Origin of the sequence: Thalassorhabdomicrobium marinisediminis (genome assembly GCF_003072065.1) — a bacterium.
GTDB classification, from domain to species: Bacteria; Pseudomonadota; Alphaproteobacteria; order Rhodobacterales; family Rhodobacteraceae; genus Octadecabacter; species Octadecabacter marinisediminis.
On record NZ_QCYG01000011.1, the window covers coordinates 1 to 56699 of the forward strand.

The following is a 56699-nucleotide window of genomic DNA, read 5'->3' on the forward strand; positions in this document are numbered from 1 at the left end:
ATAAGCATGTGCTTAAGGCTATCCTTAAGCCTCCTTGGTCAGTCCAAGGTGTCCGGTCGAAATGGGGGCCAGTTCACGCGCGAAAAAAGTTTGTAAGTTGGTTTCCGAGTTTTGGCGAGCGGAACCACATACATCCTGTAACGAAAAACACAGGAGAAAATGATGCGAAAACCAATATATACCAACGCCGAAATCATAGAAGCCGGGGAGAACCTGCTGTTGCGTCGTGGCAGCGAGGTTTCAGCGACCGACATCCACAAGGAGCTTGGCGGCAAAGGGAAGTATTCGAGGGTGAGGAATCTGTGGGAGGCCCACTGCGCCACTCGGGAAGAAGAACAGTCCAACGATGACCCATTGCCGGATGAAGTTCAGGAACAGATCGACCAAGCCATCGTCGGGCTCGAAAAATCAATGCGGGATCTCGTCCAGGCACAGATTTCTCGGATGACCGAGCAGAGTGTTCGACAATTCGCTATTCGTGAGCGTGATTTTGTGTTGCTTGAGAAGGCAAACGCCAAGAAGGTGCAGGCACTAGAGGCCGAGATTGCCTATTTGACTGAACGCCTCGACGAATTTTGTGCCACAGAAGAGGAAGAACACGTTAGCGAGAACGCGGACCGCGCACACGAACGATCTGTATCTGCAAAACCGGCTCCGGCGCCGGTGGCCCCGGTGGCGGCTCGAAAGACTCCAGATCGACCTCTTCCGAGAACTCATCGTCCTGCTCAGAAGACGGCGCGTCAGCCTTCCGCGAGGCCCAAGAAATCGCCTCAGCAAGAGCGGACCCGGTCTTAGTGCTGTCAAACTGGTTTGCTTGTGCGAGAGCCGCTTCTGCCTCCTCGCCCGTTTGAACATCTTGAAGCCGGCGCCGTTGCGCGTCGGCTTCTTTCTTGCGCGCTTCCTCCCGCTCGCGTGCCACGACCTTTGCGGCGTCACGAGACTTTTCACGTTCCAGGGCCCGCAGTTGTAGCCAGGATTTCCATGCCAACCCATTAAGCTTCTGGATGGCCTCTCGGCGCCGTCCAGCAGCACTGTCATCACCCCCCTGCTCTTTGAGCCGCCTTGATCGAGCAGCGCGGCGGGGTCCAAGATGATCCTGGGCGATCAGCCCCTCTGGTGCATCCCCAGCAGCAGCCATGGACTTGTAGGAGCGCAGATCGACCCGTGCAGCCGATCCGACGCGCTCCAGTGATGCATTGGTTCGTTTCTCCCACTCTTGTCGCATCCGAAGGAGCTCGTTCGGGCCTGTCTTTACATCATCGAGCACTCGGGTCTTGGCACCAAACGAACCAGTGTCCGAGCATACCTCGCGCGTTGTCATCAGGATGTGAGCGTGGAAATTGCGATTGCTCTGCTTGGCATCGAAAAGGCATTCCATGTAGGCTTCGAGCGACATCGCGAGCTTTCCCGCCTGATGAAGCTGCTCTCGTTTCAGATCGTGAAACCTTGGCGCATGAAGGTCGGCTTGCACAGCAACGCCATACGTATCTCGGAGCCAAAGGCTAAACCCACGAACGAGCCTCACCTGCTCGTCGAGCGGTAGCTCGGCAGGCAGGCTGGGGCGAAGCTCTCTGATGACCCGCGCGTTGCTGCGGGTTTCAGCCTTCTCGGCACGGTTCCAAAGCGTGGCCGCGTCGCCGTCCCAATTGATCAATTCATGGGATAGGAGCCCGCCTCTCTTGCCCGCTCGAAATCGCTTGCCCAGCCGCTCGTCCCGGTAGGACGCGCGGGCGCAGTAAGCAGCCGATTTGACGGCACTCCGACCATCGGCTCGGGAATGAACGACGACCTCAAGTCGACTTGCTGGATGTATCATGCAGTGGATGTTGGACCCGAACCTCACATCCGCTCCTTCAGCCCCGCCGGCCAGGCGCTCAGGCAAACTTCAGTTTGCGTAACTGCGCGCTCGCCTGCGGCAGACGAGGCAGACGGCCGACGTCGATTTTTTTGGAGCGGACCCCGTGCATGGGTCGCATCTCCTGTTCAGATCACGAAAGGAGAGACCCCGATGAAAGACATTGATACCCGTATTAGCCAAGCGCAAGCTAGGCTGAACGACCTCAAGTCGATTGCTCGCAAACAGGAGCGCCGCGATGACACACGCCGCAAAATAATCTACGGTGCGGCGTTCTTGAATATCGTGAAATACTTACAGGTTGAACGGGGCAAGAGCGATGAACAAAGGATGAAAGACGCTAAACGAGCGACGCACATGCTGAAGACGCTGAACGATCAAGTTACCAGAAAGAGCGATCGAGAGTTTTTAGGACTGATCATTGATGCACCTTCGTTGGAGCAAGGCGATTGAAGTGAAGAGAATTATCATTGATAGCCGAATGTAGTTGACGGAAGGAGTGATGATAGCCAGTGACCTGCCACTGAACTTTCATCCGGCCGCGACCGGAGCTCGGTTGGTGATTACGCCGTTCGGCACAGGTTGCGACATCATACGGGCAAAGTCACTCCTATCGCTCCAGCGCTTCCCGCGGTTGTAGAGCGTGTTGTGCGGCCCTTATTCCGCAAGCGTGTCGCATCAACGCAACCTATTGAGATAAAATAATGCCACTGAGCACTCGCCGATCATCGATTCGCGGCTACCGTGGGACTTGAGGAAATAGGGTTCAAGACGCGCCATCTGCGTGTCACTCAACCAGAAAAAAACAGACATGTTCACCACTTGGTGTTTGAGCCGTGAATCATGCTATCAGCCGAAAATCAATGGGTCCTGACCCTATGTCTGCTGCGTCGCCTTTTCCTGCCCGGCTGATGTCAAAACGGTTTCTGTTCCTTTTTCGGTTGAGAGTTCGAAGGCAGCTCTTGCGCGCGGGGTTAGACCGTATCGCCCCACGTATTCCAGCAAAGCATCTTCTAGCATCGTCAGTCTGTCGTTATCGGTTTTCTCGCGCACGATAGGTCCTCTCAAGCTGTCTCAGATCATGAGAGTGCAAAAGGGTTAAAAAAATGTTAAGATGACTATTTGGAGGGTATCATATGGCCTCCCAGTTTGATCGACAATCGGTGCGGGTTGAGTTGATCAGCAAGCTCTCTACTGTGCCAACCAGCAGGCGCCAAGCGCTTATTGCGGAATACCGCAAGCGTTCTGAGGCAGCGTTTGCTGCTTCAACCCTGCGCAACTACAGAATGACCATACGGCTTTTCACTGAGTGGTGTCACCGCGAAGGCCACTGCGCAACGCTTCCGATCGAACCGCGAACGGTTGCAGCTTGGATTGATGCGATGGGCGGAAAACTTGCGGCGAATACGATTGAAACGCGGCTGTGGGCGATTGCTGAGCTTCACCGTTCAGAATTCTTGCCCTCTCCGACGCGGCATCGATTGGTTGATCTCGCGCTCAAGGCAGTCAAGAGGAAGTATGGAACGATGACCCGTCAAGCTCCACCTCTTTGCAAAAAGGAGGTCATCGCGACAATCGGCCGACTAGGAGCTTCTCGCCAAGACATTCGTGATAAAGCGGTGCTCTGGATCGCTACAGACAGTTGGTGCCGAGCATCGGAAATTGTAGCCTTTCGTGTTAAAGACCTGCAAAGGCAAGAGGATGGCAGTAGCCTCCTATTCGTCGCGCGATCTAAGACCGATCAAAATGGTCAGGGCGGATACGCATTTTTGTCTAAGCGAGGATCTGAAGCTGTTATTAAATGGATCGAGATGGCGAACCTAAGAGCGGACGACCCAATCCTCACGAAGTCCCAGTCTGGTGCAACCATTAAGCCCCTCGATCCGGCTACTTTGTCTCGCATAATCAAACGATGCACCGGTAGAACGGATGTCTCTGCACATAGCACTCGTGTCGGTGGTGTTCATGATGCCTTTCGGCTCGGATGTGACCTATCGTCGATCATGGTAGCTGGTAGATGGTCATCACCCGAGATGCCTGCCCGATACGGACGAAGGATATTAGCGTCTCAATCTGCTGCAGCAAAGGTCTCCAGTCACTTTAACGAGGTCGACTGAACAGACGAAGAAAGACTAGATTAAGCTAATCTCCCTTGGTTGGGCGGAACCTAATGCTATGTAAGATACTCATTGTATCTGCTGATCGGAGTGGGTTGTTTCGCGTCTAGCCGCGGTTTCAATCGCAACTTCTTTTTGTCGCTCGGCATCATACCTGTCAGGTTCTTCTAGCGACGACATCGGACAGGTCAGCTTCCAAATAAAACCTTCGGAGGCATAGTCTATGCCGACCTCTCCCAGCATCGCAGCGCTGGTCATCTTTTCCAGAACAGTGGTTCCAAACCCTTGCCGTTCCGGGGGCGTGACTTGGGGCCCACCCGTTTCTCGCCAGATCATGCGAAAGCTATCATCAACTATGGTCCAAGATATCTCGACCTGGCCTGTATCTGTGCTGAGACTGCCGTATTTTGCTGCATTGGTTGCCAGTTCATGCACTGCCATACCAAGTGCCTGTGCAGCGGCGGGTGGCACCTGAACGGGCTGCCCTGATAATTGAACCCGATCGGCAACCGATTCAAAATGAGATAACTGACCGGCGATAAGATCGGACAGGTCGACGGATTTCCACTCGCTATGGACCAGAATGTCTTGATTGGCCGCTAGCGCCTGCAACCGTTTGCCAAGGGTTTGGACGAACGTGTCCGGAGAATGCTTCGCAGTCTGACGGGCGATAACCTGCACAATGGCCAGAAGATTTTTCGCTCGGTGATTGACTTCACGAGCGAGCAATTGTCGCAAAGCGTCCGATCGTTTGCGCTCGGTCACATCTTGAATGACCTTAATCAGGTAGTCAATCGTGCCGTCCTTCCGGCGCACGCAGCTGACCGTCGTATGACCCCAGACAATCTCATGTGATTTACTAAGGTAGCGCTTCTCTTGCTCGTATTCATCCATTCCATCCATAAGCCGGGCCCAAGCGACATCAATCATTGAGCGATCTTCCGGATGGGTAAAATCTTCTATTTTGCGCCCTTCCATCTCATCCGGACAACGGCCCAAGATCGCTGCCAGACTATCGTTCACCTGAATAAGCGTTCCGTCTCCACCTACGATACCAATGCCGACACCGGCATTCTCGAATGTGGCTTTGAACCTTTGTTCCGCAGCCTCAATAGCCTGAGTGCGCTCGGCAACCCGGTCTTCCAGATGCTGATTGGCTAGCGCCAGCTTTCTAAGCGCGTTCCGTTGTTGGCGAGCAACCCCTGCAACAATCAGACCGGTCGCCGCAGCAACCAAGATCAGTGCTCTCAGCATATTCTGATGGCTGGCTCCAACCACAGATGCGCTCAAGAGATGATCGAAGTTCTGCGCATAGAACGCAATGGCCGTAGTCAGCACCAACACCCCAAAGCTGGCCCCACGGAATTCAAAACGCAGCGCGGACCATACGATCGGCATTGGCAATATGAAAGCATAGGAAGCGCCAGTCGACAAAACCCAGACGCTTAGCAGGCAAATAACAGTTGCAATGGCCACGGCCTCGAAGATTTCCATGCCCTCGGGCCGTGCTTTTTTCCGCCATGCATTCATGAGCGATATCATCAGCGGCGTTGCGATCAGGATCCCCGTTGCATCACCTAGCCACCATTGCGGCCAGGTCGTTGTGAACGGCTGCTTCCCGACGAAGGCATCGATTGCACTTCCAAGAGTGGCGCTAATGCTAGGGGCTATGAGCACACCAACAACGAGAAACCTTAATACATCAGACAATCGATTGAAGCAAAAGCCTTCGCTCTGGCTCATCCGCAAGAGCGTAGCGGCCAATAAGACTGCCGCCGAATTGGCCGCAACATAGCCAAGAGCCCAGCCGATAGAATTATGAAACCAGAGGACATTCCCGGTCAACTCGCCCACAGCAGCAAGCGCAATCCACCACGGCCATGCCTGTCTGTTCTGGGTCAAGAGCGCCGCAAGGACAATTCCGTTAGGCGGCCACACTACGATGGATACGTCCGGAATCACCAGCACCCAGCTGCCAAATACCATTGCCACCATGTAGGCTGCGTAGAAAGCGAACAGCTGCGCGGGGGCGGGTCTGCTTTGAACCAGCCCGACAGTCTCTGGCACTTCGGTCAGGCTCTCTCTTGCGGTCGGAGTGTCCGATCTGGTCTTCATATCATCTGATTTCCCCATGGGCCGCGTAATCACATACTACGCAGCTTGCAGCTAAAACAAAGCGCTAACTCAGCGTCCTTCAGGAGCCCGGCCGCAAACGCGGAAGGTAGGATGCATGAGATAGTTTGTTCCGCTGTGAAGATAGGACGGCACCATGTGGATCTAAGCCTGCCTGACACATAACGCTTGCATGCGTTCCCACAACCATGACACAAATGCTGTCACACGCGGAGTCATGCCGCGGTCGAACGCGTTTTTTCGTTTGTATTCTGGAGGTTGAGGCCTGTTTCTCAGGCCCCTACCGCCGGAGCCAACTTCATCTAAACGGTTGATTTTTATGCGTGTGTCCCCGATCAGAGTCGGAGCCAGCTGGGCGCACAAACTGGACCTCAGACTCGCTCCGTGGACGCTTTCAAATTGCTTCCAAGCGTCCAGTCCTTGGGGTGCACTCTTGGGGACGCCGCCGCGCGCGCTGAGCGTTAGTCAATCCGGAACGACGCGGCATGAAGGGATTGATGATGGAGGCCGCCCTTAAGAGCGTCATGTTTAAAGGATTCTATGTGCGCTTGTCGGGGATCCGGGATCGGACAAAGTGAACTGCTGCGCGCCAGGAGGTTCCGCGTGCCGTGATGTCTGGGCGTCATCCCCGGGCGTGGCCTATTGAAGCGCGGTGTCCTGCGTTACCTCGAATTCAAAGCGCCCCAGGTTCGGTTCAAGGTCGTAGACACCGTCGGTCTGTAGAACGATCTCGTATTGTCCGGGCTCGAGTGGGTATTCCCACGCATAGAAGGCGTGATCGGTGGTCTTGGCGTCGGTACCGAACCGGTAAACGAAAGAGATGTTTTCGTCGAATGAGGACGCTCCTGCCGGAACAAGGGCGGCATAGAAGGTCGCATTATCTTGCAGATCTTTGCGGCTTCGCAGCTGGAAGGCGATGTCTTCGCCCTGTGTGAAACGCTGCGGGCCGAGGTATTCGAACGCCGCCGTGTCGGCGCTGAAGGGGATGGTGATCCGGTCGGTCGTTGCGTCAAGATCAACGGTGACCTCATCGGTGCCCCCGTCGCCGGTGGCCGTGAAGGTCCACCGCCCGGGCGAGAGGTTGATCGGCAGCTCGCTGATGACCTGTTCTGCGCCTTGCAGCACACCCAGATCACGGGTTTCGCCGTTGTGATGATCGCGCGCCGTAAGGCTGACCTGCGCCGGCCGTGCCGTGCTATCCATTTCTGCCAAAACGATGGGCGCAGACACGATGCCTGCAGGTTCGGCCGGGGGCGCGTCGCTCACGCGGGTCAGCGCAGTTGACAGCGCTTCAGCACTATCAGCGTCAAGATACTGGCCTCCGGTGTTCGCAGCAAGGCATTCTAACTGCGCGCGGTCTGCGTCGGAGCGAATGTCGAAGCCGATGACATGCGCGGTAAAATCGATGCCCAGCCGTTCCAGATCGGCGCCCGCGGCACAGACGTCCATCGCGCAAGTTTCAATTCCGTCAGATAACAGGATCACCGTGGCCGCGTTTTCCGTGTACTTCAGTTCTTCCGCGGCCATGCGCACGGCAGCCGAGAGGGGCGTTTTCCCCCGGGGGGAAAGGTCCGCGACCTGTGCGGGCATGGCGGCCGTAGCTTCGAGGGACGGTCGGGACAGCAGCTCAATATCGTCGCAATCCCCTGCCCGCCGATGGCCATAGGCAATCAGCCCGGCAGACTGGCCGGACTGCAGCCATCCCTCCGAGATGTCCGCAAACGCGTCGCGTGCGATCTCGATCTTTGCTGTTCCGTCGATCTGCCCCCACATCGATCCCGAGGCATCAAAGACCACCATCAGGTCCGTTTCATCCGCAATCGCAGCGCTGGACCCAAGAGAAACAAACAAGACACCAGCGGCAACAATCGTGTGAAGGGACATCAAATAAATTCCTTAGAGTTCTGCCCTGCAGGCGAAAAGCAGGAAACGGTGCCGCGGGCTTTCTGACTTGAATTTCCGGGAGCAGCCAATTTCAGTCACCGATTTTTGACATGAGCGAATAAGCTGTTGCCAGGCCTCGCAGCTAATCGGTCCGGCTGCTGCAAGGCCACAGAACGGGCTCCGCGGCGCCGGCGGACAGTGTGACCTGTTGGAATGGATCTAATCGGGCGATACCAGGTCCGGCCCGGCCAGCTGCATGATGGCCTGTGCAAAGCGGGTGCGCACTTGAAACACGTTGGCCCCGACGTACCTCCTTCCTGCGTTCATTCCCGAGGCGAGTACAAACAGCTATGCAGAGTTCAGACACCCCCGCATCAATCTTTCGGACTGATGAAAACTGTTGGCGCGTGGCGCGTGCGGACAGAATGGCTCTGATCGTCGATGCGGCGGATTATTTCCGGGCGCTGCGCAAGGTCATTCTTAGCGTTGAACGTGAGTTGCTGTTCATCGGTTGGGACTTCGACTTCGAGATCGAAATGCTGCCGGGCGAAAGCGACGATGAGGGGCTTGCGCCCGACGGGTTCCCGAACCAGCTTGGTGCGTTTCTTGAAGCCGCTGTGGACCGGGCGCCGGATCTGAATATCTATCTGCTCAAGTGGAACGGCGCGGTTCTTGCGGCGCCCGGCCGTTGGGCGCCGACCGTCGCGCTCAGCATGTTCGGAAGCGATCGCATCCACTTCGCTTTGGACGGACATCACCCGTTCGGAGCCTGCCATCACCAGAAGATTGTCGTTGCTGACGACACTCTCGCGTTCTGCGGGGGGATCGATGCGACCGAGAATCGTTGGGACACGTCGGAGCATCTCCCGGACGATCCGCGTCGTGTGCGCAAGGATGGCTCTCCGTCCGAACCCTGGCACGATGCGACATCTGCGCTGACGGGACCGGTGGCAACCGCACTGGCGGAATTGTCGCGCCGGCGCTGGCATCGTGCGACAGGCGACACCTTGGAGCGGAGCGCGCGCACGACGGCCGATACCTGGCCCGATACCCTGAAGGTGGATGCGACAGACGTCGATGTCGCCATCGCCCGAACCGAGCCACCCTACGACGGGGAGCCGCTGATCAACGAGATCGAGCAGCTCTATCTCGACAGCATCGAGGCGGCGACCGATGCGATCTATATCGAATCCCAGTATTTCGCGTCCGAGACCGTTTGCGCCGCGCTGGAAGATCGCCTGCGGCAGGATGGCGGCCCCGAAATCGTTGTGATCAATCCCGAAGCAGCCCTGTCCCAGCTTGAGGACGATGCAATGCACGTCTTGCGCGGGCGGATGATCGAGAGGCTGCGGGATGCGGACCATCAGGACCGGTTTCGGATCTTTTATCCGGTCACAGTGGAAGACGAGCCGATCTATATCCACGCGAAAATCATGATCAGTGACGCCAGCCTCCTTCGGCTTGGGTCCAGCAATCTCAACAACCGCTCCATGGGGTTTGATACGGAATGCGACGTGGCGATTGAGGGGCCGGAGGCTCTGATCACCGAATTCCGCGCCCGGCTTCTGTCCGAACATCTCGGCGTCGCGCAAGAGGTCTTCGAAGAAACCTTGCGAACGGAAGGCTCGTTGATCAAAGCCATCGAGACGCTTAACCCCCCCACAGGGCGCGGGTTGCGCCGGATCGATCCGCGGCCCGACGGCGTGGTTGGCGGGTTCTTGGCTGATACACGTCTGCTCGATCCGCGCTATCGACCAGGAGAAGATACCTCTGCCGGAGAAGGGCTGCGGCCCCGGCACTTGACCGGGATCGCGGCTGGCGCACTGGTGGGCGGTCTGGCTTTTCTTGCATGGCGAAGATGGCGCGGCGGCGGGTCGCAGACCTGAACCCCTGCCGGGTTTCTGAACGTCTCCGCGCGAGCTGTTCGCATGAAACGTCTAACAGGTTGGGCAGATCGTGATGATCAAAAGCGTTCAGAAAAGCTGGATGTTGCGACCGAACCCAGACGCCGAACCGATCCCACACCCTCAAGAGTTGGCCGGGAATGCACAATACGAGATACAGTGGAACTCCGGTAAAAAAGCTAACTCGAAAACATGGGAGACCCGACCAATGGAACATGCAGCGAAGGTGCGGACCTGTCTGGGCTCGTGAAAGGTGGCCACGAAGCGGCCCGAGAATATGTGAAGCTCGTGCCGGACATCCGGATAGAAGCCGTGCGCGAGAACGGTCAACCGGATGATCCGATGATTGTCGAGTTCACACTGGCCGGCGCGCCGATGATGATCCTGACAGGAGGTCCGCATTACAAGCTGACGCCCGCCGCCTCGATCTCAGTGTTGACCGAGGATCAGGACGAGACGAACCAGCTTTGGGACGCGCTGACCACGAATGGCGGTGAGCCGGGGCGCTGTGGTTGGGTCGTGGATCGTTTCGGCGTGTCTTGGCAAATCGTGCCGAAGCGGTTGCCGGACCTGCTGGCCAGTGACGATCCTGCAGTCGTCGGGCGCGTGAGCGAGGCCATGATGCAGATGGGCAAGATCGAGATCGCGACCCTCGAAGCCGCCGCTGAAAATACGGCTGCGCATGGCTGATATGGCACATTGCATGCACCTGCCGGTGCCCGATTGACCGTCATCACACGCGCGGAAACGCCTCAAAGCGTGCTTTGACCAGTTCCAGAAACTGCCCCGCGACGCGCGACGGTTGGCGGGTCGCCGGAAGGAGCAGGTCGTAGCGAAAAGGCTGGGGAGGCGACAAAGGGCGCACCACGCAGCGGCCAAGGTCGGCAAAATGCCGTGCGGTCACCGGTTCGACACTCGAGACCCCGGCGCCCGCTGCCACCATTTCGCAGATCGAAGCGGACAATTGCGCCTCGGCGACGATCCGGGGGCGGGCATCGCCAAGCAACAAGAAGACATCTGTTTCCGTCCGCGTGCCGATTTCGGCCCCGAGTGCGATGAACGGGCGCTGATCGAAGTCTTTCGGCGCGAGCACGGTCTTCTGCTCAAGCTCATGCCCCCGCGGCAGAACCGCCAGCATCGGCCCCGTGAACAGCGGGCGGCGCAGAACGGCGGGGTGGTCACTGTCCAAAGCCGCAAAGCCCAGGTCGAACTGTTGCGAACTGAGATGACGCATCACCGCCGGGGAACTGCGCGTGCGCAGGGACACGGCGATGCCCGGCTCATTGGCTATGAACTCGGCAATAACGTCGGGGAGGAACTTCAAGGCCAAGGCCGGCATCCCGGCGATGAGCAGGCTTCCGGTCCGGAAATCGCGGATATCCTCAATCACCCGCGAAATCTCTCCCATGCCGACGAAGGATCTTTCCACCTCTTCATACAGCGCCCGGGCTTCCGGCGTGGGCACGACCTGCCGTCCCTGCCGCTGGAACATCGCAAAGCCGGCCGCGTGCTCGAGATCGGCGATCAACTTGCTGACCGAGGGCTGCGTCGTGCCCAACATCTGGGCCGCCGCGCACGGCGTTTTGTACGAGGGGTGTCTGTTTCGACTGCCTTGCTGAGGTTGACGGAACCCCGAACACCTAAGCCTACATGACGCCCTTGCGCGAAGGAATGGTGGTGGGGCGCCAATTGGGTCTGCGCGGCCCGAATGGGGTCGCGGCATGAGTGCGCCCGACCCCCTGTCAGGGCCGCATGTGCGACGCCACCTTGCGCGGCCTGTTGCGCGCCGAAGTCACGGACCGCGCCCCGATCACCCCGCCCCGTGCCCGCAGCCCGATCAAACCGGTCGCTCTGGGCGAGCTGGCCGCACTCTCATCCCTCAAGGAGGACCCCGCATGAGCGCTCCCGCCGCTTTGAAAGTCAACGATCTGCACAAGAGCTTCGGCGCCCATGAGGTCATCAAAAGTGTCTCGCTCGAGGCCCAGAAGGGTGAGGTCATCGCGATCCTCGGGGCCTCCGGTTCCGGCAAAAGCACCTTCCTGCGCTGCATCAACCTGCTCGAGACCCCGAACGCCCGTGAGGTCTGGCTGAGCGGCGAGATGATGCGCATGACGCGGAACCGCCGGGGCGAGATCGTCCCGCAGGTTCTGCGGCAGGTCGAAGGCATGCGTGCCCGTCTGGCGATGGTCTTTCAGGGCTTCAACCTGTGGTCGCATATGACTGTGATGGAAAACGTCATGGAAGGCCCGCTTTACGTTCAGGGCATCGCAAAGGCGCAGGCGCGCGAGAAGGCCGAGGCGCTGCTGGCCAAGATCGGACTGTCGGACCGGGCGGACTATTACCCCGCGCCTCTGTCGGGTGGCGCTGAAGGCCCGCAAGTTCGACGCCATCGTCGCCTCGATGTCGATCACCGAAGAGCGCCGTCGCCAGATCGATTTCTCCGAGAAATATTACCAGACCCCGGCGCGGCTGGTCGCTCCGGCGGATGCCGGGTTCGAAGGCACCCCTGAAGGGCTGGCTGGCAAGCGCATCGGCGTCCAGCGCGGTGCGACGCACCAGTGCTACGCCGAGAAGATGTTCCCCGACGCGGAAATCGTGCTCTATGGCTCGCAGGACGAAGTCTTCCGCGATCTCGTCCTTGGCCGAGTGGACGCGCAAGTGTCCGACAGCCTGATTGCCCAAGAAATCTTCCTCAGCTCCGACGAAGGGGCGGACTACGCCTTCCTCGGCGGGGATCACCTTGACGTTGAATGCTACGGCGAAGGCGTGGGCATTGCCGTGCGCAAGGACGAGGAAGAGCTGCGCGATGCATTCAACGAAGCCATTGCGGCGCTGCGTGAGAACGGCACCTATGCCGAGATAAACGACACATACTTCCTCTTCGGCATCTACGGCGGACGACCGGAAGGCGAGTGATCTTGCGGAATGAAACCTGCGTCGGGGCGGCCCTTTGTCGCCCCGGTGACCCTGTGAAGGACACGTGAAGAACCTGCTTCTGGACTATCAAACCCAATTGATCGACGGCACGATCATGACGATCAAGCTGGCGCTAGCAAAACCATCCGCGAGCGTGCCGTTGCGGCTTGGCCCCCCGCTTGGGGCGGGCAGAACCTGCGCGATATCCTCGTGTCGCTCGGCCATGACATCGACATCCCGTGGCGGGATTTGCCGCAAAAAACACGGGACTGGATCCTGTTCACGGACGAGACGCCCACGGCGCCGGTCTATCCCGGTCTCACCCCGGCGCAGACCCGTCTGGCGCAACAGCGCGATATGGCCCCCGGTTACATGGGCACCTTTACCAGCGCGGAACGCTATGTGCTGCATTCCTTTGCGACGACGCAAAGCCACCGCACGAAAAAGCGCGTCTCGCAATTCATGCAGATTTCCGTGTGTCCGGAGTGTCACGGCAAGAAGCTGAAACGCGAGTCGCTGGCGGTGACATTCGCGGGGCTGGATATCGGCGAGCTGTCGCAACTCCCGCTGAGCGCGCTTGCCGAAAAGCTGCGCGGGATCACGACGACCGGCCCCGAGGCGTCGGACCAACACCCCGAACAGACCATCGTGGCACAGCGCATTGCCGGTGACATTCTGGCCCGTGTCGAGGCGCTGACCAATCTCGGGCTTGGCTATCTGTCGCAGGACCGCAGCACGCCGACCCTGTCGCCGGGCGAGTTGCAGCGGCTGCGGCTGGCCACGCAAATCCGATCGCAACTGTTCGGGGTGATCTATGTTCTGGATGAACCATCGGCAGGGCTGCACCCCTCCGACACGCTGGCGCTTCTGGCGGCTCTGGATGAGCTGAAAGGCGCAGGCAACTCTCTCTTTGTGGTCGAACACGACGGCAGCGTCATCCGCCATGCCGACTGGATCGTGGATATCGGGCCGGATGCCGGGACCTATGGCGGCGAAGTGGTCTACAACGGCCCGCTTGAGGGGCTGCGGGACGTGACGACCTCGCATACCGCGCGCTCGCTGTTCGCGCCGGAGGCCATCCCGTCCCGCGCACCAAGGCAACCGAAAGGTTGGCTGAAGCTCGAAAGTGTCACCCGCAACAATCTGCAGGCTCTGGATGTGGCTTTCCCCTTGGGCGTTCTGGCAAGTGTCACGGGCGTGTCGGGTTCGGGAAAATCCAGTCTTGTTGCCCAGGCGCTTGTCGAACTCGTTGGCGACGCCCTTGGCCAGAAGCAAACCATCGAGACCCCCAATGACGAGGCGGAGCTGCTCGAGCAGGACCTGGAGGCCGAGACAGGCGGACGGATCGTTGCCGGTATGAACGGGGTCCGGCGGCTGGTCACAGTCGATCAGAAACCGATCGGACGCACGCCGCGCTCGAACCTTGCGACCTATACCGGCCTGTTCGACCACGTGCGCCGATTGTTCGCCGCCACACCCACGGCGAAAGCGCGCCGTTATGACGTCGGGCGGTTTTCCTTCAACGTCGCCAAGGGGCGCTGCCCGAACTGCGAGGGGGCAGGATTTGTCAGCGTGGAATTGCTGTTCCTGCCCAGCGTCTATGCCCCTTGCCCGGTCTGTCAGGGGCAGCGGTATAACCCCGAGACGTTCGAGGTGACCTATCGGGACAAAAATATTGCCCAAGTGCTCGATCTGACGGCCGAGCAGGCTCATGATTTCTTTGCCGGTGACGTGGCGGTGCTGCGCGCCCTCGATGCGCTGTTGCAGGTCGGGCTTGGCTACCTCCGCCTTGGTCAACCGGCGACAGAGCTTTCGGGAGGTGAGGCGCAAAGGATCAAGCTTGCCACAGAGCTGCAACGCGCCAGCCGCAGCGATACGCTCTATATCCTCGACGAGCCGACAACCGGATTGCATCCCTCCGATGTGACCTTGCTGATGGCGCAACTGAACGGGCTGGTCGATGCGAGCAATTCCGTGCTTCTCGTCGAACACAACATGCACGTTGCCCGAAACAGCGACTGGATCATCGACATCGGCCCCGGCGCAGGCGGTGAAGGCGGGGAAATCGTAGCACAGGGCGTGCCCACTGACGTGGCAAAGTCAAAGACCAGCCGAACTGCGCCGTTCCTGTTTCCATAGTTCAAAAGGCAAATCGCAGTGCGATGCCGCTCCTTTGATAGCATGAGTTGCGGCGACGGCGCCGAACTATGGGACTGACACGACCGGATAAATTCGGTGATGATGCCCTGCGCATTGCACTGATGGGCTGGCTGAGCAGAAAACAAGTGACCTCATGCGGCCAGAAGGCTCGCTTCGAAAGACCTCAGCGACAGGCGAGCCGATTTTCCAAACACGTTAGGATACGACATCAGTTCTGGAAAAAGACAGTAAATCTCGGCCCTTGTCTCTTCTGAAAGTGTGGCCATGCCGACAGCGCCGGGATGGAAGCTCTCGCTCTCGATCCCCTCGGAAAAGACGATTTCATGCCGGTCGAACAGCATGTGAAAATATTCCACCGATGCTATTTCGACGATTTGGATACCATTGAGGTTAACAAGATGTTTGGCCGGGATCAGCACCGCCGCCTCGCCGAAATGCAATTCCACTTTCCACCCTGACAACATTAAGCGGTGTTGCTGCGAAACCCAGAGCGTGCGCGTATTTCCCAAGGCCCCTGCAGCGATCCGTACGGGGGCATGCGCGCCGCGTCCGGGCACGCGTGTTGACCCTATCCAGCGGATGCTTTGCAAGCCGTGATCCAGCGTTCTTATCCGATCACCCACCCGCAGAGTCTCGATCCGGACCTCACCATTTTCGCCATCGATTCGTGTTCCACGTGCGAAGCAAATCGTCTCGAAGTTCTTCGCATCGGGGAAATCCGTGCCGGAGCGAAGTGTGTCGTCCCCCTTGCCGCCATCAAGTTTGTCGATCGACCCGCCGGTCCCGATGATCACGGTATCGTCGCCATCTTTCGTCTCAAGCTTATCGGCGGTGAAATTATCACCGACCGTTACCGTATCGTTGCCCTTGCCCGTCTTGATGTCATCAACAACAGCGTCATCCCCGATGGTGATCGTATTGTCGCCACCGCTGATCTTGATGTCGTCGGCAATCAACCCGTCACCAATGGTGATGCTGTCGTCGCCCTTGCCCGACTTGATGTCATCGACGACCGCGACATCGCCGATGGTGATCGTATTGTCTCCGTCGCCGATCTTGATGTCACCCGCGGTTAACCCGTCACCGATGGTGATGGTGTCGTCTCCGTCGTCGGTCTCAATCTTGCGTATGGAAGCGTCATCGCCAATGGTCAGGAAATTATCGCCGCCATTCAGCTTGATATCGTGATCGGTCGAAAATCTGTCGCCGATGGTCACTACATCAACGCCGTTTTTCGAGCCTTCGAATTCTCCAAGCGAAACATCGTCACCGACTGTCATCGTGACTGAAAGTGCGTGTTCCGCCTTGATATCGACCTCGGAGAGATCAACCCCGTTCGAAATTGTAACCTCGGCGTCCAGATTCTCTTCAATATCTATGTGAAAATCGTTGCTGTTGCTGGTCTCGAACCGGACTTCGAAATTGGTTGCGTTGCCGGTGGCGGATTCGAATTTTACATCGTCGTCCGCGGATTCAGAGACGATAAATACGTCGCCATTCGTGACATCAATGGACGTGCCCGCGTGGATTTCGTTCGGTCCAAGTGGGTCAGCGTTCTTGCCAACAATAATATATGTCGCCACGAGCCTCGTTCCTCAACTGCCTCTTCTGAAACTCGGGCTGTATAAATGCAGCAACCGGTTGGCGTCGTTGCGCCGTGGAAAAGGTCATTTTCTTTAGAGGACAATACTAACCCAAGGCGCGGCAAGAGACAATCATCTCGGCCCTTTCGTTCGACCGAGCCAAAAAAGTGTCTCCATACGAAGAATCTTATTTTCGGGCGAAACTGATATATTCATCACAAGGTCAAATCACTCTGCTTCGTTACCTGTTGAGCGCAGGTTTTACCATCATGCTACAAGACTGCCATGGTGCTGGCCGGGGTTACGAGTACGGCAGTCGCATTTTGGGGCCCCGGCCCGTGAAGCTGAGTTTGAACTTCACCGAGACAGGCTTCTGCCTAACCGACCCGGAGGCCGTGGGCATTCAATGAGAGCAGACCATGGAAACGACACGCTCTCCAACCGTCAGATGAACTCCCTCCGCGCGGGAGTAGATGCCGAAACTCGCCTTGCGGCCTGAGGTGCGCTCCCGGCTCATCGTCGCGATCGTGTAGAGTGGTTCACGGGCAACCTGTGCTGTTTCCCGGCTGATGTTCGGAAGCACGCAGCGGACCGATGGCTCAGTCAGGACAAGGCGGGCATCCCCAAAATCGATTGTCGAAACCTCTTCCTCTTGCCAGGCGTGCTCAACGGACAGAATCACATTCGGGCGAAAGCGTTCGATCTCAACCGTCGGCTGGCCTTTGTCGGCCAAGCGGTCGTTCAACGCCGCGTGCGACTTGTCTGAAACGACGTGAACCGGGTTAAGTTTGGGCCAACGGTGGGCGGCCTCTCCGACCCGGACCAAACGCACGGCATGGCCCGTCCAGTCCGAGATTGCCTCGGCCATTTCGTCGCCCGCGTCCACCGCCGGAAAATCGAACCCGTATTGCATGACGCAGCGGTCCCGCCCTGCATGGTCCGCGTCGATGTTCACCGTCTCGCCCGCACGGTTGCGGACACTCAACTTTTCTCCGTCCAGTTTTGCGGACAAGAGCGTCAATTGCGGAATGTCGCCTTGCCACCGCACCTGATCATCATCCGCTACCACGATCCATTCGCGGTCGCCTCTCAGGGATCCGGAGGGAGTGATAACGGCCGATCTCACCGGCATGCCGCCAACGGATTTCACCGGATAGATATGCAGGGCTTCGATCTTCATGGGGTATCTCCGTCGTTTCGGCCAGTCGTTTGAAAGAAACGCCTGTCTGGCAATGTCGAAGTGATGGTGTGGCGGTCCACCCGAGTGGCATCGGCCAGATCCAACGCGAGCGCCACCGCCCCGACCACCGGTATCGCATTCGCTTCCTCACGGCGGGCGGCGGGAAAGCGGCCTTGGAATATCTGCCAGACGCGATCTTTCATCAGCTCGGATCCGGACTGGAATACGCCCCCGGACAACAGCAAGGTGACGGGCGCACCGCTGGCGATCCCGACCTTGCGCGCGGCCACCCGGGCATAATCGGCAAGCTTGTCCGCATGGGTCAGAACGATATCCCGGGCCACAGGGTCAGCCTCCTCGGCGGCGCGAACCAGACGCGGCGCGAAATAGCCGATCTCTGCGGGCCGTGAAGCCATCCGACCTGTAAACCGGTGCAACAGCGCTTCGACATCCGCGACGCCGAAATGCGCTAAAGCTTCTGCCGTCAGCGCTGTCGCGGGTCCGATGCCCAACTCAGCCAAATAGACAGCTTCAAGCGCGGCCTCGGCCAGCTCGACCGCACCCTGCGTGCGTTGCCAGAAGCTGGAATGCCATGTGACGCCCCCGGCACTGCGGGCACTGACGGCGGCCCCCGTGCCGCAAACAACCGCAACCGCCGCACCGGCCTCGCTCAGGGACTCCAGCCCGCCAATTCCGTCATTCACGACAGAAAAACGCTGCGCTGGAAGACACCCAAGCCCCAATTCCGCGCGTTTGCTGTGCCAATGTTCGAAATCTTCCGGCCAGTCAGCACCTACAAGACTCAAGGTTGCGGCCAAGATGTGTTCCGGTGCAATGGCCGCGTCGGCGACGGCCTGTGCGATGGCATCGGCCACATGGCTTTCCGCGCGCGTCGTCTGATAGATATCCGCGTTGCCAGAGCGCCCTGCCCCCACGACCGTGCCGTCATCACACCGAGCCACAAGCGCGACCGTTTTTGAGGCTCCCCCATCGACGCCCAAGACGTAGCCGCCATGCCTCATGGCCCGTCCCAGGCAGCACGATCCGCCAGAACAAGGGCGTCGGGATGGTCCTGGAACAACGAGGCAGGAACGTCGGGCGTTACGGGACCCTCAATCGTTTTGCGTAGAATTGCATGCTTATGCGCGCCGGTGACCACGAAGATCACCTTGCGGGCTGCCAAGAGTGGCGCCATCCCCAGCGTCAATCCCTGCTTGGGCACGTCAAGACCGTCCCAATAGCCGGCATTGCTGTTCAGGCTGTCAGCCGTGAGGGTCACGGCGCGGGTCGGTGCGTCAGCGCCCGATGGCGGTTCGTTAAAGGCGACATGGCCGTTTGGCCCCAACCCCAGGACCGCAAGGCCAAGACCACCCGAGGCAGCGATGGCACCGTCATATCGACGGCATTCCGCCGTCACATCCTGCGTCATCGCGTCGAACTTCCCGGCGCGGTCATTGCCAATGTCCAAGGGACGAAGGAACGCCTCTTCCATCCAGCGCCAGAGCGAACGGGGATCGTCCTCGGGGATGCCAAGGTAGGTGTCGAGCTGGAACACCTTCACCGTATCGGTGTCTACCTGCCCCCGCCGGCGAAGCTTGGCCAGTTGTTCATAAAGGGCAATGGGCGATCTGCCTGTGGCAACCGTGATTGCCATCTGCGGATCCTGCGTCAGGGCCTGTGCTGTCAGCTTGGCCCCTTCCACAGCGAGCAGACCAGCGTCATCAAAAATCCTGACCTGCATCAACCGCCCCCCCCGTCGACGAGCCGCGCGGGCAGATGCGCGGATTGCGCTTGCGCCATTTCCGCATAGAGCGCTTCGGCAACCGGGAGAGACGGCACCAGCGGATTTGCCGCCAAGGCTTGAACAGCCATCTCCCTTGAGCCGTGCCACGCGGCTTCCGCGGTCAACAGCTGGTAGCTCGCAAGGGCTGCGACGAGCCCCTGCACGTTGGCGGGCACGGGCCCGGAGGCGATGGGTCGTGCCCCGCGACGGCCCACGAGGCCAGGCACTTCGACGACCAGATCGTCGGCAAGGCCCTGGATCGCACCGCAGTTCGGCACATTGACGGGCCAGACCTCAGCCTTGTCGTTGGCGATGGCGTCCATCACGTCCACTGCGATCTCCAGAAGGTCCATACCCCCTCGACAGCGTGCCGGATCGAGGGCCGGGTTGGACGCATCCGCCTGCTCGGCATAGTGCGCCCACTGATCGGGAACGTCCGCCGTGATATCCTCGGCGCGAGACGTTGGTGACGATTGCAACTCTGCAAGGATTTCGTCGCGGAAATAGTAGTATTTAAAATACTGGGCCGGAACCGACCCGAACGTGGCCGTCATATGCAACAACCGCCGTTCCTGGGCTGTCATCCCTGGATCCTGCGCCCGCTCCTGGAAGGCAGCGCGAACCTTTTCGATAAGATCGTCCCCCGCATGTTCATGATGGATGGACCACGACCCGTGGTTCAGGCCGATCATCGTCACATCAAGCTGTTCGGGGTCGAGCTGCGCCGCTTCGGCCACTTCGCGGGGAAAGATGATCGGCCCTTCGCAGAGGGAGATGACCTGCCGCTGCGCGTAGCTGGCAACCGCCTGTGCCACGATGTTGACCGGATTGGTGTAATTGAGAAGGATCGCGTTCGGGCAGACGGCGTTCATGTCATCCAGCATCGGCTTCAAGGCCTCGATCGCGCGAAGGGCCATAAAGAACCCGCCGGGTCCCTGGGTCTCTTGCCCGATCACGCCATGACGCAAGGGGATCAATTCGTCCTGCCGCCGGGCTTCAAACCCGCCCGGACGAAAGCTGGTCAACACAATGTCGGCGTCCCGCAAACCTGCGCGCCGGTCGGTCGTCGCGCTGAATGTGATGTCGGCCCCTGCACTCTCGGCCATGCGCCGGGACAGACGCAGGATCACGTCAAGATGATCCTCGTCAAGGTCGATCAGAACGACTTCGGACCCGGCGAAGGCTTCCGCCCGCTCGATGATGCCGCGGGTCACGGCCGGCGCGCGGGTGCTTCCGCCGCCGATATAAGCGATCTTGATGGCTGCCATGGTTCAATGCTTCCTTTCACCGCTATACACGGTTGTGAATTGCGCGCCGTTCTGCGGGCCGGTGGCCGAGCTGAGTTCGAATTTTTCGCCGTGGAAACTGGACAGGCACAGCTCGATCACCTCGCCGCTGTCAAGGTTCGTGCATTGCTCGGTCCGTAGCACAGAGGCGGGCGGCACAAGCTTAAGGAGCTCCGCCTCGGCTGGGTTCGCAAGCGCTGCGCGAATGGTTGTCGTGCCCCCGACGAGGGTGAGGTTGAAATCGCGGCGCAAGGTATCGAAAAGCGATCGTTCCGCGAAGTCGTAGTGCAGTAGCCCTGGACAGCGATGCTCCGGTAAGTAGGACGTCTGGATCGCAAGGGGCCGATCACCCAGCAACCGCAAACGGCTTAGCTTGGTCACCGGCGCCTGCACGCGCATCCCCAAAGCTAACGCGATGTCCTCATTAGCTTCGACCCGCTCCAGCGCCAACACTCGGGTCCGGACATCCTGCCCCTGACTGCGCAGATCTTCAGTGAAGCCAACCAGCAATCGCAGTTCTTGCCGAAGCGGCCGCTCAGCCACAAAGGTTCCCTTCCCCGAAACGGTATAAAGGACGCCATCGTTGACAAGATCATAGATCGCGCGGCGGGCGGTGGTGCGACTGACACCATGCAGTTCGCAAATCTCCCGCTCCGACAGAATTTTGTCGTTCGGCTTGAAGGTCCCGGCAGCGATTTCTCTCAGGATCGCCTCCCGTACCTCGTCGTGGAGCGTGGCGAGGGTCATCGTGTCAACTCCAGTCTCTTGGTGCTCGCGGCATCGAAAACGGAAATACGGTCAGCCGTCGCCCTGAGCCGCACCACGGGGTCAAGGCGATCGGCGTCTTCGGGGGCAAGCCGTACTGCGATCCGCTGACCGGCAACCTCGATCCACACCAACGTGTCCGCGCCCAAGAGTTCCGCGACCACCACCTTGCCGGTCAGATCGGCGGCCTCACCCTCTTCGCACAGGGCAAGATCCTCGGGCCGTATGCCGACAACGATCTCGGTGCCGTCTGCCGCTGTCAGTCCCGGAATTGTCAGGGCGCCATCCGCCAGTTGGGCATAAGCCTGCCCCGCGTCAGACCGGACGACAGCGGGGATCAGGTTCATGGGCGGCGCGCCGATGAATCCCGCGACGAAAAGGCTGGCGGGCCGATTGTAAATCTCTTCAGGGGTGGCGAATTGTTCGATCACACCGCCGTTGATCACAGCAATGCGGGTGGCCAGTGTCATTGCTTCAACCTGATCATGGGTGACGTAGATAAACGTTGCGCCCAATCGTTGATGCAGCGCCTTGATCTCTACCCGCATCTCGGTTCGCAACTTCGCATCAAGGTTCGACAGCGGCTCATCGAATAGGAACAAAGACGCTTCCCGCACCAGCGCGCGCCCGATCGCCACGCGCTGACGCTGCCCGCCCGACAGGGCCGATGGCTTGCGGTCCAACAACGGCGTGATCTGCAACAGATCGGCGGCCCATTCGACGCGCTTGCGGATGTCCGCTTTCGGCAGCTTTTGCGTTTCGAGACCGAACGACAGGTTGTCGCGGACCCTCATTGAAGGGTAGAGCGCATAGCTCTGGAAAACCATTCCGATATCGCGATCGGCTGGCTCGACCCCCGCAACGTTCTGGCCATCGAACAGGATCTCCCCGCTTTGCAGATCGTCGAGCCCGGCAATGGCAGACAACAGGGTCGACTTCCCGCACCCAGATGGCCCCAGAAGCACCGCGAATTCCTGATCGGCGATGTCGAGCGATACATCACGCAAGACTTTCAACGCGCCGTAGCTGCGCTCCGCATTGCGTATGGTGATCTGTGTCATATCATTATCCCTTGATCGCGCCGGCGGTGACACCCCGGACGAAATACTTGCCGGAGAGGAGATAGAGCAGCAGCGGCGGCAGAGCCGTGATCAAGGTCGCGGCCATGTTGACGTTGTATTCCGGCACACCGATGCGCGTGCCGACGAGCGAAGCCAGCTGCACGGTCATCGGCAGATTGTCGCGTCCGGCAAAAATCAGCGACAGCAGATAGTCATTCCACACGCCCGTTACGGAAAGGATCAGTGCAACGATAATGATATTTCCCGACATGGGCAGCACGATGCGCCGGAAGATCCGGAAAAAGCCCGCGCCATCCACCCGCGCGGCCTTGATCAATTCCGGCGGCAAACCCTTGTAGAAGTTGCAGAAAATCAGCGTCAGGACCGGAATGCCAAAGATGACATGCACTGCGACGATTCCCGGAAGGCTGCCGTAGATCCCCACGGTCGACGCCATGCGAACCAACGGATAGATCATCACTTGATAGGGAATGAACGCGCCCAAAAGCAATGCGGCAAGGATCGCACCGGCCCGGGGCACATTCCACAGCGACAGGGCGTATCCGTTCAGCGCCGCGAGGCCGACGGACAGCACGGTGGACGGGATCAGGATGATAACCGAGTTCCACAGGCCGGCCGAGATACCCTCGCAGGTTCGCCCGATACAGGCCTCCCCCCAGGCCCGTGTCCAGGCCGCAAAGCCCGGCTCCACCGGCAAGGCAAAGACCGATCCGGCACGCACCTCCGCGGCTGTCTTGAGAGATGTGGAAATCATGATCAACAGCGGGATCGAAAAGAACAGCGCCGCCGTGAAAAGAAACAGATAGAGGCCAAAGTGTTGCGCACGCACGATCGACTGGCGATGCCTCGGGCTGCGATACCGGGCGGATCGGGCGGCCGTCACGGTCTGGCCTTCCGAATTCTCTGGATACAGGCCGATAGCAGCAAAATGACCAGCACCGCGAGCAGCATCACCGTGGCACCAGCGGAAGCAAGCCCGATATTCGCCCTTTGGAAAAGGTTGTCGACCACGAACTTTGCGGGCAGATCCGTCGAAAACCCGGGGCCGCCGCCGGTCATGGCCACAACAAGATCGTAGCTTTTGACGACGTTCATAGCCAGCAGCACCACGCACACCAGCAGCACCGGGGTCAACATCGGCAGGATGACCCGTCGATACATGCGGACCTTGGGAATGCCATCGACGCGCCCTGCCCGCCAAATTTCGGAATCAATCGACCCGAGACCCGCATATACGATCGCCATGACCAGACCGGACGATTGCCAGACACCGGCGATCACCAAGGTGAAGATCGCTTTTTCGGGGCTGGAGAGCCAGTCGAAAACAAAGCCTTCAAAGCCAAGCGATCGCACGAAGGCCTGCAAGCCCACAGTCGGGTTCAGGAACCACTGCCATGCAAGGCCGGTGACGATAAAGCTCAGTGCGATTGGGTAAAGAAAAAGCGACTGCAGAAAGTTCCGGCCGCGCACGCCCTGATCGACAGCGATAGCAAGCGCGACGCCGAAAACGAGACACCCACCAACATAGAGCGCGCCAAAGATGAACATGTTTGCGAATGCCGTGTGCCATCGCGGCTCGCTCCACAGCCGGATGTACTGATCGAACCCCGCAAACTCGTATTTCGGCAGAATACCCGAGGTGGTGAACGACATGCCAATGGTCCAACCAATTGAGCCGTAATAAGCGATCAGACAGATCACAACTGTCGGCATGAGCGTGAGTACCGCGGTGCATCCCGCGCTCCACTTGCGCTTACCCGCTCGTCCAACAGCCATCGCGCCTGCCCCCCTCAAAACCTTGCACAACCTGTTATATCAGGTTACAACCTAAGGTGTCAACGGGCCGACCGGCTGCTTTGTCAGCCATCGTTCTCGCGGGCATACACGGTTCAGGGAGGAAGAATCATGAAGCATATCAAACGAATGTCCGGAACGGCGGTTGCAGCCCTGCTCTCGCAAGGGGCGCTTGCGCAAGACGCACCGGAGCTGGACGTTATCCACTGGCTCACCGCCGGAGCGGAACAGGCGGCGATCCAAGTTTTGGCGGACGCGGTCGAGGCGCGCGGCGGAACTTGGGTCGACTCGGCCGCGCCGGGCGGCGGGGCGGATGCACGGGCGATCCTGATGAGCCGCATCGCGGGGGGCGATGCGCCCGGCGCTTCATTCCTGGCCCTCGGACCTGAGGCGATCGAGCTGGGCGAAGGGGGTGCGCTTCGCGACCTGCGCGAGATCGCGTCCCAGCACGGCGTTGAAAATGTTGCACCCGTGATGGTCGACATCTCCAGCACCGAGGACGGATCTCTCTACGCGCTGCCGATCGGGCTCGAGACGCAGAACCTCATGTACTACTCCCCCGCGGCATTCGAAGCAGCCGGCGTGGACATGCCGCAAAGCTGGGATGACGTCATCGCCAGCGCAGACACCCTGCGCGATGCTGGCATCATACCGGTCGCGGTCGGCGCTCAGGCTTGGCAGCTTGGCATTCTGTTCACCTCGGTTGTCGTCGGCGAAGGGGGATCAGACCTTTATGCCGCAACTTTTGTCGACAAAGACAGTGACACCGCTGGCAGTGCGGACATGGTGGCCGCGTTCGAAACCATGCGGGCGTTGTCCGACATGGCTGATGAAGGGGCGGCGAACCGCGCGTGGAACGACACGCTGAACCTGCTGGCATCGGGCGATGCGGCTTTCCAGATCATGGGAAGCTGGGCCGGGGCCGAGCTCGCGAACATGGAGCTGGAACAAGGCACCGTTTGGGACTGCGCACTCGCGCCCGGAAACGATGCTGTTGTCGTTGAAGGCGCCGGTTTCATGTTCCCCGAACCCTCGTCGGGCGAAACCCGCGCAGCGCAGGATATCTTCGTCGAAGTTCTGCTTGATCCGACCGTTCAGGCGGAATTCGGTGCCGTCAAAGGGGCCGTTCCACCAAGTTCCACCGCCGACACATCCGCGATGTCGAGCTGCACACAACTTGTCGCCGGTGTGCTCGGCAGCGAGGATGGCACTGGCCTGCCGACGATCTCAGCCTCCCTGTCGAGCGACGGGTGGGGCCAGGTTCAGGATATGCTGGCGAACTTCTGGGCTGACAGCTCCATGAGCGCGCAAGCCGGGGCGGATCAACTCGCCGCCATCATTGCTTCGCAAAACTGATCGATTTTCCCCGGCCGCACATCGTGGCCGGGGCAATGGCCAAGTATTTTCAGCGCGCGAAAGGGCAACACCTTCTGTGTCTTGCCCGACACCAGCGCCGCGCCGGTCCCAGCGGAAATGGTGCGGAGGGAAAGCCCCCCAAGCGCCTGTATCGTCGCGGCCGCCAACCGGCACTCTACAGGCTCATGCGCGCTCGAAGTTGCGAGCCAGACGCCTGTCCGCTCACGGCGTCCTTTGTCCCTTCAACGCCTGTGCCAAAGCGGAGCCGAGGGCACTTTGCTCCCCATCGCCCTTAGGCGTTGCATGTCGTTTACCGCCTGATTTCGGCTTCGCTGCGGTCGCCTTGTTGCGCGATTGCCCTGCGCTGTTGTCTTTGCGCATCGTCAGTCCAATCCGTTTGCGGGGCACGTCGACCTCGGTCACCCGCACCCGCACCACGTCGCCGGCCTTCACAACCTCATGGGGGTCCTTCACGAAGCGGTCCGCAAGCTGGCTGACGTGAACCAGCCCGTCCTGATGCACGCCAATATCGACAAAGGCCCCGAAGGCCGCGACGTTGGTGACGGTCCCTTCGAGCGACATGCCGGGCTTGAGATCGGTGATGCTATCGATCCCCTCGGCAAAGGCAGCGGTCTTGAACGCCGGTCGCGGATCGCGCCCGGGTTTTTCCAGCTCGGACAGAATGTCGCGCACCGTGGGCAGGCCGAATGTTTCGTCCACGAATTGCTCGGCCCGCAGATTGGCCAGCGCACCAGTGTTGCCCATGATGTCGCGGACATCGCGCCCACAGGCCTGCACGATCTTGCGGGCTACGCCGTAGGCTTCGGGGTGGACCGACGACGCGTCCAAAGGCTCACTCCCGCCGGTGATGCGCAAGAAACCGGCGCATTGCTCATAGGCCTTCGGCCCCAGCCCGCGCACGCCGAGAAGGTCCTTGCGGCTGACATAGGCCCCGTTGGCATCACGGTGTTCCACGATGCTCTGCGCCAGCGACGGCCCCAGCCCCGCGATATGCGACAGCAGCGGCGCGGAGGCGGTGTTCAGATCGACGCCGACCGCATTCACGGCGTCCTCGACCACGGCGGCCAAGGATTGCGCAAGCTGGCGTTGATCCACGTCGTGCTGATACTGCCCCACGCCAATCGCTTGGGGTTCAATCTTAACCAGTTCGGCTAGCGGGTCCTGCAAACGCCGCGCGATGGACACCGCCCCGCGAATAGACACATCGACATCGGGAAATTCGAGCGACGCCAACTCCGAGGCCGAATAGACCGAAGCCCCGGCTTCGGACACGATCACCGGCGTCGGGCGGGCGACACCCTCGGGCAGACGTTTAAGAACATCGACGACCAGCCGCTCGGATTCGCGGCTGGCGGTGCCGTTGCCGATGGCGATGAGCGACACGCTGTGCTTCTGGATCAGGTGGCGCAGGGTCTCCTCGGCGCCGGCCAGGTCCTTGCGCGGTTGGAACGGGTAGATCGTGGCGGTGTCCAGAAGCCGGCCGGTGCCATCGACGACCGCGATCTTGCATCCGGTCCGAATGCCCGGATCGAGCCCAAGGGTGGTGCGTGCACCTGCGGGGGCCGCCAGCAAAAGGTCGCGCAGATTGCGGGCGAAGACGTCGATGGCCGTCGCGTGTGATCTGCGCCGCAAGTCGGTCAACAGGTCCATGAACATCGACAGGCTCAGCTTGACGCGCCACGTCCAAGCTGCGGCTTCGCGCAGCCAGACATCGCCGGGGCTCTGTCCGGCTAGGCCGATCTCGGCAGCAATGATCCCGACAAGACGCGTCAGACCGTCCTCATCCGCAGGACCGATATCGACCGTCACGATCTCTTCTTTCGAAGCGCGCAGAATGGCCAAGGCGCGGTGCGACGGGATCGTTGCCCATTTCTCGGAGTGGTTGAAGTAATCCGAAAACTTGGCCCCCGCCTCCTCCTTGCCGGGGTTCACGCGCGCCGTCACATGGGCAATCTCCTGCATCACCTGACGCAACCGGCCCAAGAGCGTGGCGTTCTCGGCGAGCTCCTCGGCCAGAATGTCACGTGCCCCGTTCAAAGCGTCCTTCTCCGTCGCTACGTTCTCGGAGAGGTAATCCCTGGCGAGCGTTTCCGGCACGGCCGTCCGGTCCGCCAGAATTGCCCGCAGCAAAGGCTCCAACCCGTTCTCGCGCGCGATCATCGCCCGCGTGCGCCGTTTCGGCTTGAACGGCAGATAAAGGTCCTCAAGCGCGGCCTTGGTCTCGGCCCCCGCGATCTGCCGCGTCAGATCGTCGGTTAGTTTTCCCTGATTTCTGACCTCATCTAGGATCGATGCGCGGCGTTTCTCGAGATCCCGCAAATAGTCCAGCCGCTCGGCCAGCTTACGCAGTTGCGCATCATCCAGACCGCCGGTCACCTCTTTGCGGTAGCGGGCGACGAATGGCACGGTATCGCCGCCATCCAGCAGCGCCACCGTGGCCCTGACCTGTTCGGGGCGGGCATCAATGTCACCGGCAATGGTGCGGGCAATTCGGTCGGCTACGGCGGTCATGGGGCATCCTCAAGCTGTCTGGATGATCCGTGATACCGGTGATGCGACCGGGGGCCAAGCGCGTATTCTGCGCGCGGATCGGCGCCGTCCGCGCGCCCCGCTGTTCGGGATTTTCGGCCCGGTTGACAACCGGAATCGGCCGCCCGATAGTGCCCCCACATAACCAGGGGTGCTCCGGTCCGGAGCTGAGATACGCATGAGGCGTAGACCCTTCACAGCTGATCTGGGTAATGCCAGCGGAGCGAGGTGCAGCAATGTTCATAGGCGCGCAAGTGTCACTGTATCCGATGACGTCCGATTTCGTGGATGTCATCATGACCGGGCTTGAGGCCCTTTCCCCTTACGAGGCTGATCTCAGGATCGAGACCGACGACATGTCGACGCTGATGGTCGGGGCGCCGGAGCCGCTGTTCGCCGCGATCCGCGATCTGTTCGCGGCGGCGGCCAAACGGCCCGAACATGTGACGATGCACGTGACCTTCTCGCGCGGCTGCCCCGGTGAGCCGGACGACCCGAGCTGCCGCTGCGAAACGTTGGAGCAGGCGCAGGAGCAATCCCTGAGCGACCGGCAAGCGCTGGCCGCACAAGCGGTCGTTCAGGCCCCCGATCTGGGCGTCGGGATCGATGTGCAATTCTCGCTCTATGTCATGGGGTCCGGCAACCACATGGATGAAATCTACGGCTGCATCGACTTTCTGAAGGGCAGCGGCACCTTCCACGGGTCCAAGAACTTCTGCACACGTCTGCGCGGGGATGCCGGCGCGGTGTTCGAAACGCTGCGACAGGCGTTCTTGCGCTTCGGTCCGGCGCAGGGGCACGTGACCATCGACATGACGGCCTCGGCCAACAGTCCCAGCCTGCGCTGAGATGTGACGGAGACGGAAGCGGGCGCGTGAGCCCTGCATCCGGAGCATATGACACGCATCAAACATCTCTTTCCGGCCTTCGTGTTGCTGGCGGCTTTCCTCGGCCTATGGGAAGGCTACGTGGCCCTGACCGGCGCCCCGGCCCTTGTGTTGCCCGCCCCGAGCGACGTGGTGAACGGCTTGCGGGTCGAGTGGGACGACATCGCGCGGCACACGCTGGCCACGCTGGGGGTCGCGGTGGTGGGCTTCAGCCTTTCGGTCGCTTTCGCCTTCATAGTTTCGGTCGTCCTGCATTTCTCGGGCTGGCTGCGCCGGGGCCTGATGCCGCTTCTTGTCGCCAGCCAGACGGTGCCCATCGTCGCCCTCGCGCCGCTGATGGTGCTGTGGTTCGGGTTCGGTTTGCTGCCGAAGGTGCTGCTGGTGATCCTTGTGACCTTCTTTCCCATGGTGGTCAGCCTGACGGCGGGCTATGCCAGCCTGCCGCGCGCGTTCCGCGACCAATTGGTGTCCATGGGGGCCACGCGATGGAGCGTCTTTCGTCGTGCCACTCTGCCCTCGGCGCGGACGCAGTTCTTTTCGGGGCTCAGGATTTCGGCGACCTATGCCATCGTCGCCACGATCTTCGCCGAATACGCAGGTGCGCGGCGGGGGCTTGGCATCTACATCCTTGCGGCCAAGAACAATTTCCGCGCCGATCTTGTCCTGTCCGCGGTGCTGGTCTCGGCCTGCCTGACGCTCGCGCTTTTGTCCGTGATCGCGGGGATCGAACGGATAACAGGCCGCCGGTATCGACGGGGCGCCCATGCTTGAGGTGCGCAATCTGACCATCCGGGCGGGCGCGGAGCCGCTGGTGAAGGATCTGTCGCTCAGCCTTGCCGAAGGCAGCTTGACCTGTCTGATCGGCCCCTCGGGCTGCGGCAAAAGCTCGGTCATCAAATGGCTGGCCGGCGTGCTTGCGCCGGAACTGACGGCGCAGGGGCGGGCTACGATCGACGGCGTGCTCGCCCGTTTCCCGCACCACGACATCGCCTATCAGCCGCAACAGGACGCGCTGTTTCCATGGCTCACCACCGTCGAGAACGCGGCCCTCGGGCTTGAGATCGGCGGCATGGACCGGCGGGCCGCTCGGGCGCGCGTGACCGAACTCTTGCCAATCTTCGGGCTGGAGGAGCATGAGGACAGCTTCCCCGATCAATTATCCGGCGGCATGCGCCAGCGCGCCGCGTTCCTGCGCACCATCGTTCAAGACACGCCGGTGCTGCTGCTGGATGAGCCGTTCTCTGCGCTGGATGCGGTGACCCGCCTGCGCTTGCAGGACTGGCTGCTTGAACGGCTGGCCGAGCGCCCGCGCGCCGTCCTGATGGTCACCCACGACCTGTACGAGGCAACCCAGATGGCCGACCGGGTGCTGGTCATGACCGGCGGGCCGGGTCGCATCGTGGCAGACATCCCCATCCCCACACCCATCGGCGCGCGCAGCGAGACTGCGTTGGCCGGGACCCGCTCAACCCTGAAACGCATGTTATTGAAGGATACATCATGAAGATCGCCCCCCTGAGCCTTAGCCTTGGCCTTGCGGCCACGTCCCTTGCCGCCGATGAGGTGAGCATCGCCCTCGACTGGACGCTGAACACCAACCACATCGGTCTTGTTGTCGCGCAAGAGAAAGCCTTCTACGCCGACGCGGGGCTGACGGTGGACATCCTGCCCTATTCCGACACCGCCTCAACCGCGCTTCTGGCCGCGGGGGCCGTGGACTTCGCCTATATGACCGCGCTCGGTTTCATGTCCGCCAAGGCGGGCGACGCGCCGATCACGGCGCTTTGGGCCACAATCCAGAAAGAGGCCGGGCGGCTGGTTTACAACAGCAACAACGACGCGATCTCGCGCCCTGCGGATCTGGAGGGCAAGACCTACGCAGGCTTTGGAAGCGCCTGGGAAGACGCCCTGATCTCAACCATGATCGAGGCGGACGGCGGCACAGCGGACTACGACACGGTGACGCTGGGCACGGGCGCCTATGAGGCGCTGGCCTCGGGCGCGGTCGATTTCACGCTTGAGGTCACCACCTGGGAAGGGGTGAACAGCACGCTTCTGGGACACGAGCAGTCGCATTTCGTCTATGCCGATTATGGCGTCCCCGAACCGCAAGGGGGCTACATCGGCACGCAAACCGCGCTGCTGGAAAGCGACCCCGAGACGGTGGACGCCTTCATGCAGGCGACCCAGCGGGGCTACGCATGGGCCGCCGCCCATCCGCAGGAAGCGGCCGAAATCCTGATCGGCGCGGGTGATTTCCCCAATGAAGACCTCGTCCGCGGCTCCATGCGCGTGATCGACGAAGGCGGCTATCTGACCGATGGCACGACGCCCGTGGGCCAGATCGACGAAGCCCGTCTGACGGAAATGGCGCAGTTCCTTTATGACAGCGGCGTGCTGCGCGGGACCGACGGCCAGCCCCTTGCATGGCCTGGTAGCGTGTCGGACTGGTTCGACCAAAGCTGGATGGCCGAATAACCAAGGCCAAGCGACCACCAGCCATAGAAGGGCCGCGCTATTCTCCCGCGCGGCCCGTAGAGAGGCATCTGACGGCAACCCTCACCGGCCGAGCGTGGGCCATAGTGGCCACGGCGCAGGCCCGTCGTGGTCCGACGGTAGCCCGATATCACGCCGCAGATACGCGCTCAGCGTGTCAGAGGTGGGCGATGTCTGCCGCGCGGTCCGAAACAGGCGTTTGAACATCTTCGCATTCCTTACATGAACAATTTTCTTGAACATCGACTGCAAGGGCTGTTCTGTGAAACGGATAGACAACATGACTTCCATCAATTTCTCTCATGATAGTGAACTCGACCGCCCTGCCCTCCCTGACCTGCCTGCGCGCCTTCGTTGCGGTGGCGGAGCTGAAAAACTTCACCCGCGCCGCCGAGGCGCTCGGGTTGACGCAGACGGCGGTCAGCCACCAGATCGCGCAGCTTGAGGAGTTCGTCGGCAAGCCGGTCTTCGTGCGCAGCCGGACGGGTGCGGTGCTTACGCCGGCGGGGCGGACGTTGCGTCCCGCGGTCGAGGGCGGGCTTGCCCTGTTGCGCGACGGGGTCGCCACCGCCCGCCGGGCCGGTGCGGCGGGCCGTCTGACCCTCCAGACGACACCGGAATTCGGCGCGCAATGGCTTGCCCCGCGTCTTGAAGGTTTTTTGCGCGACAATCCGGACATTTCGGTCAACCTGTCGATGGACTACCGCCGCGCGGACCTGAAAGCCGGAGAGGCCGATCTGGCGGTCTGGCTGGGCGGCGCCAGCCCGGAGCTGGACAGCCGACGGCTCAGGCTGGAGGAGGAGTTCCCGGTCTGCGCGCCCGACGTTGCCAAAACCCTGCCACCCACCAAAGCCTTCTGCGCCGCGCCCCTGCTGCGCTATCGCGGCGGGCGTCATACGGTGCTGGATTGGGAACGGTGGCTGGTGCAGATCTACGGGGAAGCGCTCGCAAAGGACGCCCGGATCGCGCGCCATCTTGACGACCGCTCCACCCCCGAGTTCGAGACCTTTTCGGCGATGCTTGACGCCTGCCGCGCCGGTGCCGGCTTCGCCTTGGTGCGATCCTCTCTTGTGGCCGATGATCTGGCGGCCGGACGGCTTGTGAGGCCGGTCGAGGAGGCGATCTTGTCAGACCTGCACCATTACATCGTCGCCGATCGCGCCGCGCTGGACCGCCCCGAGGTTCGGGTCTTCCATGACTGGATCGTCGCCCGGGCGCACGATGACGGGTCTTCGTAGCCGGTCCCCGCGCCTGCCGCGCGGCCCGGAACATCCGGCGCACCTGCGTGGTTTGTCTGACAGGAGGACCCGATATGACCCTACGATTCGAACAGATTCTGGCCGATGGCGTCGCCGAATGCTCCTACCTGCTGGGCGACGACGCAACCCACACCTGCGCGGTTGTCGATCCCCGGCCGGACGTGGAGATCTACCTTGAGGCCGCCCGCCGTTTCGGTCTGGCCATCACCCATGTGTTTGAAACCCACATCCACGCCGATTTTCTGAGCGGCGCGCGTGAACTGGTGGACCGGCTCGGGGGGCAGGCAAAGCTTTACGTCAGCACCGAGGGCGGCGCCGAATACGGGTTTGAGCATGAGCCCGTGCGCGACGGCGACGAATTTACCTTTGGCGGCATGCGGATGCGGGCCCGTTTCACGCCCGGACACACGCCCGAGCATATGTCCTATCTGCTTTTTGACGGCGACACCGAAACCCCTTGGGGTGTCCTGTCGGGCGATGCCTTTTTCGTCGACAGCGTCGGACGCCCCGATCTACTGGGCGACGATCAGTCTGACGCGCTGGCCGAACAGCTTTTCCACACGGTCCGCGACGTCTTCATGGCGCTGCCCGACGATGTGATCCTTTACCCCTGCCACGGCGCGGGGTCGGCCTGCGGGCCGGATATCGGTGACCGCATGTCCTCCACCATCGGTTATGAACGCCGGTTCAACCGCTACGCCCGCATCGAAGACCTCGATGCGTTCAAAGAGGCGATTTTGGGGGACGCGCCGCCGGTGCCGAACCATTACCCACGCATGAAGAAGGTCAATTCCGACGGCCCCGAAGTACTGCGCAACCTGCCACGGATCGAGCCGATGACGGTGCAGCGTTTCGCCGAAGCCGCGGAGGGCGGCGCCCAACTGCTCGACGTGCGCGACATGCTGGATTTCGGCGCCGGTCACGTGCCGGGAAGTCTCAATATCGGGGCCCGGCCCGAGCTTTCGGTCTGGGCCGGCTGGCTGCTCGACCCGGAGCGCCCGATCCATCTTGTCCTGCACGATGATCGTGATCTGCCCCGGGTGCTGCGGCTGCTGTGGCGCACGGGCTTTACCGATTTTGGCGGCTATCTTGCAGGCGGCATGGCCGCCTGGCGCGAGGCGGGCCGCGATTTTGCCCAGCTCGCCCAGGTCTCGGTGCATGAGCTGAAGAAAGCGGAAGATCTGCAACCGCTCGACGTGCGCAAGCCCGACGAATGGGAAAGCGGCCACATCCCCGGCGCGCGCCACGCCTTTCTTGGAACGCTGCGCGACGACCTCGACAGTCTTGATCGTGCGGCCGCCTATGCCACCTATTGCGCCAGCGGTTTCCGCGCGTCGATTGCGGCGAGCCTGTTGAAAAAGAACGGCTTTGAACATGTGCGCAACGTGCCGGGAAGCTGGAAAGCCTGGCAAGCCGCAGGCTACGCCGTCGAACAGCCGGAGTGACAGGCGATGCGCGCGTGCCATCGCAGAACACGGGGCCGCAGGCTGCGCCATTGGCCTGCGGTCCTGCGTTTGCCGGTTAAAAAACGGATTGGCGCGGGCGCAATTGTAAATCGGCCTCTATTGCGCGGTCGTGCCTTAAAAGATTTCCTCTGCTTCGAATTGACAATTGTTCTGAACCTGTTGTTCTGGCATCGAAAGACCCTGCACAAACGCAATAGCCCTTTACCATGACCGGTTTTGTCACCCTATTGTGCAAGTCTTGAACCACTGCGCGACTCCGTCGCCGACAATCGTTTCAGGAGATGCCCGTGACCTTCCGTTTCATTCATGCGTCCGACCTTCATATTGGCCGCAAATTCGCCAATATCCCGCAAGCGGCCGACGGCAACATTCGCGGCCGCCTGATGGAGGCGCGGCATGCAGCGATCGGTCGTCTGGCACAGGTGGCGCGCGATCAGGGCGCGGCGCATGTCCTGCTGGCGGGCGACACCTTCGATACGGCGACGCCCTCGCCCTCGGTGATCCGTCAGGCACTGGCCGCGATGGGTGAAGCCCCCGGGGTGACGTGGTGGCTGCTGCCGGGCAACCACGACAACCTGCGCGACGCCGAACCCTTGTGGGAAGCGATCCACCGCGATGCCCCGGCCAATGTGGTGGCGCTTGTGGAAGCCACGCCGCACGCCATGGGTGACGCGGCGACCCTTCTGCCCTGCCCTGTCGCCTTCCGCGCGGGCGCCAGCGATCCGACCGAGCCGTTGGTCACGATGGCCAGCGACGCAGGATCCTTGCGGATCGGTCTGGCCCATGGCGGCGTGACCGATTTCACCGAAAGCGGCGCGGCCATTGCGCCGGACCGGGATCGCAGCGCGCGGCTCGACTACCTCGCGCTGGGGGACTGGCACGGGCGCATGGCGGTCTCGGACCGAGTGCACTATTGCGGCAGCCCCGAGCAGGACCGCTTCAAACACGACCGCCGGGGCGTCTGCCTGAGCGTGGCAATCGATGGCCCCGGTGCGGTACCGCAGATCGTCGAGGTCGAAACCGGCAGCTTCCTGTGGACGCAGGTGGACCTGCCATTGCACCCCCGACAGGACGCCGCCACAACACTGGACGAGGTTCTGCCCGACACAGGTCGGCGTGACGTCCTGATGCGGGTGAACGCGACTGGCTGGGCGGGATTATCCGATCACGTGGATCTGCAGCGCGCCGCCGACCGCTGCGCCCCCGACTTCGCGCATTTCGAATTGCTGACGGACGCCCTTGGCACCCAGTATGAACCGTCGGACCTTGACGAGATCGACCGCGGCGGCGCGTTGCGACTGGCGGCGGACGGGCTGATGGATGAGGCGGAGTCGGACAGCCTCTCGCAAGAGGATCGCGAGGTGGCCGCCGACGCGCTGGCCCGGCTCTACGCCTATGTCCGGGAGGCCGCGCAATGAAGATCCGCGGCATCACCCTGAACAACGTGCGACGCTTTTCCGATCCGGCCCGGGTGGCCGGGATCGGCGACGGGCTCAACGTCCTGTGCGAGCCCAACGAGCACGGCAAATCCACGCTCTTCGACGCGATGCAGGCGCTGTTTTTCAAGCCGCACGGGTCGCGCGACAAGGACGTCGCCGCGCTGCGGCCCCACGCGGGCGGCGCGCCCGAGGTGACGGTCGAGGTCGAGACCGCGGACGGCGTGTTCAGCGTCGCCAAACGCTGGTTCCAGAAGCCCGCCGCCACCGTCCACCGCAACGGCACGCTGATTGCGCAATCCGACGCGGCCGAGGCCTGGATCGGGGAGCTGCTGGGCAACGATGCGGGCGGTCCGTCCGGGTTGATCTGGGTGCGACAGGGTATGACGCAGCTCACCGGCGGCTCGAAAAAAGAACAGGACGCGGCTTTGGAAGCGCGCCGCGACCTCATGACGTCTGTGGGCGAAGAGGTCGAGGCGATGACCGGCGGGCGGCGGATGGATCAGGCCCTTGCACGCTGCCGCGAGGAGCTGCTGATCTATGCCACCGCGACCGGGCGCCCGAAGGCGAGCGGCCCGTGGAAAGACGCGCAGGAGGAGGTCGAGGCGCTCACCACCCACCGCGACGGACTTGCCGCGACCACGCAGGAATTGCACGACGCGTTGGCCGAACGCGCCCGCACGCGCCGCGATCTGCGCGAGCTTGAGGCCCCCGAGGCCGTGCAGGACCGCCAGAGCCGGCTTGACGCCGCCCGCGCCAACCATGCCGCCGCCGAACGCCACGCCCAAGAGGTCGAGGCCGAGACCCGCAAGCTCGACATGGCGCGCCTGACCGCCGAGGGCGCGCAGAGCCGCCTCACCGCATTCCTCACGGCGCTGACCGAACAGGAAGAGGCCGCGCAGCTTGTCGCGCAGGCCGAAGCCGAGGCGCAGGACAAACAGGCCGAGCTTGAGCAGCAGCGGGTACTGCGCGATGCGGCCGAGACCGCATTGGCCGCAGCGCAAGAGGCGTTCGAGGCGGCCGAGGCTGTCCGGACGCGGGCGCTGCGGGCGCAGGCTGCCAGGGATGGGGCCGACCGCCGGCGTGAGCTTGAAGAACGCATCGCGCAGGCCGAACAGACCCGCAGCGCGATGGAGACCGCCGCCGCCGACGCGCGCTCCGGCCCCGACGCCAAGACCCTCAACCGGCTCGAGACGCTGGCGCAGGCCCATGCGACGGCCATTGCCACCCGCGACGCCACGGTGACGCAGGTCATCGCGCAGTATGCCGAAGGCCGCAGCGGCGCGATCCGCGTCGGCGATACGCCCCTGCGCGACGGCGCCCCCCTGCCTCTGCCCCGCGCCACGCGCCTGACCATCGACGGCGTCGGCACGCTTGAGGTGCGCCCCGGTGAGGGCGGACATGACGACACCTCGGTCGAAGCGGCAGCCCAAGCTCTGCGACAGGCGCTCAATGACGCAGGCGCAGACGATCTCGACATGGCCCGCAATGCCGCTGCGGCACGGGCCGAGGCCGAGCGTCGCCACGGTGAGGCCAAGGCGGTGCTGGACAGTCTGGCCCCGCAGGGGATCGATCAGTTGCGCGCGGCGCTGGCGAAGATCCCGCAGAGCGACGCTGATGCGGACACCCCCGACCCCGAGCAGGCCGAGGCCGCGGTGACGCAAGCCCGCACAGCGCTCGAGGCCGCACGCCTTGCACGGGAAGCTGCGTCCGAGCGCCATGCGGATGCCCGCGCCGAGGCGATGCGGACCGAGACCACGCTCACCTCGCTCCGCGACCGCCTGAAACGGGCGCAGGATGCGCGGGCGACGGCGGGCGACCGGTCCGAAGCCGATCTGGCCGCTGAAGCAGAAGCCGCTGCCGCCGCCTATGGCACTGCGCAAGAGGCGTATGCCGCCAAAGCGAAAGATGCGCCGGACCTCGCGGCGACCAAAGCCGCACTGGACCGCGCCGAGTCCATCGTCGCCCGCGCGACCGAGGACATCGCCCGCCTTAAGCCCCTGCTCGCCCGACTGGACGAGCGCATCAGCCGCTCCTCCGGCGACGCGGTCGAGGAACGGCTGGCCGAGGCGGACCAGCAGCTTGAGGCCGCGCAGGCCAACCTTGCGCGGGTCGAGCGCGAGGTCGCCGTGCTCACCCGGCTTGAACAGGCGCTCGAAGCGGCACGGAACGAGGCGCGCGAACGCTATTTCACCCCCATTGCGAAGGAGTTGAAACCGCTGCTGCATCTGCTCTGGCCCGAGGCCGAGCTGACCTGGGGCGAGGAATCGCTCCTGCCTGACACGCTCACCCGGAATGGCGTGACCGAACCGATTGACGTGCTGTCGGGGGGCACGCAGGAACAGGTGGCTCTGCTGGTCCGGCTGGCCTTTGCACGGATGCTCTCCGCCTCGGGACGGGGCGCGCCGGTCATTCTGGACGATGCGTTGGTCTTTACCGACGACGACAGGATCGAGCGCATGTTCGACGCGCTGCATCGACAGGCGAGCGATCTGCAGATCATCGTGCTGACCTGCCGCCAACGCGCGTTCCGAGATCTGGGCGGCAAAGCCCTGCGCCTTGCGCCGCTTGGCACAGCCGGCCCGGTCACGGACTGAAAACCGGCGCGATCAGGGAAGGCCTGCCCGAACACCGCCGACGCCCTGCCCCGTCACTCCATGGGAAGCAGCAGCGTCACCTGTGAGCCTTCGCCCGGCGCGCTCTCGAACGTCATGCGGCCACGGTGCCGGGTCACGATGTGTTTGACGATGGCAAGGCCCAGACCGCTGCCCCCGGACCCGCGGGAGCGATGATCGTCAACGCGGTAGAACCGTTCCGTCAGCCGGGGGATGTGGTGGGCTTCGACACCGCCGCCGGTGTCGCTGACCCGCACCTGCGCCCAAGGTCCGGCGCCGCCCGCGCTGCCCGACACAGGGGCGCAGGCCACGGTCACAACGCCACCGGCTTCGCTGTATCGGACGGCATTCTCAACCAGATTGGTGATCGCCCGGAACATCTCGCCCGCGTTGGCCCGCACGCACAGGGGCCGGTCCGGCAGCGAGGTTTCGATTCGCACCTGCGCCCGTTTTGCGACCACGGCCAAGGGGGTACAGGCCTCGGTGATGACCGTTTGCAGCACGATCTGAGCGTCCGGCGCGCGCCGCTCGTTGGCTTCGACCCGTGATAAGGTAAGCAGATCGGCCACCAGCGCGTTCATGCGGGCAACTTCGCCGCTGAGCACCGGCAGGAAAGGCGCCACCGCGTCGGGGTCTTCCGTGCAGGTCTCCAATATGCCGGTGATCGCCGTCATCGGTGACTTGAGCTCATGGCTGAGGTCGGTCACGAAATTGCGGCGCGTCTCGATGGCCTTGGCGGTTTCGCTGACGTCCTGCAGACAAACAAGGACATCGCCCGAGGGCAGTTTCGCGCCCGTTGCGTTGAACACGCCCCGGGCGCGGCCCCGCAACGTCAATTCCTCGGCCCCGGCTGGGGTGCCCCCACGCGTGGACTCAACAAGGCGCACAAGGTTGGCGTGCCGCAGCACGGTGAGATAGCTGCGCCCGGCCTGCGCATGGGGAAACAGCGCGCGGAACGCCCCATTGCAGGCCGCGACACTGTCTTGGTCGGAAATCACAAGGGCCGGCACCGGAATGGCCTCGATCCCGTAGTCGTCCATGACGGCACCTCCAAAGCTGTGGTCTGCATAGCCAAACCCGCTGCGCGTTTCGAGCCTCGAAATAAAAAGGCAGATGTCACACGCCTGTTACAGAAGCTTTGTAAAACCGTCACATCGGCCCGCTAGGCACAGGGCACCGTCATCTGGACGGCAACCAAGAACGGAAACGATATGCTGACTCGAACCCTTTCCATGGCCGCGACCGGCCTGCTTCTTGCCTCACCCGCCCTGGCCCGCGACGAAATCCGCATTGTCGGGTCGTCCACCGTGTTTCCCTACACCCAGGCCGTGGCCGAAAATTTCGCGAACCTGACCGGCGCCCCCTCGCCCATCGTCGAATCCACCGGGACCGGCGGCGGCATGAAGGTGTTCTGCGGCGGTATTGGCGCGGCCTTCCCCGATCTCACCGGTGCCTCGCGCGCGATGAAGCCTTCGGAATATGCGCTGTGCGAAGAGAATGGCGTGACCGAAGTCTCCGAAGCGCTTATCGGCTACGACGGGCTGTCGATCGCGATCTCGCGCGACAGCGACACCGAATGGGACCTGTCCCTTGAAGAGATCTATCTGGCGCTGGCCGCGCAGGTGCCCGTGGACGGGGAATGGGCCGACAACCCGCACCAGACCTGGGCGGATGTGAACCCGGACTTGCCCGCCATCGACATTCTGGCCTACGGCCCGCCCCCGACCTCGGGCACGCGGGATGCCTTTGTCGAGCTAGTGATGCACGAGGGCTGCAAACGCCTCGACTTCGTCAAGACCTCCGGCTTCGACTCCGATTGGGTGGGTGAAAACTGCTCGCGCATGCGTCAGGACGGGCCGTTCGTGGAAGCGGGCGAGAACGACAACCTGATCGTGCAACGTCTGAACGCGGACGAGAATGCCATGGGGATTTTCGGCTTCTCCTTCCTGTACGAGAACCTCGACGTGCTCAAGGGTGTGCAGATCGAAGGCGTCTCCCCCTCGACCGAGACCATTGCCGACAAATCCTACCCGATCTCGCGCCCTCTGTTCGTCTATTTCAAGAACGCCCACCGCGGGGTGATCCCGAACCTGGACGCGTTCATCGAGGAATACATGTCCGACGACGCGCTTGAGGCGGACGGCTATCTCGCCGAGCGCGGTCTGGTTGCCCTGTCCGATGAGGCCCGCGGCGCGCTGCAGGACCGCGTGTTGGCCGCCGTTCCTATGACGCTGAACTGATGCAGATACGAAAACAGCCGAACCCCACCGGGGTTCGGCATGCCCGAAGGCCCGGCCCATGACCCTCTTGCCCTTTGTTTTGCTTCTTGTCGGCGCGATGCTGGCCTATGCGGTGAACCACCGCGCGGCGGCGTCCTTGCGCTCCGGCGGCGCGCGCTTGCACTCAAGCCCCCAGTATCACGGGCTTTTCGCCGCTTTGACCGTTCTGACCTCTGCGCTTCTGCTGGCGCTGGTCTGGCTGGCGCTGGACGACGTGATCATCGACCATCTGATCCGGCGCAGCCTGCCGCCGCCTGACGGAGACGCCGCCTCCGCCGGTGCCATGGATCTGGTCATGGCCGAGATCCATTCCCTTGCCCGTGGCCAGACTTTCGGAACGCCGGAGCCGTGGAAACAAAAGGCAGCCGACCGCTTGACCGCCTTCCGGACCGGGTCCGCGGTGGCCCTGCTGGTGAGCCTCACTTGCCTGTCCATCGGGGTTCTGACGCTTCGCCGTCGACGGTTCACACCGGAGTTGCGCGCGCGGCAGGGCAGCGAGCGGTTGACCCATGCGGTAATGTTCGCCTGTTGCGCGGTCGCCCTTCTGACCACGGCCGGGATTGTCGCGGCGCTGCTGTTCGAGACCGCGAAATTCCTGCAAAAAGTTCCCCTGAGCGAGTTTTTGTTCGGCCTGAACTGGGAGCCGCAGATCCCGATCCGCGAGGATCAGGTCGCAGCCTCTGGCGCCTTTGGCTGGACCCCGGTGCTGGTCGGCACGCTGGTGGTGACTGTGGTCGCGCTGGTCGTGGCGGTGCCCACGGGGCTTTTCGCCGCGATCTATCTTAATGAATTTGCCCATCGGCGGTTCAAACGTGTCGCCAAACCGGTGCTTGAAGTGCTCGCCGGGGTGCCGACGGTGGTTTACGGGTTCTTTGCCATTCTCGTCATCTCGCCCGCGATGCGCCGTTTGGGCGACGCGCTGGGGCTCGACGTCGCGCCCAACTCGGCGCTTGCGGCCGGATTGGTCATGGGGGTGATGCTGATCCCGTTCATCACCTCTTTCGCCGATGATGCGCTGTCGGCGGTCCCACAGGCGTTGCGCGACGGGGCGCTGGCGCTGGGATCGACGCGCGCGGAAACGATGCTCAAGGTGCTGTTTCCCGCGGCCTTGCCGGGGATCGTCGGCGGCGTCCTTCTGGCCGTCAGCCGCGCCATCGGCGAGACGATGATCGTGGTCATGGCCGCAGGGCTGATCGCCCGGCTGACGCTGAACCCGCTGGACAGTGTGACGACGGTCACCGTGCAGATCGTGACCCTGCTGATCGGCGACACCGCCTTTGACAACCCCAAGACGCTGGCCGCCTTTGCCTTGGGCACGATGCTGTTCCTCGTCACCTTGATGATCAACATCCTGGCGATCCGTGTGGTTCAGAAATACCGCGAAACCTATGACTGAGGACGCAATTCCCATGACACCGCAACTCACGACACTGGACCGGGTGCAAGCGTCGCTCGGGCGGCGCAGGCGCAAGGAACGGCTCTTGCGCGCCTCGGGCCTGCTCGCGATCCTGTTTGCCTTCGCGATGCTCGGCGCGCTGTTCTTGTCGCTGATCTCGACCGGGCACAGCGCCTTTGTCCAGACCCACGCGACCCTTGAGGTCTATGTCGATCCCGACGAAATCCGCGAAGACCGTCTGCCCCGGGGCGGCTTTGACGAGGTGCTCGTCGCAGCGTTGGGCCGCGCGCTTGACGGGGTGGCCCTTGATGAACGAAGCACGCGCCGCCGCGTGGGGGCGATCCTGTCGAACGGCGCGCAGTTCCAGCTGCGCGACCGTGTGGCCGCCGACCCGTCGCTGATCGGCCAGACCATAACCCTCACCGTGCCGGTGTCCGACCCCTACGACCAGCTCAACAAGGGGGCGATCGACCCCGACACCCCCGAGGCCAACCGGCGGCTAGACGACGACCAGATCGCCATGTTCACCCAGCTTCAGGCGGCGGGGCTGATTTCGACGCCCCTGAACTGGGGGTTGCTGGTCAACGCCGACAGCCGCTTTCCCGAGCTCGCCGGCCTCAAGGGCGCGTTGATCGGATCGGCCTGGGCCTTAATTGTGTGCTTTCTGATCTCCTTCCCGCTGGGCATCGGGGCGGCGATCTATCTTGAGGAACTGGCCCCGCGGAACCGGTTCAGCACCCTGATCGAGGTCAATATCAACAACCTCGCCGCGGTGCCTTCGGTCGTTTACGGGCTTCTGGCGCTGTCGGTCTTCATCGGCTGGTTCGGGCTGCCCCGCTCGGCGCCGCTGGTCGGCGGCATGACCCTTGCGTTGATGACTATGCCCACGATCATCATTGCCACCCGCGCCGCATTGAAAGCCGTGCCCGCGTCGATCCGCGAAGCCGCCCTCGGGCTGGGCGCGTCACGACAACAGGTGGTCTTCGGCCACGTGCTGCCACTGGCGATGCCCGGGATCCTCACCGGGACGATCATCGGTCTGGCGCAGGCCTTGGGGGAGACCGCGCCGCTGCTGCTGATCGGCATGAACGCCTTCATCACCTCGGCCCCCGACGGCCCGCTGTCCAGCGCCACCGCCTTGCCGACGCAGATCTTCATCTGGGCCGACAGCCCCGAGCGCGGCTTTGCCAGCCGCACCTCGGCCGCGATTTTGGTGCTTTTGGGCTTTCTCATCACAATGAACGCCGTCGCAGTCTTCCTGCGCAACAAACTGGAAAGGAAATGGTAATGCTGGATAGCATGGCCCCCGCCCCCGATATGCGCGCAACCGCCGCCCCGCGCGCCCCCAAGATCGACGCGCGCGGCGTCAACGTCCATTACGGCGAGACACAGGCGCTGCACGATGTGTCCATCGCCATCCCCGACCGCAGCGTCACCGCTTTCATCGGCCCGTCGGGCTGCGGTAAATCCACCTTCCTGCGCTGTTTCAACCGGATGAACGACACGATCCCCTCGTGCCGTGTGTCGGGCGGGATTACGCTTGAGGGTGAGGATATCTTCGATCCGCGCATCGACCCCGTCCAGCTTCGCGCCCGCGTCGGCATGGTCTTCCAGAAGCCCAACCCGTTCTCGAAATCGATCTTCGACAACGTAGCCTACGGGCCGCGGATCCACGGGCTGGCGCAGGGCCGGGACGAACTGGCGGACATCGTTGAGACGGCCCTGCGCAAGGCCGCCCTGTGGGACGAGGTGAAGGACCGCCTGACCGCGCCCGGCACCGGCCTGTCCGGCGGGCAGCAACAGCGGCTGTGTATCGCACGGGCCATCGCCACCCGGCCCGAAGTCTTGCTGATGGATGAGCCCTGCTCCGCCCTCGACCCCATTGCCACCGCCCAGATCGAAGAGCTGATCGCCGAGCTGTCGTCGCGGTTTTCGATCGTGATCGTCACCCATTCGATGCAGCAGGCCGCGCGGGTCAGCCACCGCACGGCGTTCTTTCATCTGGGGCATATGGTAGAGTTGGGTGACACGGACGCGGTTTTCACCAACCCGCGGGACCCGCGCACAGAGGCTTACATCACCGGTCGGATCGGATAAGGCAGAAGCATGAAGACAGAACACATCTCATCGGCGTTCGACGCGGATCTGGAACACATTCAAGCGCTCATGCTGCGCATGGGCGGGTTGGTCGAAACCGCGTTGCACGATGCCATGACCGCCCTGCAGCAGGGCGATCTTGAACTGGCCGAACGGGTCAAGGCCGGGGACCGGGTAATCGACGATCTGGAACTCGAAATCGGCGCGGAGGTCGAACGCGTCATCGCATTGCGTGCGCCCACCGCGGGCGACCTGCGGACCGTTCTGTCGGTGTTGACCATGGCCAGCACGCTGGAACGCTGCGGCGATTACGCCCGCAACATGGCGAAACGGATGCGGGTGCTGGAGCAATTCCGCTATGCCTCGACCCTGAATGGCACGTTGCGCCGCATGTCGCGCGTGGTGGAAAGCATGCTGGCCGACGCGCTGGATGCCTATGTCTCGCGCGATCTGGACAAGGCGCGCGACGTCATCGACCGGGATCTTGAGGTCGATCAGCTCTACAATTCGCTGTTTCGCGAACTGCTGACCCATATGATGGAAGATCCCCGCACCATCGCCCCGGCAATGCACCTCCACTTCATCGCCAAGAACATTGAACGGGTGGGTGATCATGCGACGAACCTGTCGGAACAGGCGATCTATCTTGTCACCGGCGAGCGGCCCGATGACGCGCGGCCCAAGCAGGATGTGACCTCGCTCAACCTGTCGGACCTGCGCGATGGCTGACGGGGGCGAGCAGATATTGGTGGTCGAGGATGAACCCTCGCAGCTTGCGGTCCTCACCTACAACCTGCGCAAGGCCGGCTATCAGGTGCGCTGCGCCGGCGATGGTGAGGAAGCCGACCTCATGCTGCTTGAGCAGACGCCCGATCTTGTTCTTCTGGACTGGATGATGCCGGGCGTCTCGGGCTATGAGCTCGCCCGCCGCATCCGCGCGCGGCCGCAAACGCAGGACGTGCCGATCATCATGCTCACCGCGCGCGCCGAAGAGAATGACATCGTGCGCGGGCTGGATGTCGGGGCGCATGATTACATGACGAAGCCCTATTCGGTGGCGGAATTGCTGGCCCGCGTGCGGGCCGCCCTCAGGCGCAACGGAGGGGGCGGCGCTGAGACGATCCGCGTCGCCGGAATCGAGATGAACACCGGGACCCACCGCGTGCATGTGGCCGGACAAGAGGTCGCCCTTGGCCCGCTGGAGTTCAAGCTCCTCCGCACGCTGATGGAACGGCCGGACCGTGTTTTCGAGCGCGAGCAATTGCTCGACCGGGTCTGGGGTCGCGATCTTTACGTGGAAAGCCGCACGGTCGACGTCCACATCAGCCGCTTGCGCAAATCTCTGGGACCCGAGGCCAGCCGCCTGCGCACGGTGCGCGGGAAAGGCTATGCCATCGGCTAGGGCCTGCGGCCCATGATCATGTCCGCTGCCTTCTCGGCGATCATCACCACGGGCGATGCGGTGTTGCCAGAAACGATCTTTGGCATGATCGAAGCATCCACGACCCGCAGACCGTCCAGCCCGTGCACACGCAACTGCGTGTCGACCACCGCCCCCGGATCACTGCCCATCTTGCAGGTGCCGACGGGGTGGAAAATCGTCGTTGCTATATCACCCACCGCGTCAAGTATCGCCGCATCATCGGCGCGGGCCGGGCCGGGCAGGATTTCTTCGGGGCTGTACCGCTCAAGCGCGCGGGCGGTCATGATCTGGCGCGCCTGTTTGACCGAGGCGACCGCCACACGGCGATCCTTCTCGGCCGACAGGTAGTTCAGGCGAATCTCGGGCTGTTCGTCCTGCGCGGGGGACGCGATGTGGCTCGCGCCGACGCTTTCGGGGCGCAGATTGCAGACCGACACCGTGATCGCCGGAAAGGGATGCAGCGGGTCGCCCAGCTTGTCTGTGGACAGCGGCTGCACGTGATATTCCAGATCCGGCGTCGCCATGGCGGGATCGGACTTGGTGAAGATGCCGAACTGACTGGGCGCCATCGACATCGGCCCCGAGCGCGTCAGCCCGTAGTGTGCCGCGATTTTCGCTTTGCCGATCAGGCTGTTGGCCATGGTGTTGAGCGTCTTGGCGTTCTGCACCTTGAACACGGTGCGGATTTGCAGATGGTCTTGCAGGTTCTCGCCCACGCCGGGGCTGTCGTGGCGCGGCGTGATGCCGTGGGCGGCGAGCACGTCGGGCTGACCGATGCCCGACAGCTCAATGATCTTGGGCGAGTTGATCGCCCCCGCCGCCAGCAACACCTCGCCCCGCGCCATCGCGCGGAACGTCTGCCCCTTGCGGCGAAACTGCACGCCGCGCACCTGCTGCCCCTCAAGGATCAGGTGATCCGTATGGGCATGGGTCAGCACCCGCAGGTTGGGCCGTTTCATTGCCGGACGCAGAAACCCGCGCGCGGTATTCCAGCGCACGCCGTTCTTCTGGTTCACCTCGAAAAAGCCGGACCCTTCGTTGTTCCCATCATTGAAGTCCGCACGCGGCTGGATGCCGAACTCTTTCGCGCCCTCCTGCACCGCTTTCAGAATGTCCCACTTCATCCGTTGCGGTGCGACCTTCCATTGGCCACCGGCGCGGTGCATCTCGCTGTCGCCGCCGTGGTGATCCTCTGATTTCAGGAAATAGGGCAACACATCGTCCCAGCCCCAGCCGGTATTGCCCAACTGCCGCCAATGATCGTAATCCGCCGCCTGCCCGCGCATGTAGATCATGCCGTTGACCGAGGAACAGCCGCCCAGAACCTTGCCCCGTGGATAGGTCAGCGACCGTCCATTCAAGCCTGCTTCGGGTGCGGTTGTCATCATCCAGTCGGTGCGCGGATTGCCGATGCAGTACAGATAGCCCACGGGGATGCGCACCCAGTGGTAGTTGTCCGACCCGCCCGCCTCAAGCAGCAGCACCCGCGTCTTCGGGTCCTCACTTAGCCGATTGGCCAGCACGCAGCCGGCGGTGCCCGCCCCGACGATGATGTAATCATACTCGCCCTCAAGCGGTGTCGTCCCTGTCATTCCCGCGCTCCCTTTGCTGCGCTTCTATCCGGCGCGATTGGCCTATTGGGTGGCCCAGAACCCCTGCATCGCTTCGGTCAGGCCCAGATAGGTCCGATAGCGCGCGGCGTAATGCTCCTGCATCACGGGGTCGGGATCAAACACCTGTTTGACCCGCGTCATCCGCGCCAGCCCCTCTTCGTAGTTGGCCACGCAACCGGTGGCGACTGCAACCCCGGGGAGGCCTATGCGCGCCGCAATACCCAGGAAACTCTTCAGCCGAATCAGATGTCGGCTCCGCATCACCGTTGATCACGTCCCGGTAGCGCTGTGCCTCGGTGGCCCCAGTCTCCCCGCCGGGGACGTGCTCGGGGCCTGCGGGCCCGTGATCCGGGGCTAGACCGCGCCGGTCTTCTCAACCCGGCGCAGGAAGGCCTGCGTTCGGGGGTCTTGCGGTGCGTTGAGCACCTGCGCGGGCGGGCCTTGCTCTACGATCTGCCCGCCGGTCATGAAGATGATCCGGTCGGCAATCTCGCGCGCGAATTGCATCTCGTGGGTGACGATCAGCATGGTCTGCCGCCGTTCGGCCACGCGCCGCATGAGGTCGAGCACCTCACCCACCCATTCGGGATCCAGCGCCGAGGTCGGCTCATCGAACAGCATCAGATCGGCGTCGAGCGCCATGGCGCGACCGATGCCGACCCGTTGCTGCTGGCCCCCGGACAGCGCGGCCGGATAGGCATCCGCTTTCTCAAGCAGGCCGGTTTCGCGAAGCGTCTCATCAGCGCGCGCGTTCGCTTCGGCCCGAGTCAGGCCTTTGACGGTGACCAGCGCTTGCGTGATATTCTCGCGCGCGGTCTTGTTGGCAAAGAGCGCGTAGTTCTGGAACACGAAGGCAGTGCGGCGCCGCAATGCCAGAATATCGCGCCGCGACGCCGAGGCCGCATCCACCGCCAGATCGCCCACCCGGATCGTTCCCGCATCGGGCCGGTCGAGAAAATTGATGCACCGCAGCAACGTCGATTTCCCTGTTCCGGAGGGTCCGATAACCACCACCCGTTCGCCCGGGGCGATGTCGAGAGAGATGTCGCGCAGCACCGGCGCGGATGCGAAGGCCTTGCTCAGTCCCGAGATCGATATTCCGTCTGCCTGTGTCATCGCGCGTAGGCCTTGTTGAGGTAGGTTTCCAGATGTCGCTGAGCGAAGGACAAGGCTTCGACCATCACCCAATACAGCGCCGCCACCACTAAAAACGCCTCGAAATACAGAAAACTCCCAGCGGCTTCCTTCTGCGTCGCCCCCATAAGCTCGGTCACCCCCAGCGTGAACGCAAGCGACGTGCCTTTGATCATGTCGATGAAATAGTTCACCAGCGTTGGCGCCGCGACGCGGGCGGCCTGAGGCAGGATGATCTGCCGCATCATCTGGCTTTGGGTCATACCCACGGCCTGCGCGGCTTCCCATTGGCTGCGATCCACGCCAAGGATCGCCGCGCGGATGCTTTCGGCCATATAGGCCGAGAAATGCAGCGTCAGCCCCATGATCGTCGCGGTGACCCCGTCGATCGTGGTGAGAAAGGACAGCACCTGCGGCAACCCGTAGTAGAACAGGAAAAGCTGCACCAACAGCGGCGTGCCGCGAAAGAAGCTGATGAACAGACGCACGAAAAGGTCCAGCACCGGCACGCGGAACACCCGCTCTACCGCCAGAATCGACGCCAGCACAAGCGCGAAGGCCATGCCCACCAACGCCATGAACAGCGTCAGCGGGACATAGCCCAAAAGCACGGGGACAAGGTCCGCCATGTAGTCCAGATCAAGCCCCCGCATGGCGGCTATTCAGCGACGGTGATGTTAGCGCCGAACCACTTCTGAGAGATTTCGGCCAGCGTGCCGTCGTCTTTCAGGGTGGTGATCGCCGCATTGATCCGGTCACGCAGGGCGCGGCCCTCGGCGTCGTCGCGGAACGGCAGGGCATTGCGGATTTCGCTGAAGGGTGCGCCGGCCAGCGCCAGCGGCAGCGGGCTTTCGGCAATCAACTGCGCCGAAGACACGCGGTCCATCACGAAGGCGTCCACGCGGCCAAGGGCCGTGTCCTGCGCAATGTTGCTCTCATAAGTCCGCACGTCGATCTCGTCCGCATTGGGCAGCGCGTTGAGCAGATCCTCGAAGTTCGAACCAAGGTTCACCGCCACGGTCTTGCCGCTCAGATCGTCCGGTCCGGTGATGGCATCCTCGGCCCCGGCCTTGACCACCACCTGTGCGCCGTCGAAGACGTAAGGCTGGGAAAAGACGAACTTTTCCTCGCGCTCGGGGGTGATGGTGATCTGGTTGGCGATGGTGTCGATGCGGCCGGTCTCAAGCGCGCCGACCAGACCGGAGAAGGACATGGTGACGAAGTTCACCTCGTCCCCGGTCTCTGCGGCGATGGCGTTCATAAAGTCGACCTCGAAGCCTTGCAGCTCGTCCAGCTTGACGAAAGTGAACGGGAAATAGCCGCCCGACATGCCCACGTTCAGCGTCTCGGCATGGGCTGCGCCCAGAGAGGCGGACAAGGCGAGTGCGGCGATGGTAAACGATTTTTTCATGTGGTACTCCTCGTGTTCGCGCTGCACCTAACCCATCCGTCGGGGCCTTCAACCGGCCCACTGCAGAGAGGTTCAACGTCGTGAAATTCTCGCCCCAGCCGGAACGCCAACCCTCCGCAGGGACGCTTTGCAGAACGTTATTTCAGCACGCTGACCGGTTTTTGGCCCATACCGGTCCGTTGTCCCCTATCTGGCCTCCAGCTTTCGCGGCCACAACGCGACTCACCCCGACCCCGCGCATCGGCAAATGCTTTGCCTTTGCCGTGTGAATCCCACTATCCTGCATCCCAAGCGACGGGAGCAGGATCTTGACCACCCCAGAGACACTGGACATCCCCCTCAGCCCCATGGCTCAGGGCGCGACCGAGCAAGAGGCCGTCTATGCGCGGCTGCGCCATGGCATCATGATCGGGACCATCGCTCCGGGCACCACGCTGACGATGCGGGGGCTCGCCGAAACGCTGGGGGTCAGCCCGACGCCGGTGCGCGAAGCGGTGCGCCGTCTGGGCTCCGAGAACGCGATCCAGATGCTGCCCAACCGGCGCATGACCATCCCGATGATGACCCTTGGCCGGTTCGAGGAACTGGTCGCCCTGCGGGTCGCCCTTGAGGTGCACGCTGCCGAACGCGCCCTGCCCTATGTGTCGGACATCATGATCGACCAGCTTGAAGCGCTCGACCTGCAGATGGACCGCGCCATGGGGGAAGAGCGTCACGACGACCTGACGCTTCTCAATCAGGATTTCCACCGGCAACTCTATTCGGCCAACCCGCATCAGGTCTCGATCCCCGCCATCGAAAGCGTCTGGCTGCAATTGGGGCCGTTCCAGCGACAGGTCGTCAAGAACGTCAAGGAATTCTACGTCATAGACCGGCACAAGGAAATCGTCGCCGCCCTGCGCAGCCGCGATGTTGCGGCGCTCGTGGGGGCCATCGACAGCGATATTCGCGAAGGCATCAGCCGCAGCGGCCGTCGGGTTCTTGAACAGATGCGCGAAGCGACAAATCTGTTTTGAAACGGGGGCCGCACGGGCGCGCAGGACGCGCCGAGCTTCGGCCGCTATGCAAAGCGAAAGGGTTTTGCGAGTCGGGAAATTTCAGTTGCCCGTATTGAACACCAAAGCGTTTTAACGGATGATGCCGTGGAATAGACCCGCACGGGGTCTTTGATTCATTTCACCCTCAATATTTCCCGGAGATCCGATTTGTCAATTTCACCCGTAATTCTTTGTGGCGGTTCCGGCACACGGCTCTGGCCTCTCAGCCGTCAGTCCTATCCCAAGCAATTCAACCAGTTGATCGGAGAGACGTCGCTTTTTCAGCAAGCCGCCTTGCGTCTGTCTGACGGGGAAAACCTTTTCGCGCCGCCGATGGTGCTCACCGGCTCGGATTTCCGTTTTATCGTCTCCGAGCAATTGGACGCGATCGGCATTCCCCCGCAGGACATTCTGATCGAGCCCGACGCTCGCAATACCGCGCCTGCGGTTCTCGCGGCGGCTTTGCACCTGTCGGCCAGCGAGCCCGACGCCGTAATGCTGGTCGCCCCCGCCGACCACCTGATCCCCGACACCGCTGCCTTTGTCGCCAGCCTGAAGGCCGGGCTTAAAGCGGTCGAGGCCGGACAGCTCGTCACCTTCGGCATCCGTCCGGACCGTCCGGAAACCGGCTTCGGCTATCTGCAGACCGCCACCCAGCCCGGTGCCGATGGCGCGGCGGTCCCGCTCGCCCGTTTTGTCGAAAAGCCCGATCTGGCCACCGCGCAAGAGATGATCGCGTCGGGGGACTATCTTTGGAACTCGGGCATTTTCCTGTTCCGCGCGCGTGACATCATCGCCGCCTACGAAACCCACGCGCCCGAGCTTTATAGCGCGGTACAGGCCGCGGTCAGTGACGCGCATCGCGACCTGTCCTTCGTGCGTCTGGCACCTGAAGCTTGGTCGCGGATCGAGGATGTGTCGATCGACTACGCGGTGATGGAGAAGGCCGACAACCTGAGCGTCGTGCCCTTCATGGCGGAGTGGTCCGATCTTGGCGGCTGGGATGCGATCTGGCGCCACGGCGCCCCCGATGCGGCCGGCGTGGTCGAGAACGGGCAGACGACCTCGATCGATTGCGAAGACACGCTGCTGCGCTCGGACAGCCCGCAGGTCGAACTCGTGGGGATCGGGCTGAAAAACATCGTCGCCGTGGCCATGAATGATGCGGTGCTCGTGGCCGATAAGGACCGCGTGCAGGACGTCAAAATCGCCGTGGACCGGCTGAAGAGCAAAAAGGCCAGTCAGGCGACACACCTGCCCATCGATCACCGGCCCTGGGGCTGGTTCGAATGTCTCGCCATCAGCGACCGGTTTCAGGTCAAGCGGATCCACGTCAATCCCGGCGCGGCGCTGAGCCTGCAGTCCCATGTGCATCGCTCCGAGCACTGGATCGTCGTCAGCGGCACGGCGAGAGTGACAGTGGATGACGAGGTGAAGCTCGTCTGCGAGAACGAAAGCGTCTATATTCCACTGGGCGCGGTTCACCGGATGGAGAACCCCGGCAAGGTGCCGATGGTCCTGATCGAAGTGCAGACCGGCGCCTATCTGGGTGAGGATGACATCATCCGGTATGAGGATGTCTATGCCCGGGGTGAGGGGGCGAAGGGCTAGCCGCGCAGCCTTGACGCGCCCCCGAACCGTCTGACAAGGACCGCGCAGGATGTGCGGGCGGCGCGCGCGCGATCCGGAACGAACTGACGAACCGCGAGGTTTAATTTTAGCTGGTTCGCCTGCGCGTCTCTGAGAGGGATTGGATATTGATGGTTTGGGTATCGACAAAATCGCACAAGATCAAAATCTTGCGCGCCGTCCTTCATGTTTCGGCACCGATCCGCAGGAGGGTGCTGTGACAAAAACCATGGACACATTCGCCCCGGACAACGACCCGCGCGCCTTTCGAGATGCCTTGGGGGCCTATGCCACCGGGGTCACAGTTGTGACCGTGCCTTCTGAGGACGGCCCCATCGGGATCACCGCGAACAGTTTCGCCTCGGTCTCGCTCGACCCGCCATTGGTGCTTTGGTCCCCCGCGAAATCATCCAACCGTTTCAAATACTTCTCAGGCGCTCCTCATTTCGCGATCCACGTGCTGGACGGCCACCAGCAGACGGTCTGCGACGGCTTCACCCGCGACCGCGCCGCTTTCGGCTCGCTGGACTGGCAGCCGGATGAAAACGGCGTGCCGCTCATCGAAGGTTGTCTGGCACGGTTTGAATGCAGCTTGGAAGCAGAGCATGACGGCGGGGATCACACGATCATCATAGGCCGCGTGACCCGTGCCAGCGCCCGCTCGGGCCTGCCGCTGCTGTTTCAGGCCGGGCGCTTTGTCTCCCTTAAAGGTTAATATCAAGTACGACTGATAAGCAATTGGTTTAGAATTATAAAGTGACGCCTCCCTAGCGTGGATCCAGCGGCTTCTCTGGACGTTTTAACACAGGCGCGATGCTTTAACTTCTCTGGACGCCGCACAGGAATTCAGAGGGCGGAACCATCCGGCGCGCGCGCACGTTTCTCTTGCATCCTGTCAAAGAGAGATCCCATGCCCAATCTGAATGCGCTGTCTATCGACCCGACCTCGACCCGTGGCAAAATCCTGTCAAAGGTGAACCCCGACGACTTCGCTTGGGCGCTGCCTATTATGCGCACGGGATACGCGGGCCGCGGGCTGGTGTATCTCGTGGTTGCGGGTCTGTCGCTGTGGTCCCTGTTCCAGGGCGGTCAGGCTCAGGGCACCAAAGAGGCGTTCCAGTCCATGAGCGACAGCGCATGGGGCACGTTCATCATCGGGGCGATCGTTGCGGGCATGGTGGCCTATGCGATTTGGCGTCTCATTGATTGCATCTGGGATCTTGAGGCTTATGGCACCTCGGGCAAGGGGATCATCGCCCGCGCCGGCATGCTGGTCACCGGGCTCACCCACCTCGGGATCGGGGTTCTGGCGGCGACGGCGATGGGGGCGCTGTCGTCTTCTTCCTCCGGATCAAGCGGCAAATCCATCCTCACCCGCATCCTCGAATGGCCGGGCGGGCAATGGATCGTCGGGATCGCCGGGGTGCTGACCGTCTGTGCGGCCATCTATTATTTATTCAAAGCCTATGCGCAGACCTACCGCGACACCTTGGCCGCCAACCACTTCACCACCCATTGGAACTGGCTGCTGCGCCTTGGCGTCGCCGCGCAGGGTTTTATCGTCGGCTTTATCGGCGTCCTGCTTGTCTATGCGGCGCTGCAATCGGATGCGTCGGAAGTCGGCGGGTTGGGCACCCTGTTCGACTGGCTCAACAGTCAGGCGTTCGGGAAAATCCTTGTCGTGGCGCTGTGTCTTGGACTGTTGGCCTTTGCGCTCTTCTGCTTCGTGAACGCGTTCTACCGCGTGGTGCCGAAAGCCGCCGGAGACGATGTGGAAACCGTCTCGGCCCGCTTGCGGCGCCAGTGACCTAGCGGTCCTCGGGCTTCCCCTGACGGCGGGCCTTGCGGTAGAATTTGCGGTTCTTTTCCATAAACTCGTTGAACAGCGCGCCCATGCCCTTGCTTTCGCGCCCTTTGAGGTAAACGAAGCCCGAGAACCCGCCGATGGCCGCGCCGATCGTGTCGATGATCAGATCCCACATCGTATCGACCAACCCGCTTTTCTGCATGTTGAAGCCGAACGTCTGGTCCATGAAGAACTCGAAAATCTCCCAGATGGCACCGAAGGCGACGCCGACACAAAAGGCCAGAACCGCGATGGCCCAAGCGGGGGCGGCGTATTTATCGCCCTCGAACATCATGAAAATGAACAAAAATCCCATCGCACCGAAGCTTAGCGCCGAGAAGAAGTGCAAGACCACGTCCCACCACCAGAACCTCTCGTAGAAGTTGGCGACTTCGCCGAGAAACAACGTCGCAAAAATGAAGACGACGATGGCCGTCAGAACCGTACGGGGCAGCTCGATCCCGAAGAACCGCGCGGCCTTGTCCGGCAGGAACGTCAGGATCAGCGTCGCTCCGGCCACGAAAACCGCGGTCCAGGTCTGGGTCAACACACCCGAGATGACCTCAATCGCGAGGACCGCCTGAATGAGCCGGATGACGACGGGAACAGAAGACAGTTTCACAGTGTTTTCCCCACAGAGCAAAGCCAATAGAGTGGACCTATGACCAAGCACGCGCCCCTCCGCCTTGCCAGCTACAACATTCGCGCCGGTCTGGGAATGGACCTTCGGCGTGATCCGCTGCGAATTCTGTCCCATATTGCGGCGTTCAAGGCCGATATCGTCGCCCTGCAAGAGGCGGATTTTCGCATGGGATCGCGCCCCACGGCCCTGCCCCGCGACATGATCGAAAGCCACACCGGGCTGACACCACTGCCGGTGGCCGAGAACGACGTCAGTCTGGGTTGGCACGGGATTGCGATCCTCGCCCGGCCCCACCTCAAGCCTGAAGCGGTCCACCGCTATCCCCTGCCGGGGCTGGAGCCGCGCGGTGCCGTGGCGGTCGACTTGCCGCAGCTGCGTGTTGTGGGCGTGCATCTGGGTTTGCTGCGCCATTCGCGGCGCCAACAGCTTGACCACATCCGCGAGGCGCTGGAAGAGCTCGACGACCGGCCGACGGTGATCATGGGGGATTTCAACGAATGGTCCCGCAAGGTCGGACTGGGGCGTCTGGCGCGGAACTTCACGATCCTCACGCCCGGGCGCACTTTTCCCGCCAGCCTGCCCATCGGTGCGCTGGATCGGGTCGCCCATTGCGACCGGGTGCAGGTCAAGATGCTGGACGTGCCCCCCAAGGTTGCAGGCGGTCACGGGTCGGACCACCTTCCGATCATGGCCGAGGTGCAGCTGAACTAGCGGCGCGGCATCGGACGGAGCACCTCGCCCAGCGGACGTCGGGCGCGGGGCGGCGCATCGCCAGTGGGCACGCCGAAACGGATCGCTTGGATCAATCGGCGTTCCGGCAACAGGCCGAAATGTGCAACGATGTCGGCGCGCGCGCCGTCGTGATCGGTCAGCGCGGCCATGGGCCAGCCCGCCAATCCGAGCGAGGCCGCTTCGAGACACAGCCGCAGATACGCCCGCCCGGACTCCACCGCAGGCTCCTCCCGGTCGCGGTGGAACAGGCCGATGAGCGGCGCGGTCATCGTCGCTTGGGCTTCCTGCGCAAGGCCCCGCGTGCGGCCCAGCATCCGCAGCAATGGCCAAGCTGGCCCGAAGGCCAGTGGCAGCGCACGGGCGGCCTTGGCGGCCAGCCGCAGCGCTCGCCGGTCCATACCGTCAAGCCCTGCGCGCGGGTGGCGCGGGGTCAGCCGCATCCAGTCCAGCAATTCCTGTCGCACGCCGCGGATTTGCAACTGTTCATGGCTCGCCGCGTCATTGCGCGTGGCCAGCCAGGCGCGCCCGTCATGATCCATCACGAAACGCGTGTCGCGCCGGGTCCAGCCAAAAAGCGCCGGCGCTTCATCGGCGAAAGCACCGCGCCATGTGAAGCGGCGTTCAAGCTGCCGGTGCAGCCCGTCCTCGGCCCCGTCGGTGAGGGTTAGATGCGCCACGGCGACAAGGCCCTGCTTCGGGCTCGTGTCGTGGCCCGTCAAAGTCACCTCGGCCCCGATCCCCTGCGCCGACAGCGCCAGCACCATCGCCTCAAGCACCGCGCCACAGGACAAAGCCGCCCCGCGACCTTCGGGATCACTGACCGGCAGGCCCACGTCCGTATCGCAAAACAAAGACAACGCCGCGCCATCGCGCAGCCATCGGGCGGGCTGGGTGTTGTGGATCGTGGGGGCCAGCGCCGCACGGGCCACGCACCCCTCGAAGGTGGTCTGGT

At 62.4% G+C, this 56699-nt stretch carries 52 protein-coding genes, 3 pseudogenes and 1 riboswitch (1 of these 56 running past the window's edge); of the genes and pseudogenes, 30 read left to right on the plus strand and 25 right to left on the minus strand.

Annotated features, from left to right (window positions below):
* Positions 1-162 precede the first annotated feature (162 nt).
* Positions 163-552 (plus strand): annotated as a pseudogene (locus DC363_RS17360) (DNA-binding protein); the annotation flags it as partial.
* Between the two features lie 49 nt (positions 553-601).
* Here the strand turns inward: DC363_RS17360 and DC363_RS15095 are convergent.
* A complete protein-coding gene (locus DC363_RS15095; protein WP_241963028.1) occupies positions 602-1843 on the minus strand; it encodes a MobA/MobL family protein in 1242 nt (413 codons plus the stop codon).
* Positions 1844-2008: 165 nt separating this feature from the next.
* On the opposite strand from DC363_RS15095, the gene DC363_RS15100 reads away from it, so the two are divergent.
* Positions 2009-2308 (plus strand): hypothetical protein, encoded by a 300-nt coding sequence (locus tag DC363_RS15100; protein ID WP_108641994.1) that lies wholly within the window; start codon positions 2009-2011, stop codon positions 2306-2308.
* A gap of 135 nt (positions 2309-2443) precedes the next feature.
* Here the strand turns inward: DC363_RS15100 and DC363_RS17190 are convergent.
* Both DC363_RS17190 and DC363_RS16890 read right to left on the minus strand, forming a co-directional pair.
* Positions 2444-2668: pseudogene (locus DC363_RS17190) on the minus strand (transposase); the annotation flags it as partial.
* 63 nt (positions 2669-2731) lie between these two features.
* The gene (locus DC363_RS16890; RefSeq protein WP_158270888.1) at positions 2732-2908 is read right to left on the minus strand and encodes a hypothetical protein; all 177 of its coding nucleotides are present in this window, start codon (positions 2906-2908) and stop codon (positions 2732-2734) included.
* 83 nt (positions 2909-2991) lie between these two features.
* On the opposite strand from DC363_RS16890, the gene DC363_RS15110 reads away from it, so the two are divergent.
* Positions 2992-3972 (plus strand): tyrosine-type recombinase/integrase, encoded by a 981-nt coding sequence (locus DC363_RS15110; RefSeq protein WP_108641995.1) that lies wholly within the window; start codon positions 2992-2994, stop codon positions 3970-3972.
* Between the two features lie 69 nt (positions 3973-4041).
* Here the strand turns inward: DC363_RS15110 and DC363_RS15115 are convergent, their stop codons facing one another.
* Together DC363_RS15115 and DC363_RS15120 are read right to left on the minus strand one after the other, a co-directional pair.
* Positions 4042-6087 (minus strand): MASE1 domain-containing protein, encoded by a 2046-nt coding sequence (locus DC363_RS15115; protein ID WP_158270889.1) that lies wholly within the window; start codon positions 6085-6087, stop codon positions 4042-4044.
* A gap of 657 nt (positions 6088-6744) precedes the next feature.
* Positions 6745-7989, minus strand: coding sequence for a vWA domain-containing protein (locus DC363_RS15120; protein ID WP_108641997.1), 1245 nt, complete (start codon positions 7987-7989; stop codon positions 6745-6747).
* 425 nt (positions 7990-8414) lie between these two features.
* Between DC363_RS15120 and DC363_RS15125 the strand changes: the two genes are divergently transcribed.
* Positions 8415-9875 carry a phospholipase D-like domain-containing protein gene (locus DC363_RS15125; RefSeq protein ID WP_241963029.1) on the plus strand — a complete coding sequence of 487 codons (1461 nt, stop codon included), beginning with the start codon at positions 8415-8417 and terminating at the stop codon, positions 9873-9875.
* A 210-nt stretch (positions 9876-10085) separates the two neighbouring features.
* Positions 10086-10583, plus strand: a complete 498-nt coding sequence (locus DC363_RS15130) for a VOC family protein (protein WP_241963030.1) — start codon at positions 10086-10088, stop codon at positions 10581-10583.
* 43 nt (positions 10584-10626) lie between these two features.
* Here the strand turns inward: DC363_RS15130 and DC363_RS15135 are convergent, their stop codons facing one another.
* Entirely contained in the window at positions 10627-11454 is an 828-nt protein-coding gene (locus DC363_RS15135; RefSeq protein WP_108641999.1) for a LysR substrate-binding domain-containing protein, read from the minus strand.
* A 35-nt stretch (positions 11455-11489) separates the two neighbouring features.
* Between DC363_RS15135 and DC363_RS17195 the strand changes: the two are divergent.
* The 4 genes and pseudogenes from DC363_RS17195 to DC363_RS15150 form a co-directional block, all read left to right on the plus strand.
* Positions 11490-11537 (plus strand): annotated as a pseudogene (locus DC363_RS17195) ((2Fe-2S)-binding protein); the annotation flags it as partial.
* Positions 11538-11645: 108 nt separating this feature from the next.
* Positions 11646-11792, plus strand: coding sequence for a hypothetical protein (locus tag DC363_RS16895; RefSeq protein ID WP_158270890.1), 147 nt, complete (start codon positions 11646-11648; stop codon positions 11790-11792).
* The gene (locus DC363_RS15145; protein WP_108642000.1) at positions 11789-12403 is read left to right on the plus strand and encodes an ATP-binding cassette domain-containing protein; all 615 of its coding nucleotides are present in this window, start codon (positions 11789-11791) and stop codon (positions 12401-12403) included. Before DC363_RS16895 ends, DC363_RS15145 begins: the two co-directional genes overlap by 4 nt.
* On the plus strand, positions 12294-12809 hold the full coding sequence (locus DC363_RS15150; RefSeq protein ID WP_108642001.1) for a transporter substrate-binding domain-containing protein: 516 nt from the start codon (positions 12294-12296) through the stop codon (positions 12807-12809). The genes DC363_RS15145 and DC363_RS15150 overlap by 110 nt, the downstream gene beginning before the upstream one ends.
* An 87-nt stretch (positions 12810-12896) precedes the next feature.
* Here DC363_RS15150 and DC363_RS17200 read toward each other — a convergent pair whose 3' ends face one another.
* Positions 12897-13034, minus strand: a complete 138-nt coding sequence (locus tag DC363_RS17200; RefSeq protein WP_241963031.1) for a hypothetical protein — start codon at positions 13032-13034, stop codon at positions 12897-12899.
* Between DC363_RS17200 and DC363_RS15155 the strand changes: the two genes are divergently transcribed.
* Positions 13005-14948, plus strand: coding sequence for an excinuclease ABC subunit UvrA (locus DC363_RS15155; RefSeq protein ID WP_241963042.1), 1944 nt, complete (start codon positions 13005-13007; stop codon positions 14946-14948). The genes DC363_RS17200 and DC363_RS15155 overlap by 30 nt on opposite strands.
* A gap of 152 nt (positions 14949-15100) precedes the next feature.
* On the opposite strand, the gene DC363_RS15160 is transcribed toward DC363_RS15155, so the two are convergent.
* From DC363_RS15160 to DC363_RS15200, 9 genes are all read right to left on the minus strand, one after another.
* The gene (locus DC363_RS15160) at positions 15101-16552 is read right to left on the minus strand and encodes a Hint domain-containing protein (protein ID WP_108642003.1); all 1452 of its coding nucleotides are present in this window, start codon (positions 16550-16552) and stop codon (positions 15101-15103) included.
* A 403-nt stretch (positions 16553-16955) separates the two neighbouring features.
* Positions 16956-17732 (minus strand): MOSC domain-containing protein, encoded by a 777-nt coding sequence (locus DC363_RS15165; RefSeq protein WP_108642004.1) that lies wholly within the window; start codon positions 17730-17732, stop codon positions 16956-16958.
* Positions 17729-18754: a BadF/BadG/BcrA/BcrD ATPase family protein gene (locus tag DC363_RS15170; protein WP_108642005.1), complete on the minus strand. Its 1026-nt coding sequence runs from the start codon at positions 18752-18754 to the stop codon at positions 17729-17731. The genes DC363_RS15165 and DC363_RS15170 overlap by 4 nt, the downstream gene beginning before the upstream one ends.
* A complete protein-coding gene (locus DC363_RS15175; RefSeq protein ID WP_196778438.1) occupies positions 18751-19473 on the minus strand; it encodes a glucosamine-6-phosphate deaminase in 723 nt (240 codons plus the stop codon). Before DC363_RS15175 ends, DC363_RS15170 begins: the two co-directional genes overlap by 4 nt.
* Positions 19473-20783 carry a family 4 glycosyl hydrolase gene (locus tag DC363_RS15180; protein ID WP_108642007.1) on the minus strand — a complete coding sequence of 437 codons (1311 nt, stop codon included), beginning with the start codon at positions 20781-20783 and terminating at the stop codon, positions 19473-19475. The genes DC363_RS15175 and DC363_RS15180 overlap by 1 nt, the downstream gene beginning before the upstream one ends.
* A gap of 3 nt (positions 20784-20786) precedes the next feature.
* A complete protein-coding gene (locus DC363_RS15185; RefSeq protein ID WP_108642008.1) occupies positions 20787-21548 on the minus strand; it encodes a GntR family transcriptional regulator in 762 nt (253 codons plus the stop codon).
* The gene (locus DC363_RS15190) at positions 21545-22627 is read right to left on the minus strand and encodes an ABC transporter ATP-binding protein (RefSeq protein WP_108642009.1); all 1083 of its coding nucleotides are present in this window, start codon (positions 22625-22627) and stop codon (positions 21545-21547) included. Before DC363_RS15190 ends, DC363_RS15185 begins: the two co-directional genes overlap by 4 nt.
* 4 nt (positions 22628-22631) lie before the next feature.
* Positions 22632-23531, minus strand: a complete 900-nt coding sequence (locus DC363_RS15195) for a carbohydrate ABC transporter permease (protein WP_108642010.1) — start codon at positions 23529-23531, stop codon at positions 22632-22634.
* Positions 23528-24301: a carbohydrate ABC transporter permease gene (locus DC363_RS15200; RefSeq protein WP_241963032.1), complete on the minus strand. Its 774-nt coding sequence runs from the start codon at positions 24299-24301 to the stop codon at positions 23528-23530. The genes DC363_RS15195 and DC363_RS15200 overlap by 4 nt, the downstream gene beginning before the upstream one ends.
* Positions 24302-24553: 252 nt before the next feature.
* Between DC363_RS15200 and DC363_RS15205 the strand changes: the two genes are divergently transcribed.
* Positions 24554-25798 carry an ABC transporter substrate-binding protein gene (locus tag DC363_RS15205; protein WP_108642012.1) on the plus strand — a complete coding sequence of 415 codons (1245 nt, stop codon included), beginning with the start codon at positions 24554-24556 and terminating at the stop codon, positions 25796-25798.
* 222 nt (positions 25799-26020) lie between these two features.
* On the opposite strand, the gene DC363_RS15210 is transcribed toward DC363_RS15205, so the two are convergent.
* On the minus strand, positions 26021-28330 hold the full coding sequence (locus DC363_RS15210; RefSeq protein WP_108642013.1) for a Tex family protein: 2310 nt from the start codon (positions 28328-28330) through the stop codon (positions 26021-26023).
* A gap of 155 nt (positions 28331-28485) precedes the next feature.
* Positions 28486-28592, plus strand: a riboswitch (TPP riboswitch).
* Between DC363_RS15210 and DC363_RS15215 the strand changes: the two genes are divergently transcribed.
* From DC363_RS15215 to DC363_RS15255, 8 genes are all read left to right on the plus strand, one after another.
* Positions 28585-29196 (plus strand): YkoF family thiamine/hydroxymethylpyrimidine-binding protein, encoded by a 612-nt coding sequence (locus DC363_RS15215; protein ID WP_108642014.1) that lies wholly within the window; start codon positions 28585-28587, stop codon positions 29194-29196. (Overlaps the previous riboswitch by 8 nt.)
* A gap of 48 nt (positions 29197-29244) precedes the next feature.
* The gene (locus DC363_RS15220) at positions 29245-30006 is read left to right on the plus strand and encodes an ABC transporter permease (protein ID WP_108642015.1); all 762 of its coding nucleotides are present in this window, start codon (positions 29245-29247) and stop codon (positions 30004-30006) included.
* The gene (locus DC363_RS15225) at positions 29999-30739 is read left to right on the plus strand and encodes an ABC transporter ATP-binding protein (protein WP_108642016.1); all 741 of its coding nucleotides are present in this window, start codon (positions 29999-30001) and stop codon (positions 30737-30739) included. The genes DC363_RS15220 and DC363_RS15225 overlap by 8 nt, the downstream gene beginning before the upstream one ends.
* Positions 30736-31713, plus strand: a complete 978-nt coding sequence (locus DC363_RS15230) for an ABC transporter substrate-binding protein (RefSeq protein WP_108642017.1) — start codon at positions 30736-30738, stop codon at positions 31711-31713. The genes DC363_RS15225 and DC363_RS15230 overlap by 4 nt, the downstream gene beginning before the upstream one ends.
* A gap of 320 nt (positions 31714-32033) precedes the next feature.
* Positions 32034-32969: a LysR substrate-binding domain-containing protein gene (locus tag DC363_RS15240; RefSeq protein ID WP_108642019.1), complete on the plus strand. Its 936-nt coding sequence runs from the start codon at positions 32034-32036 to the stop codon at positions 32967-32969.
* 74 nt (positions 32970-33043) lie between these two features.
* Positions 33044-34435: an MBL fold metallo-hydrolase gene (locus tag DC363_RS15245; RefSeq protein WP_108642020.1), complete on the plus strand. Its 1392-nt coding sequence runs from the start codon at positions 33044-33046 to the stop codon at positions 34433-34435.
* 302 nt (positions 34436-34737) lie between these two features.
* Complete coding sequence (locus DC363_RS15250) at positions 34738-35874, plus strand: metallophosphoesterase family protein (protein WP_241963034.1); 1137 nt, start codon at positions 34738-34740, stop codon at positions 35872-35874.
* Positions 35871-38489, plus strand: coding sequence for an AAA family ATPase (locus DC363_RS15255; protein WP_108642021.1), 2619 nt, complete (start codon positions 35871-35873; stop codon positions 38487-38489). The genes DC363_RS15250 and DC363_RS15255 overlap by 4 nt, the downstream gene beginning before the upstream one ends.
* Positions 38490-38542: 53 nt before the next feature.
* Here DC363_RS15255 and DC363_RS15260 read toward each other — a convergent pair whose 3' ends face one another.
* Complete coding sequence (locus DC363_RS15260; RefSeq protein ID WP_108642022.1) at positions 38543-39547, minus strand: ATP-binding protein; 1005 nt, start codon at positions 39545-39547, stop codon at positions 38543-38545.
* Positions 39548-39718: 171 nt separating this feature from the next.
* Between DC363_RS15260 and DC363_RS15265 the strand changes: the two genes are divergently transcribed.
* Genes DC363_RS15265 through phoB form a run of 6 tightly spaced genes read left to right on the plus strand, consistent with a single transcriptional unit; the run spans position 39719 to position 45681 of the window.
* Positions 39719-40747 (plus strand): substrate-binding domain-containing protein, encoded by a 1029-nt coding sequence (locus DC363_RS15265; protein WP_108642023.1) that lies wholly within the window; start codon positions 39719-39721, stop codon positions 40745-40747.
* Positions 40748-40805: 58 nt separating this feature from the next.
* The gene (pstC, locus tag DC363_RS15270; protein WP_108642024.1) at positions 40806-42182 is read left to right on the plus strand and encodes a phosphate ABC transporter permease subunit PstC; all 1377 of its coding nucleotides are present in this window, start codon (positions 40806-40808) and stop codon (positions 42180-42182) included.
* Between the two features lie 13 nt (positions 42183-42195).
* The gene (pstA, locus tag DC363_RS15275; protein WP_241963035.1) at positions 42196-43470 is read left to right on the plus strand and encodes a phosphate ABC transporter permease PstA; all 1275 of its coding nucleotides are present in this window, start codon (positions 42196-42198) and stop codon (positions 43468-43470) included.
* Entirely contained in the window at positions 43470-44279 is an 810-nt protein-coding gene (gene pstB, locus DC363_RS15280; RefSeq protein WP_422396414.1) for a phosphate ABC transporter ATP-binding protein PstB, read from the plus strand. Before pstA ends, pstB begins: the two co-directional genes overlap by 1 nt.
* A 9-nt stretch (positions 44280-44288) precedes the next feature.
* On the plus strand, positions 44289-45008 hold the full coding sequence (gene phoU / locus DC363_RS15285; RefSeq protein WP_108642027.1) for a phosphate signaling complex protein PhoU: 720 nt from the start codon (positions 44289-44291) through the stop codon (positions 45006-45008).
* On the plus strand, positions 45001-45681 hold the full coding sequence (gene phoB / locus DC363_RS15290; RefSeq protein ID WP_108642028.1) for a phosphate regulon transcriptional regulator PhoB: 681 nt from the start codon (positions 45001-45003) through the stop codon (positions 45679-45681). The genes phoU and phoB overlap by 8 nt, the downstream gene beginning before the upstream one ends.
* Here the strand turns inward: phoB and DC363_RS15295 are convergent.
* From DC363_RS15295 to DC363_RS15315, 5 genes are all read right to left on the minus strand, one after another.
* The gene (locus DC363_RS15295; RefSeq protein ID WP_108642029.1) at positions 45678-47294 is read right to left on the minus strand and encodes a GMC family oxidoreductase; all 1617 of its coding nucleotides are present in this window, start codon (positions 47292-47294) and stop codon (positions 45678-45680) included. The genes phoB and DC363_RS15295 overlap by 4 nt on opposite strands.
* A gap of 42 nt (positions 47295-47336) precedes the next feature.
* Positions 47337-47486, minus strand: a complete 150-nt coding sequence (locus DC363_RS16900) for a hypothetical protein (RefSeq protein WP_158270892.1) — start codon at positions 47484-47486, stop codon at positions 47337-47339.
* A gap of 183 nt (positions 47487-47669) precedes the next feature.
* Complete coding sequence (locus DC363_RS15305) at positions 47670-48431, minus strand: amino acid ABC transporter ATP-binding protein (RefSeq protein WP_108642031.1); 762 nt, start codon at positions 48429-48431, stop codon at positions 47670-47672.
* Complete coding sequence (locus tag DC363_RS15310) at positions 48428-49102, minus strand: amino acid ABC transporter permease (RefSeq protein ID WP_108642032.1); 675 nt, start codon at positions 49100-49102, stop codon at positions 48428-48430. The genes DC363_RS15305 and DC363_RS15310 overlap by 4 nt, the downstream gene beginning before the upstream one ends.
* 5 nt (positions 49103-49107) lie before the next feature.
* Positions 49108-49860: an amino acid ABC transporter substrate-binding protein gene (locus DC363_RS15315; protein WP_108642033.1), complete on the minus strand. Its 753-nt coding sequence runs from the start codon at positions 49858-49860 to the stop codon at positions 49108-49110.
* A gap of 308 nt (positions 49861-50168) precedes the next feature.
* Here DC363_RS15315 and DC363_RS15320 point away from each other — a divergent pair, with 308 nt between their 5' ends.
* The 4 genes from DC363_RS15320 to DC363_RS15335 all read left to right on the plus strand — a co-directional run bounded on the left by DC363_RS15320 (position 50169) and on the right by DC363_RS15335 (position 54333).
* Entirely contained in the window at positions 50169-50876 is a 708-nt protein-coding gene (locus DC363_RS15320; RefSeq protein ID WP_241963036.1) for a GntR family transcriptional regulator, read from the plus strand.
* Positions 50877-51065: 189 nt separating this feature from the next.
* Positions 51066-52508, plus strand: coding sequence for a mannose-1-phosphate guanylyltransferase/mannose-6-phosphate isomerase (locus DC363_RS15325; protein ID WP_108642035.1), 1443 nt, complete (start codon positions 51066-51068; stop codon positions 52506-52508).
* A 247-nt stretch (positions 52509-52755) separates the two neighbouring features.
* Positions 52756-53241 (plus strand): flavin reductase family protein, encoded by a 486-nt coding sequence (locus DC363_RS15330; RefSeq protein WP_108642100.1) that lies wholly within the window; start codon positions 52756-52758, stop codon positions 53239-53241.
* Positions 53242-53436: 195 nt separating this feature from the next.
* Positions 53437-54333 (plus strand): DUF1206 domain-containing protein, encoded by an 897-nt coding sequence (locus DC363_RS15335; protein ID WP_241963037.1) that lies wholly within the window; start codon positions 53437-53439, stop codon positions 54331-54333.
* 1 nt (position 54334) lies between these two features.
* Here the strand turns inward: DC363_RS15335 and DC363_RS15340 are convergent, their stop codons facing one another.
* Positions 54335-54994 (minus strand): DUF2238 domain-containing protein, encoded by a 660-nt coding sequence (locus DC363_RS15340; protein ID WP_241963038.1) that lies wholly within the window; start codon positions 54992-54994, stop codon positions 54335-54337.
* Between the two features lie 39 nt (positions 54995-55033).
* Between DC363_RS15340 and DC363_RS15345 the strand changes: the two genes are divergently transcribed.
* Positions 55034-55726, plus strand: coding sequence for an endonuclease/exonuclease/phosphatase family protein (locus tag DC363_RS15345; RefSeq protein WP_108642036.1), 693 nt, complete (start codon positions 55034-55036; stop codon positions 55724-55726).
* Here DC363_RS15345 and DC363_RS15350 read toward each other — a convergent pair.
* Positions 55723-56699, minus strand: partial view of a hypothetical protein gene (locus DC363_RS15350; RefSeq protein ID WP_108642037.1) — the 3' portion only. The gene runs 7 nt beyond the window's last position; only the last 977 of its 984 coding nucleotides appear in the window; the start codon falls outside the window, past its right edge — the gene reads right to left on this strand; it ends in the stop codon at positions 55723-55725. The genes DC363_RS15345 and DC363_RS15350 overlap by 4 nt on opposite strands.

Excerpts from the sequence above, each read along its gene's own strand:
- DC363_RS15100 (WP_108641994.1), top strand. The coding sequence starts at position 2,009 with ATGAAAGACATTGATACCCGTATTAGCCAAGCGCAAGCTAGGCTGAAC.
- DC363_RS15110 (WP_108641995.1), top strand. The coding sequence starts at position 2,992 with ATGGCCTCCCAGTTTGATCGACAATCGGTGCGGGTTGAGTTGATCAGC.
- DC363_RS15115 (WP_158270889.1), bottom strand. The coding sequence starts at position 6,087 with ATGAAGACCAGATCGGACACTCCGACCGCAAGAGAGAGCCTGACCGAA.
- DC363_RS15120 (WP_108641997.1), bottom strand. The coding sequence starts at position 7,989 with ATGTCCCTTCACACGATTGTTGCCGCTGGTGTCTTGTTTGTTTCTCTT.
- DC363_RS15125 (WP_241963029.1), top strand. The coding sequence starts at position 8,415 with ATGGCTCTGATCGTCGATGCGGCGGATTATTTCCGGGCGCTGCGCAAG.
- DC363_RS15130 (WP_241963030.1), top strand. The coding sequence starts at position 10,086 with ATGGGAGACCCGACCAATGGAACATGCAGCGAAGGTGCGGACCTGTCT.
- DC363_RS15135 (WP_108641999.1), bottom strand. The coding sequence starts at position 11,454 with ATGTTGGGCACGACGCAGCCCTCGGTCAGCAAGTTGATCGCCGATCTC.
- DC363_RS16895 (WP_158270890.1), top strand. The coding sequence starts at position 11,646 with ATGTGCGACGCCACCTTGCGCGGCCTGTTGCGCGCCGAAGTCACGGAC.
- DC363_RS15145 (WP_108642000.1), top strand. The coding sequence starts at position 11,789 with ATGAGCGCTCCCGCCGCTTTGAAAGTCAACGATCTGCACAAGAGCTTC.
- DC363_RS15150 (WP_108642001.1), top strand. The coding sequence starts at position 12,294 with ATGTCGATCACCGAAGAGCGCCGTCGCCAGATCGATTTCTCCGAGAAA.
- DC363_RS17200 (WP_241963031.1), bottom strand. The coding sequence starts at position 13,034 with ATGGCCGAGCGACACGAGGATATCGCGCAGGTTCTGCCCGCCCCAAGC.
- DC363_RS15165 (WP_108642004.1), bottom strand. The coding sequence starts at position 17,732 with ATGAAGATCGAAGCCCTGCATATCTATCCGGTGAAATCCGTTGGCGGC.
- DC363_RS15170 (WP_108642005.1), bottom strand. The coding sequence starts at position 18,754 with ATGAGGCATGGCGGCTACGTCTTGGGCGTCGATGGGGGAGCCTCAAAA.
- DC363_RS15175 (WP_196778438.1), bottom strand. The coding sequence starts at position 19,473 with ATGCAGGTCAGGATTTTTGATGACGCTGGTCTGCTCGCTGTGGAAGGG.
- DC363_RS15180 (WP_108642007.1), bottom strand. The coding sequence starts at position 20,783 with ATGGCAGCCATCAAGATCGCTTATATCGGCGGCGGAAGCACCCGCGCG.
- DC363_RS15185 (WP_108642008.1), bottom strand. The coding sequence starts at position 21,548 with ATGACCCTCGCCACGCTCCACGACGAGGTACGGGAGGCGATCCTGAGA.
- DC363_RS15190 (WP_108642009.1), bottom strand. The coding sequence starts at position 22,627 with ATGACACAGATCACCATACGCAATGCGGAGCGCAGCTACGGCGCGTTG.
- DC363_RS15200 (WP_241963032.1), bottom strand. The coding sequence starts at position 24,301 with ATGTCGTTCACCACCTCGGGTATTCTGCCGAAATACGAGTTTGCGGGG.
- DC363_RS15205 (WP_108642012.1), top strand. The coding sequence starts at position 24,554 with ATGAAGCATATCAAACGAATGTCCGGAACGGCGGTTGCAGCCCTGCTC.
- DC363_RS15210 (WP_108642013.1), bottom strand. The coding sequence starts at position 28,330 with ATGACCGCCGTAGCCGACCGAATTGCCCGCACCATTGCCGGTGACATT.
- DC363_RS15215 (WP_108642014.1), top strand. The coding sequence starts at position 28,585 with ATGTTCATAGGCGCGCAAGTGTCACTGTATCCGATGACGTCCGATTTC.
- DC363_RS15220 (WP_108642015.1), top strand. The coding sequence starts at position 29,245 with ATGACACGCATCAAACATCTCTTTCCGGCCTTCGTGTTGCTGGCGGCT.
- DC363_RS15225 (WP_108642016.1), top strand. The coding sequence starts at position 29,999 with ATGCTTGAGGTGCGCAATCTGACCATCCGGGCGGGCGCGGAGCCGCTG.
- DC363_RS15230 (WP_108642017.1), top strand. The coding sequence starts at position 30,736 with ATGAAGATCGCCCCCCTGAGCCTTAGCCTTGGCCTTGCGGCCACGTCC.
- DC363_RS15240 (WP_108642019.1), top strand. The coding sequence starts at position 32,034 with ATGATAGTGAACTCGACCGCCCTGCCCTCCCTGACCTGCCTGCGCGCC.
- DC363_RS15245 (WP_108642020.1), top strand. The coding sequence starts at position 33,044 with ATGACCCTACGATTCGAACAGATTCTGGCCGATGGCGTCGCCGAATGC.
- DC363_RS15250 (WP_241963034.1), top strand. The coding sequence starts at position 34,738 with ATGCCCGTGACCTTCCGTTTCATTCATGCGTCCGACCTTCATATTGGC.
- DC363_RS15255 (WP_108642021.1), top strand. The coding sequence starts at position 35,871 with ATGAAGATCCGCGGCATCACCCTGAACAACGTGCGACGCTTTTCCGAT.
- DC363_RS15260 (WP_108642022.1), bottom strand. The coding sequence starts at position 39,547 with ATGGACGACTACGGGATCGAGGCCATTCCGGTGCCGGCCCTTGTGATT.
- DC363_RS15265 (WP_108642023.1), top strand. The coding sequence starts at position 39,719 with ATGCTGACTCGAACCCTTTCCATGGCCGCGACCGGCCTGCTTCTTGCC.
- pstC (WP_108642024.1), top strand. The coding sequence starts at position 40,806 with ATGACCCTCTTGCCCTTTGTTTTGCTTCTTGTCGGCGCGATGCTGGCC.
- pstA (WP_241963035.1), top strand. The coding sequence starts at position 42,196 with ATGACACCGCAACTCACGACACTGGACCGGGTGCAAGCGTCGCTCGGG.
- pstB (WP_422396414.1), top strand. The coding sequence starts at position 43,470 with ATGCTGGATAGCATGGCCCCCGCCCCCGATATGCGCGCAACCGCCGCC.
- phoU (WP_108642027.1), top strand. The coding sequence starts at position 44,289 with ATGAAGACAGAACACATCTCATCGGCGTTCGACGCGGATCTGGAACAC.
- phoB (WP_108642028.1), top strand. The coding sequence starts at position 45,001 with ATGGCTGACGGGGGCGAGCAGATATTGGTGGTCGAGGATGAACCCTCG.
- DC363_RS15295 (WP_108642029.1), bottom strand. The coding sequence starts at position 47,294 with ATGACAGGGACGACACCGCTTGAGGGCGAGTATGATTACATCATCGTC.
- DC363_RS15305 (WP_108642031.1), bottom strand. The coding sequence starts at position 48,431 with ATGACACAGGCAGACGGAATATCGATCTCGGGACTGAGCAAGGCCTTC.
- DC363_RS15310 (WP_108642032.1), bottom strand. The coding sequence starts at position 49,102 with ATGCGGGGGCTTGATCTGGACTACATGGCGGACCTTGTCCCCGTGCTT.
- DC363_RS15315 (WP_108642033.1), bottom strand. The coding sequence starts at position 49,860 with ATGAAAAAATCGTTTACCATCGCCGCACTCGCCTTGTCCGCCTCTCTG.
- DC363_RS15330 (WP_108642100.1), top strand. The coding sequence starts at position 52,756 with ATGGACACATTCGCCCCGGACAACGACCCGCGCGCCTTTCGAGATGCC.
- DC363_RS15335 (WP_241963037.1), top strand. The coding sequence starts at position 53,437 with ATGCCCAATCTGAATGCGCTGTCTATCGACCCGACCTCGACCCGTGGC.
- DC363_RS15345 (WP_108642036.1), top strand. The coding sequence starts at position 55,034 with ATGACCAAGCACGCGCCCCTCCGCCTTGCCAGCTACAACATTCGCGCC.